Consider the following 54,570-nt stretch of genomic DNA (forward strand, 5'->3'; position numbering starts at 1 on the left):
GGATCTGCCTTTAAGGCATCGAGCAAGACATGAATTTCTTGATTGACTTCACTATCCGCAGCATTGATACGGCCAGCCTTACTCACCATGGCACGAATACAATATTTGACTGCACCACCACTAAATAAATTAGGCACATAGACCAAATAACCTCGATCTGCCAAGTCTTGAGCATCATCACGGTAAACATCGAGAATGCCGAATAACTCATGCAGCAATAATATGGCTGGTGCTTTTTCCGAGCTTGATGCAGGTGCATACACTTCAACTTCAATTTGACGTGTCGGTAATGTGATTGTTTTTATTTCCATTGCAGTCATCCGTTACATTCGAATGATTTCCATACTATTTCTGACAATATAAATTGTCAAATAAAAAAGGATGTCTGACTACATCCTTTTTCTATCCATTCAATCAGTAAATTAAATACTGAGTAAACTATTCAATGTTTCTGCTACATTTTTCGATTTTACTTTAGGTTGCAATGCCTTAAGTGCTTGTTGCACCTGACTACGTTGCGGTTCAGCCAAGGTGTACCAGCGTGATAGGACTTGTAATAATCGAGAACCTAAAATTGGGTTTTTCTCATCCAAATAAGCGGCAAGCTCAATGAAATGATCGACACCAAAGCCCCACGTATTGACTGGATTTGCCGCTAGCCCACCACTTACGGCACGGATACGGTTCGGCGTTCCCAAATCATAATCTGCATGTTTGGTCAGATACTCAATTGTTTCCGCTGTGGCACATGGATTCGATGCTTGGATGCTAAACCACTGATCTAAAGACAAGGCTTCATCTTTAAAACGGTCATAGAAATCTGCGAGTGCAGCCTGTGCTTGCGGTGCATCATTCCAGACTAGAACTCGTAATGCCCCTAAACGTTCAGACATATTGCCTGTTTGTTGATATTGGGTATAAGCCAAATCAAACACAGACTCATCACCTTGACGAGCCAACATATTCAGGGTGATATTCTTTAATGAACGTACGCCCATTGCCAAAGAGAACTCTTTTTGCTGGTCTGGATCTAAGGCCAAATAAGTGTCTTTCCAGAATGAACCTAAATCACGTGCTAAACGGTCTAGCACAGCTTCACGCTTCTCACGAATCAATTCAGGCTCATAGTCTTGATCAATACGACTGCCTAAATAGTTTTCACTTGGTACATCAAATAAACGCGATGCCAATAACGGATCTTTATTCACTAGGTCTGGCAAGGTATTTTTAATTGCCTGAATATAGGTATCCACCTTATGGTCTTCTAAAAGAATACGTTCCAATAAGGTTTGTGTCGCTTGCCATTGGTTAAAGCCATTGGTTTCGTGCTGAATCAAGAAGGCAAGATCATCATTGGAATAATCAAAGACTAAATTCACAGGGGCAGAGAAATTACGTAATAACGAAGCTACAGGTTGCTCAGTCACCCCTGTAAATTCAATTGTTGATTCATCTTGATCAAATAAATACACGCCATCTTTGACATCATTCACAAACAGATCAGTGCTGTGCAAGGTATATTGTTCACCTGTATTAGCATTAAATAATGCCAGAGCCACAGGAATTGGCACTGCCTTGAGGTTTGGATATTTTGGATGTGCTTTCAAGCTTTGTTTGAAGCTTAAACGATAAGTCTGTGCAGCAGCATCATATTCACCTTTAGCTTCTAACTTCGGTGTCCCTGGTTGGTTATACCACGTGAGGAAGTTAGATAAATCCACACCAGAACCTGCACTCAATGCCGCAACCCAGTCTTCAACCGTAACCGCTTGCCCATCATGACGCAGGAAATATTCATCTGTGCCTTTACGGTATTTCTCTTTACCCAATAATGTTGCCATCATACGGTTAATTTCAGCACCCTTCTCATATACTGTCGCGGTATAGAAGTTGTTGATTTCGACAAAATGGTCTGGACGAGGCGGATGCGATAATGGACCAGCATCTTCTGGGAATTGATGCGATTTTAATACAGCTACATCATCAATTCGTTGTACGGCTGCTGATTGTAAATCCTCAGAGAAAGACTGATCACGGAAAACCGTTAAGCCTTCTTTTAAACACAATTGGAACCAGTCACGACAGGTAATTCGGTTGCCTGTCCAGTTATGGAAATATTCATGAGCAATGACTGACTGTACTCGCATAATCGCAGCATCAGTGGTGTATTCCTCATCGGCAAGCACACATGAGGTATTAAAGATATTTAAACCTTTATTTTCCATTGCACCCATGTTGAACTGACTGACGGCGACAATCATGTAATTATCGAGATCGTAAGGACGACCATAGTGCTCTTCGTCCCAACGCATCGAATGCTTTAATGCTTCCATGGCGATGTGACATTTCGGAATATCTTTCTCGATTGCATAAATTTCTAAAGCAACATCACGACCTTCAGACGTGGTGTAACGATCTTTCAATACCGCCAAATCACCAATCACACAAGCAAATAAATAGCTTGGTTTCTTGGTCGGATCTTGCCAGATCGCAAAATGACGACCTTCACCAGCCTCACCTGTTTCCAATAAGTTACCGTTGGCGAGCAACACAGGATATTTCTTGTCGGCTTCTACACGCGTAGTAAATTCTGCGAGAACATCTGGACGATCTGGATAGAAGGTAATTTTACGGAAACCTTCGGGCTCATTCTGAGTCACGAATAAATCGCCCGCCTTATATAAACCTTCAAGCTGCGTATTTGACTCAGGGTGAATCACCACTTGAATTTGCAAAATGACCTGATCTGGTGCATCTGTGATCAGCAATTGCTCATCGTCTAAATCATATTGCGCTGCACTCAGGATTTGCCCATTCAATTGAATAGACTTTAATTCAAGATCACGCCCCAAAAGCACCAAAGCACCAGTCGTTTGACGTTTCATCACTAAGGTTGAGTCAACAATCGTATGATCATCATAGACTTGAATATCTAGGTTAATGGATTCAACCAAGAAAGATGGTTTTTGATAATCTTTGAGGTAAATGGTTTGATCTGCTTGTACGGGAGGTTGTGCCGCAATATTCATCAGTATTCCTTATCTTTCATCATGTCGTTTAGATGGTCTTGTTGGCAAGACTTCTTGATTAAAGTCATTCGGTTGCACAAATCATGCCTTATTTCGCCTAAATTCTTGTGACAAATCACTTTTGTCACAAGCATCAGTGAAACTCTATCAGATCATACGCCAACTTATAAAACCTGTCTTTACAGCTCGGTATCAGTTTTAATAATTTTATTGGGTTTACTATTCAGGTTTTCAAATTTGATCTGCAAATTGCCCGATCATTTAGACAAAATTACAACATCGTTTTCCAATCTTAAATAAAAAATACAGAACCAATTGCGTTCTATCGCGCAACTTACATTTTTTTCCTGAGTTTTACATTTTGTGCACGGTTATTGCTTAACCCTATATGCCAATCTAGGTAAATACAATAAAACAAGTGAGGGTTATGACGATGGAATTAAAAGCACACCTATATCGTTTAGAAAATATCAAAGCAATCCATGATCTGGCTAAAGCTGGCGTCGATCATCATGTAATTTCCGTTTTTTTAACAGCAGAAGGAATTGAACTGACAACCTTAGAAGTGACTAATATCGTGAATACCTATGATGCACTTGGCAAAGAAAAACTGCCGAGTAAAAAAGTCCAAGCACTTATTGCAGCCAAAAAAATCGGTCAGGAGGACGAAAACTTACCATGCCCTGTTTAATCACTTACTTTAACCATAAAAAACCTCGAAGCGAATTCGAGGTTTTTTTATTTTCGATTAAGGTGTTGCATTATCAGTACGTAACCAAACGACAGTGCGACCCAGTGCTGAAACGCCCATATAGCCCCGCATACGTAAACGTTTGCCTTCTCCAGTCACGACACCTTTACCTTTATAGATACGGCCAGAAGTTGGTTCCAGAACACGACCATCAATATATGAATCCGGTTTATTCGGATCTTCTTTAAAGCCTGATAAAATTTCCAGCCCAAGGATCGGTTTATTGGTGTTCGGTGCTGCACATTTGGTGCAATTCGTCAGTGCAATACCATGAGAGTTTGGATAACGATAAACAATCTTTCCATGATAACGGCCGTCATTTCCTTTACGGATTTCTACGATTGAGAGTTGTTCACCAGTACGTTCTTCAATACTTTTCCAGTAGCCTTCGATAGAAGCTGCGAAAGTCGTTGCGCTTGCACAAGCAAGAGTGAGCCCCATGATTCCGTTCATGAGCATACGATTTAGCATATTAACCCCGTCATTAAAAAGTAACCTATTCATCTTTATAGGTTTAATGCACGAAAATTATCACACTTTTACCCAAGTTACACTGTACGCTAGCGTTCATTTGTATAAGAAGTAGCTGATCTAGCTGCTTCTTTTTAGTACGCCTTATACATTCTTTAGCTCAAATAAAAAAGCCCAAACGAGTCGTTTAGGCTTTCTAAAAAAACAACTATTATTTAAGGATTGGCGCTATCAGTACGAATCCAGACTTGGGTACGCCCTAAGGCCGAAATTCCCATATAACCACGCATACGCAGACGTTTTCCATCCGAACTGAGTTGTGCTTTTCCTTTATAGATATTACCTGTTTTAGGCTCGAGCACCCGACCATCAATATATTGATTTGGATTCTTCGGATCTTCTTTCAATCCCCACGCAATTTGTAGTCCTTGAATCGGTTTATTTTTAAAAGGTTCAGGACATTTCACACAATGCGTCAAGACATTCCCCCCGCCTGGAACAGGATAGCGATACACAATGGTTCCCGTATAGGTATTATCTGGTTTTTTCTTAATTTCTACGATTGACAGTTGCTCGCCTGTACGATCATCAATACTTTTCCAAAATCCTTCAGGAGTTGAAGCAAAGCTCGTTGTGGTGAATACAACAAAAGAGATGCCCATGATTCCTTTCATGAGTGAGTTTTTTTGCATAATTCGCTCCGTAATGCAAAATTGATCCGTCTATCACTTCATTTTTATGCGAATGTATAGAAACAGTCAACACAACCAAAGCATATTTAATTGCTTAAAATCAAACAAAATTTTAAGCAATTCACATAATTAAAAATAAATGATTAGGGATTGGCACTGTCCTTGCGAATCCACACCACAGTACGGCCCAAAGCAGAAATTCCGACATAACCACGCATATGCAAACGCTTTCCATCAGCCGTTAAACGTGCTTTACCTTTATAAACTTTACCGGTTTTACTTTCGACAATCCGCCCATTGATAAAGTTATCTGGTTTTTTCGGGTCCTCAATCAGCCCTGTTAACACTTCTAAGCCTAAACGCGGCTTCTCTGTATATGGCGGCGGGCAATTCACACAATGTGTGACCACGACGCCTTGTGCATTAGGGTAAATATAAACAATTTTGCCACGATAGGTATTGTCAGGGGCTTTTCTTATTTCAATGATGGTCAGTTGTTCTCCGGTTCGATCATCAATACTTCGCCAATACCCTTCGATTGAGTCTGCGTATGTGAAAATACTGCCCAAACACATCATTACGCCAATAACAGTTTGTATCCAAATCCGATTATTCATGCTTTCCCCTTTGCTTTTACTTTGTTCAATTCATATTGAGTTATGATTCTAATTGGCGCAGAAATTTACCATAATTTAAAAAAAGCAAAGTTGTAGGATTATCTTTTATATAAAATTCAGTCAATTAAGTCTCATTTTAGTCTTAATTTTTATCTGTATATAATCTTTGCATCACTCCTTGGATTCAGCATGTATAATTCTCTATTTAAAGGTTATAGGCTTAATATCAATGGATTTACAGATTCTACAAAAACAGTTAGATGAAAGTAGCCATTGCCCACTGTGCCACGCCTCTATGTTTTGGGTCGAAGCCGAACAATTCAGCCAAGAATTTCAGTTTCATGAATGCAGCCATTGCCAGCACCGTGTTTTTAGAAGTGATAGCAAGCTGAATTGTCACTGTGCTCAGTGTACGGCGCAACGGAAAAAACAGACCAAACAAACAATTTTACAAGAACAACGCAAATATAAAATCAAAGACGAAGTGATTTATAGTCTGAATCAACTTAGTTTTTTACATAAATTATTCTTATTGAGCCTTTTAGATAGCTATGCACGTGAGGATGTACAGCATGATGAACTGATTCATTGGCAGAATATTAAATATCGCGAATTTACTCCCAATTACTTATTTCAGAATCATTTAGTTCAAGAATTAATTAAATTAGGCGTGTTTAAGCCAAAAGATCCGAGCTTAGAAACTGAGCATTTCTATCTCAACATCCGACTAGATGGCTATTCCGACCCTAGCTTGTTTAGTGTAACTCAGCAATTACGCCACTGGTTCTATGAGAACTTGAGTCAAGGTATTCCATTTAAAAGCACCGATGAAGTCAAAGATGCATTGTATCTCGTGCTCTATCAAGAAATTGTGCAGTTTATGCAGTTCTATTGTCGGACTTGGGGCATTCAAATTGCAGGTAATCGACCATTTCAAGCCTTTTGCTACCGCTTAATGGAAGGTTTAGCTGTGGGACAGATTTTTTACCTAATCCAAACCGCTTTAGAATATTTACATAAACAAAATGCGTTGCAACCCAGAAATGATAAATTTATCAATACCAGTTTGCTCAAAAAGACTTTGGAACAATATCGTGAACGTGCTTTGACCGAGCGTTGGGAAACCACGACCTTACCAAGACCATACATGATTCCATTTAGTAAAATGAGTGAAGTCCTACTGTTTAAATTTTTGGGTTACGACGAGAGTATATTTATTCAGCCTGTCTGGAAGTCTTGGCGAAAAATAGAACCTCGCTTAAGTTTTTACTCGGTTAAACGTTGTATGTATTGCGGCTCAAATGACTTGATCGTGGATTATGATGCGACAGATTATGTGTCATTGATTTGTCGCCGATGTAAGCATCAAGACCATTATTTCACTCGTTAATAAAGACTTTATTCTGGATATCTCATGTCACAAAAACAACAACTCATTGATCAAGTTATCGATGCTTGGCGTGTATTACAGCAACAAACACCTTTAGTGCAATGTATGACCAATAGCGTTGCCAATAATTATGTGGCGAACATCTTGCTTGCAGCAGGTGCCTCACCTGCCATGATTGATAATCCTTTTGAAGCCGAAGATTTCACCAAAATCAGTGCTGCCTTAAGTATCAATGTCGGAACACCAACCACAGAACAAACCCAAGCGATGTTGATTTCAGCTCAAACTGCGCAACAACATCAAGTGCCGTGGGTACTTGATCCTGTCGGTTATGGGGCAGTGTTAAAGTGGCGTAGTGAAACAGTCGATCAACTGTTAAGGTTCCAGCCGAGTATCATTCGTGGCAATGCCTCTGAGATCAGTACCTTAGCAGGCAGCCAAACTCAGTCTAAAGGTGTAGACAGCACTTTAAATAGTCATGAGGTTTATGCACAGGCGAAAAGCCTCTTGCAACATACTGAATGTATTGCAATTTCAGGTGAATCAGACTTTATTATCTCGAAACAGCTCGATGCTGTGATTCAAGTCAATGGGGGCTGTTATTTACAACCTAAAATTACAGCAACAGGTTGTGCCCTAGGTGCCTTAACCGCAGCCTATCATGCGGTCAGTACCCCAAGCATTGCTGCACTCGCCTCACATATTCATTTTGCCATTGCGGGTAAGCTTGCCTATGACCATGCACAAACGGTAGGCAGTTTTAATGTGGCATTTTTGGATTATGTGCATATGCTAGATGACAATTTAATTCAGCAATATGTTGATATTGAAATCATTTAAGTTTTTTTATGCAGTAAAAATGCTGTACTTATGTTTCATAAAAAACATATCAAAAGATGTGTTTTTTATGATCAAGCTCAATTACAGCAATATGCTGATTTGCTTTGCTCATCTAAAAATTGATCACTTTCTCATAATGTGCTGGATTAAGTCGAATCATCAATCCTGCAACAATCACCACCATACATAAATGCCAGATCCATCCTGCAGCATAAGTCCCTGTCATGTCATGCAATACTGCAACCCACCAAGGTGCAATGGCAGCCAATAAGAATCCGCCACCTTGCATCAAGGCTGAAAGCTGTCCTGCATGTGTAGGATCAGGCAAATGGTCGAGTACCACGATCATCAACAAAGCAAAGCATCCGCCTAAGCCCGCTCCTATGGTGATTGCCCAAAGGCAAGGCAAAACATCTGCAAAAAAAGCCAAGCCTGAAAAGCCAATCAGTTGCAAGATTAAAGTTAACCCCACCCAAATTCGACGATCTCGCTGTTTTCGGGATAAATACGGTAATAGCAATGCTGCCCCTGCTTGACTCAGGGTTAGCACAGCCATCAGATTGCCACTGGCTGTTGCAGTCCAACCCTGTGCTTGAAAAGCAGGTGCAAGCCAAGCCACAATCGAGCTATAACCGCCATTGATTAAACCAAAACAGCAGATCAGCAACCATGTTCTTGGCTGATTGAGCAACCGCATCACCGAAGGCATTTTTTTATGCTGCTGTGCGGTCTGAGTTAAAACACACCTTGCAAAGATCAACGCCAGCAATGCAGGCAATACAAAAACAGCCAGCCCGATTTTCCAGTCACCACTGCTATTTGTCACTACGGGTGCAAGCAATGCCCCAAGCGCTCCACCACCCATTAACGTGGCTGAATAAAGCCCCATCATCGGACTCAGATGTTCATGAAACTCTCTTTTAATCAGACTCGGGAAAGCTGCTTGAATCATGGCAACGCCAAAGCCAATCACGGCAGCGGTAAAGATTAAAGCCCAGCCATGTACAGTAAAAAAACGTAAACCACAGCCCAAGCAGATCATCAGCAATGCGCCAACAATCGCACGACGTTCACCAAACAGGTTTTGCAGAGCTGGGCCAACAAAGGCGATTAGTCCCATCAATAACATCGGTACCAGGGTTAATAGCGCAATGCCTTGTAGGCTCAAACCTGTAGTGGCACGAATCTGATTGGCAACAGGCCCAACACTGGTCATAAATGGCCGAAGATTCAATCCAACCAAAGCAACGGTGATAATCAACAAAGATCGATGCTTGATCGCGCTCATGGTCTTAACCCGATATCAATCATGAGATAGATTTCCAATAGCCATATAAATCAGGCTTGGCTTCCATTCTTATAGGAACATAGCGGATCATCATAGACTGCTCAGCAAAGGGTTTTGCCAAATCCGCATAAATAGCCGCTGTCGATAAGCCATATGCCTCCGCATCATCATTGGAATGTGCATACGTTACACGGTTAATTCCCGCCATACGCATCGCTGCCATGCACATCGGGCAAGGTTGTCCGCTGGCAAATACAGCACAGCCCTCTAGGTTGGCTGTCCCCAATTGTTGGCTGGCGGCACGTATTGCCAACAGTTCTGCATGCGCGGTTGGATCATTGCTTTTCAGTATTTCATTTACACCTGACGCAATCACTTGGCCATCTTTCACCAAGACCGCGCCAAAGGGGCGTCCACCTTGCTCGCAGTTTTGATACGCCAGTTCAATCGCCTGACGCAAAAAATCATGATCCTGCTGCATTTTAATGCTCCAATAACGTTGCTTTTGCGCCTGCACGCAATAAAGCTTTTTCAATAGCGGTATAGCCACGTGCATGGGCATGCTCAAGCGGCGTAATTCCATCGCCATCAGCAATATTGACATTAGCTCCTGCTACGATGAGTAAATCGACAATCTGTTGATACGGTTGAGTACCATTACCTAAAATGATCGCTTCCAACAACGCTGTCCAGCCTAAGTTATTGATGTGATCGACATCCACACCTGCCTCAATCAGTGTCCGTACAGTATCGACATGACCTCGTTCAGCTGCAGGAATCAAGGCTGTGCCGCCATAGCGGTTGGTACTTTTCAAATCCGCACCGTGCTTTAAGGTCAGTTTTAATATTTTTAAATAGCCACGTGCGCCCGCATAAAGATAAGGACTGTCCTGAATACGATCTTTGGCATTGACATCGGCTCCAGCATCGATCAGGACTTGTGCAGCATCGACATTATTGGCACGTGTTGCAATCATTAAAGCGGTTGAGCCTGATGCATCACGTACATCAATCTGAATGGGTTGAGCGAGTAACTGCTGGATTTGTGCAACATTATTGCGTGCAGCCGCAGTATGTAAGACGTCGTCTGGCATAGCATCTCCTGAAGTTGCGTGGCTACATGCGGTCAAAGCCAGCGCACATACAGCCGACAGAAATGATTTGTGCATAAAGCCCTCCATGAATCAGCCCAAGTTAGTGAATCAAAAATAAGATCTATGCTTAGGATAATCAGCTTTATTACTATTTAAAAATTAAATTATTTAATCCAATGTATTAAGATTATGAATACAAAATTCAAAGCTCCATTTTCAACACTGGTCTTCCGAGTAACTCGCTATGTTTGATCCACGCTTGCTCCGCGCCTTTGTCAATATCTTTGAAGCTGGTAGCTTTACCTTAGCTGCCGAGCGCTTGCATATGACTCAATCCACGGTCAGCCAACAACTCGCCCGACTAGAGGAATCTGTGGGCAAGAGCTTGATTGATCGTAATAGTCGTCCCTTACAACTCACAAGCTCAGGTGAATATTTGATTAGCTATGCACGGCGAATTTTAGCCCTGCAACAAGAAGCCCAGATGATTTTGGGTGATCCATCAGGCACGATTCCCATTCGAATTGGTTTGCCTGAAGATATTATGAATAGCGATATGGCTTTGGCCTTAAGTGCCTTTAGCAAACAACACCGTACGGTACGGTTGGATGTGACCGCGGGGTTAAGTCGTGATCTCATGGAACGTTACCGCAATGGTCAACTTGATATAGTGATCGTCAAAGAAACAGCGGCCAGTTCAGATCATCATGCCAGCTTCCCCGAGGAAATGGCCTGGTTTGAAAGTATCGATCATGGTGGAGAATGGTCTGATCCCCTGCCATTGGTGACTTTCCCACAAGGTGGCCTCTATCGAGATGAGATGTTTGAAGCGATTGAACGTAACCGCCAACATGGCTATATCGCCTTTACCAGCAACAGTTTGGCCAGTGTATTGGTCGGGGTTGAAACAGGTCTCGGTTTATCACTATTGCCGGTCGCCACCACCACAGGTCATCGGGTACGGGAATATCTACTCTTGGGTAAGGCACAAGCCATGACCGTTTCCATCTATGCTTGGGATAAAGAAGGACTGGTCGCCAATCTATTGCAGCAGATGACCACGGTGCTGCAACATCGTTTTGAACAAAGTAAAGCCGAATGATTGAACGGCAATATCCGCTTTAACCCTCGAATTAAGCGTCTTTAAGTGCCAAGTCATATGCTGCATGTGCCAAAAATATATGGCATGGCACAAGAAGTTAAATTCCATCCTCTACTGTCAAGACTGTACCCATAACGCTGATTACTATCAATTGAAATCAACCTCTTTGATAAGTAGCTCAGCATGGTAAAACAGACAGAAAAACGATACAGCCAATATTGTCGTAATAATCTGATTTTTAATGTGATTGATTCGGGTCCAATCGATGGAAAGCCGGTTATTCTTTTGCATGGTTTTCCTGAAACCGCACACAGTTGGCAAGCCACCAGCGCGATTCTCAATCAGCAGAACTTTCGAACCTTTGCCATTGAACAACGTGGCTACAGCTTAGCAGCTTCTCCCCAAGGTCGTTTTCAGTATGCAATTACAGAGTTAGTTGCAGATGTAAAAAGCTTGATTGATCTGCTTGGACAACCTGTGTATGTGATTGGTCATGATTGGGGCTCCATTGTGGCCTGTGAATTGGCCCAGCAATACCCCAATCTAGTCAAGCATCTCACTTTGGTCTCGGTTCCACATACAGGTGCATTCCTGAAATCCATGCTCAGCAGTACGCAAATTTTCACCTCGTACTATATTGGTTTTTTCCAGCTGCCCTTGATTCCTGAATTGCTCTTTAAAAGAGCCAAATCACTCAGTCATATATTGCTAAAAAACTCAGGCATGAATGCTGAACAAATCAAGGACTTTCAACAACATTTCATTCAAGAAAATCGTATCGGCACCGCCATTAACTGGTATCGCAGTATGCCATTGGCTCCAATTCGCTCGACCTTTAAAAAAGTAAAAGTACCCACCCTGTTTATCTGGGGAAATCAGGATATTGCGATTGGCAAGAAAAGTGCCCAGCTCAACAAACAGTTTTTTACTGGCTCATATCAAGAGATTTATCTAGATGCCACACATTGGATTCCTGTCCAGAATGCCGAGCAACTGAGCCAGTCTTTTATCAATGCCGTGAATGGAGGAGAAGCAAATGCATCCTAAACAACGACTGGAAAATCATTATCTTGAGCAACGCCGTGTGCAATTTGATTTTAGCCATACGCCTGAACACTGGATTTATGACAACCCCTTTGCAACCCATTTAATCAATGCCGTGCATTTGATTTTACCTGTGGGTGAACTCTGGATGTGTCGCTCTTTTAATGAAGCACTGCCTTATGTCACGGACGAAAAGCTGCGCGCCGATGTAAAAGGATTTGTCCACCAAGAAGCCCATCATGCCTCTGCCCACAAAGTCGCACAAGACTATTTAAGACATTATGGCTATGAGATTGATGACTTTATTGCTAGCTTAGATACCATATCAAAGCAACTGAATGCAGCCCCTTTAGGCTTGGCATTACCACAAAATCTGGCTTATCGTTGGTTAACCATCCGCGTGGGTATCGCCGCAGCGGTTGAACATTTTACCACCATGTTAGGCACCTGGTGCCTCGATGACCAACCATGGCAAAATAAAACTGCTGATGAAATGATGTCTGATTTAATGACATGGCATTTGGCAGAAGAAGTTGAGCATCGAAGTGTGGCTTTTGATCTGTATATGCATTTATGCGGCGAGGAAAATAAAACCTTTGCCTACTTACAACGCCAAATGATTATGCTGGCGGTTGCGCCAGGATTTACCTTTGCCATCTATCAATGCTTTAAGAAACTGGCCCAACAAGATGCTCAAGCCAAACGTTATCAGAACTATGGCCTGCTCCGTTCTTTAGCTCAAACCGCAATCGAAAATGCCCGCAGCAAACAGGTGCCGAGCTTTTTCTCGATGATCTTTAGCTTAAGACATTGGCTGAAACCAGGCTATCATCCATTTTATGAAGGCGATACCTTTAAAGCATTGCAGGTCATCGATAACTCCCCCGCGGTTAAAGCCTTAACCCAACTTCGGGTTTGCTAAGCCACTCAATCATCCTTTCCTCTTTTAGGCACATGATGTGCCTTTTTTTGTGTTTCACTAAAGGTAGATATAAAAAAGCCTTATACAAATAAGGCTCCTTTGCTTTTAACGGTGGAAGCTATAACTATAGCTATCGAATTCCGCCATATCGTTTTTCATATATTGCATGGTCCATGGATAATTCGCCACATTCACTTGCTGCGCATCCAAATAATAACTTGCACATCCGCCTTGCTTAAACACCGAGGCATTCAACTTGTTTTGCAACTTTTGATTATATTGAGTATCGGCAAAAGTAGAAATTTCGAAGCTGCTTAAATGATGGTCCAATACAAAACGTATCGCTTTCACTGCATAATCAATCTGGTTTTCAACGGCGCTGATTAAGGAGTTATAGCTAATACTATTGGGGCCGAGCAACATAAAGGCATTGGGCAGGTCTTTCACCACACAGCCTTTATAGGCCTGTACTGTATTGATTTGCCAAACATCATCCAGCAACACACCCGTTTTGGTCATAATCCGTTTGGCAATGGGTGGTTTGGCCACCTCAAAACCTGTACTCCAAACAATAATGTCCAAAGGAATTTCTTGACCATCGACAAGGATACCTTTTGCAGTAACTTCCTTCACGCCCTGATCAATCAGTTCCACATTTTTGGCTGCCAATGCAGGATAATAAGTATTTGAAAATAAAATCCGTTTGCAGCCCAGCGTAAATTTGGGTCTGACTTTCTCTCGTAATGCTGGATCTTGAATCTGGTAATGCATCCAGTGAATCAAGCCCTTCCCTAAAGCCTCCAAGGTTTTTGGTTGATTAACACTGGAACTAAATACATCCATGGACACACTGGTCAATTTACGGATGGAATTTAGAGTAAATGGTACTTTTTGCTGTAGATTTTTGGAGCTGTTGTTAATAACCATATTGGGCTTTGGAATCACCCACGGTGCAGTGCGTTGAAACACATAAAGCTGCTTCACAATCGGTTGAATCGCAGGAATAATCTGTATCGCCGACGCCCCCGTTCCAATCACGGCGACGCGTTTATTGCTTAAATCCACTGCATGATTCCATTGCGCAGAATGGAAAACTTCCCCTTTAAAACGATTTAAACCTTTCACCGTCGGCATTGTCGGTTCACTCAACGGACCCACCGCAAAAAATACAAAGCGTGCCTGATAGATGCCTTGATTGGTCATAATTTGCCAACACTGCTGATCACTCGACCACGAGGCTTGCTGCAATTCGGTATTAAACAGAATATGCTGATCCATCTTAAAGCGGCTGGTGACGTCCTGAATATATTGCTGGATCTCTTTTTGTTTCGCGAAAATATGACTCCAGTTCGGATTCGGTGCGAATGAATAGGAATAAATTGAAGATGGCACATCACACTCACAGCCCGGATAGGTATTTTCCCGCCAGACCCCACCTACTTCATTTGATTTTTCCAGAATAATAAAGTTATTGATATTTTGCTGTTTCAGCTTAATTCCAGCGGCAATTCCAGAAAAACCAGCTCCGATTATCACCACATCAAATCGATGATTATTTACGACCACATCCTGCTTTAAATCTGACATTTTCCACTCCCAAATATAAAAATCCTGTCAGTTCAACCCATTCATAAATCGACAAATTTATGAACAGCGCTATCTGTGGAAAATAGTTTGATTGTGCAATAAAGACTTGACCGTCAATGCCAGATTAAAATAATCAAAGTCAAATGCATAAAGCATCAAAATAAATCAAATCAAATTGATGATTCATTCGACAGTTTGGGTACTAAATACTGCTATTCTGTCCTTTGATGATAAATAGGCTTGGATTTGAATCCGTTAAGATAAATACCGCAATCAGTGAGGATGATTGGCTGATTGATCGGGATAGAGTTAAAGGATGTGACTTCAAAACGAGCAGTGTAACTATGACTGAAATTCCAAGTATTCCATCGGTTCTGTTAGAGCTCATTGCAAAGTATTTACAACAAAACAATATTTCAAATTTGCAGTTAGATGAGCTCAGTAAACAGTATGCACATCAGGCCCGAATGCCATTGCACAAATGGTGGAGTCTGCTTGAACATATCTATCAGCAACATCCAACGCCTGTGTTAGGACATTATATTGGTGAACTCTCAGAACCGCATCATATCCATATATTAGGTTACTTAGCATTATCCAGTCCGAACCTGATCAGCTTTCTGAATTGTTTTAAGAATTTCCAACCACTGTTGCAAAACTCGGCTTCATTTTCGATTGTGCAAAAAGAAGATCGTTTTTGTATGTGCTGGACGCCTGTGGTACATAAAAACTCTCAACTTTCGAATGAAGTGCTGCTTTCAGGCGTATTGAATACTATCCGTAAGATCTTGCAGCGACCTGAGATTTGCCCTTTAGAAATCGAATTTTCTGCTTCTGCACCTATTGATATCGCACCCTATGCAGCAGTGTATGGCTGCCCCGTCAGTTTCGATTCAGATGTATTAAGATTATGGCTACCACTTGAAATCCTGCATCTGCCCATTCCAAGTCGTGATCCGTATCTTAAAAAACTGTTAGATCAGCAGGCAGAAGCACTACTCAAGAGCATTCCCAATCCTGATACTTTCTTAAAAGATTTACAGCTACTCATCGTTAGTATGCTGAAGATTGGTGAACCCTCTGCTGAGAATATTGCCAAACAGATGAATCTATCGCTAAGAAGCTTTTATCGCAAGCTGACTAGCTATAATTTGCAATATAGCGATCTGGTTAAAAGCATTCGTGTAGAACTGGCAAAAAGCTATTTGGTCAAATCAGAACTGTCTCTCACTGAAATTGCACTGCTACTCGGTTATGCCGAACAGAGTGCTTTTAGCCGTGCCTTTAAACAATGGGAACACCTGACTCCATCTGAATATCGAAAAAGCCATCTCAGCTAAAAACTTCTCAAAAGCAAAAAGAGTGAATCATGGGCATGACTCACTCCTTCTAAAAAAGTACCAATTGGAAATTTAGAAACTAAATCCAATATTTAAATTGATGCGGTATAACCACTGGTCGCTATACGGCGAAACCGTTGAGGTATAACCTGTGGCATTGGAAGCCCCACCAATAATATTGGAGTTTTTACCCCAGGTATAATCAGCCCACACCATAAACGGAGAAGCAATAAACATCATCCCTGTGGTATTCATTTGTGAAGCTGACCAATTATCGCGTTTCTTGTCCATATAACTATAGTCATTATAGAAACGGATGGCTTTGAGTTTGCCCATGTCCTGCACAGGCAAGGTATAAGCGAGGTTTAAACTGGCAACTGTGGCTTCTGACGCAATGAAATAAGCAGGGGTAAAGCCATTATTACCCATCAAGGTTACATCATTACTGACACCCTCAGGGTTTTTGGCATCATATTGATAATGAATTACAGAACTTTGTAAATTAAAGCGTTTGTAATTATTATCTGTGTGTAGGCCGACCGCATAATATTGACCATTTTTATCAGTGCTTTTATTGTGCAATTGTGCAATAGCGCCCGACACACCAAATTCTTGCTTACCAAAATCAGTTTCTAATTTACGGACGATGCGCGTGTTAAATTGATGGCGCTTTTCATTTTGATAGGCTTTTTGGGTTGGAAACGCATTATCGGCCAAATCATCATAGGTGGCACTTTCAGGTGAGTAACGCAGACTGGTCTCCAGCATTTGCGGATAATAGCCCAGTTTGATATCCCAATCCTTGTTATTAAAATTCCAGTTCAAACCCGGTGCAATGTTGTTGCCGTAGCCCAAGAAAAATGGAATATGATAGGTCCAGCCATTCTGTGGATAAGGATAAATTGCAAAAGGTTTATAGACAAAACCTGCTTCGATACTATTATTTTGATCAAGGTTATAGCCGACATAAGCTTTCTCAATCGAGCGTTTCTCTTGATCCTGAAACAGATAACTGGCATTAAAATAAGCGTCGTCAAATTTGCCTTTTAAATCCACCCGAAAAATATCAAAATACAGTTTTCCAAAACCGCCATTGGGTCCTTCCCAATTTTCATAACGTTGGTTGAGTCGCACCACGCCACCCAATTTTACCGAATCCGTTCCATCTTCACTTTTCCATTCTAGGGCTGAGCTTTGTGCAAAAACATGGGATGTGGTACCCAAATAAAATGCAGCAAATAGCATGGCTATAGAGGTCTTTTTCATCTCTTGATTCCTTGGTTTTTGTTCCAACGATCCTGTTGGCTAGCTTTTTTGTTTTACCTATGAAACATAGTTTTTATCGTTTTATGAGCAAAAAAATTTGCCCATAAAACGGTCTTCACATCAGCACGGACTGCCAAAGCTCAGTGAGATTAGTACAATTTTTTCTGTGGTGGACCCGCGAAGTTCAATGGCCCAATTGAATGCATATCCAGCTCAATCACGCTTGGCCCTTGGAATGCAACAGCTTCCTGAATCACGGTCTTGAATTCATCAGCACTGCCCACTTTCCAGCTCTTCACACCCATTGCTTCGCCTAAAACTTTATAGTCTGGGGTATGCAATTCATTGAAATACTGGCGACCACCGAAGTAATTCTTTTGGATACCACGCATCACGCCATAACCACCATCATTCATGATCATCAACACCATATTGGTATTTTCTTGCGCCATGGTTGCGATTTCGCCGATGCCTAACATCAAACCACCATCACCGACCAAGCCAATGACTTTTTTATCAGGGTTGGCAATGGAAGCACCAATCGCAGTCGCCAGCCCCAAACCAATTGCACCTGCTAAAGAGTGAATATTCTGGTTTGGTGCTTGTACTGGGAATAAACGGCTGCCCCAAGTGCTGCCTGACATGGTAATGTCGCGTACGAAAATACCGTCTTGTGGTAAAGCAGCACGTAAGTGATCACAGATTAAAGCGTACTGATCTAACTGCGTACGTAGCGCATCGATTGCCGCCTGTTTTGCCTTCACCATCGCGGCATCATAATCCGCATCGACTTTTGAAATACCTTGCAAGCTAGTCAATACACGTTGCAATACATCTTTAGCGTCACCACAGATGAAGTTACGCACTTTGTAATTACGCTGTTGTGCCACAGGATTGGCATCAATCTGGATAATATTGTCAGGGAATTGCACTGAATAGGTTTTGGTTTCATTACTACGTAAACGAGAACCCACCACTACCAATAGATCAGCGTCTTTAAGCAATTGCTCAACACCAGCCGAGTTATGGAATGCACCTAGGCTACGCGGATGATCATCCGCCAATACACCGCGCGCATGTGTTGATGACACCACAGGAATACCAAGATCAGCGATGGCTTTGACTTCCGCAACGCTATTCAACGTACCGCCACCGATCCAAAACACTGGACGTTTGGCTTTTTTCAGTTCTTCAACGATTAAATCGACTTCGACCTGTTCAGCCTGTGGTAATTCAAGGGCTTTTACTGGGCCCAAGTTCAGCGGCAAATCGATTTCTGCTGCTTGTACATCAATCGGTAACTCAACACTCACTGGCCCCATCGGTACCGTCGTAGCTACACGAATCGCTTCACGAATCACACCCACCGCATTGTCAGGACTAGTAATACGGAAAGCAGCTTTGCTTGATGCACGTAAGAAAGTCAGCTGATCTTTGGTTTCATGAATAAAACTGGCGTCACGATCCAAATATTCACGTTCGACTTGCCCAGTTAAGTGTAAAACAGGACTGCCTGCATTCATCGCTTCAATCAGTGAACCGACTGCATTACCTGCACCCGCGCCCGTACTGGTGAGCGCCACACCGAGTCCTTTAAAACGCGAGTGACCATCGGCCATCGTCACCGCACCTGCTTCACCGCGTGCCGCCACAAAACGGATTTTTTCACGGCGACCCACTGCATCAGCAATCGGTAAGTTATGGATCGAGATCACGCCATAAATACTGTCTACTTGGTGTGCTTCTAAAACACGGGCGATGGCTTCGCCGACATTTACACGTTCTGTCATTTGTATATTCCTCAAAAACGGTTCATTCCATGAATGTATTAATTCGCCCAAGGATTTGGCTGCTCGCTTAATCCCATATAGATACTTTTTTGTTGCATATAAGACAAAATGCCTAAACGACCTTTTTCACGCCCAATGCCACTTTCTTTAAAGCCGCCAAATGGCGCAGAAATCGAGAATTTCTTATAGGTATTGATCCAGACCGTACCCACTTCTAAAGCACGCGCAATTTGCCATGCCTTACGATAGTTTTCCGTCCAGATGCCTGCAGCAAGTCCAAAACAACTGTCATTGGCTTGTGCAAGCAAATCTTGTTCATCGTCATATTTCATCACCACCAGTACAGGGCCAAAAATCTCTTCCTGACAGGTTTGTGCTGAATTGCTTAAGCCAGTGATAATGGTGGGTAAGTAATAGCTACCTTTAGCAAACTCACCTTCGGTCAAGGCATGACCACCCGCAAGGACTTGCCCACCTTCTTGTTTCGCGAGCTGTACATAGTCATCGACAGAAGCCAAATGCTTCGGGTTAATCAAAGACCCGAGATGTATGCCTGCTGTTTCAGGGTGTCCAACACGCAAGCCTTTGGTAATTTCAACCAGACGACTGAGGAATTGATCATAGATACTGCTGTGTACAAACAGACGCGAACCTGCAATACAGGCTTGTCCAGCCGAACTGAAAATACCGTAAGCCACACCTTTGGCTGCCAGTTCAATATCTGCATCTGGCAATACAATCGTTGGTGATTTTCCACCAAGCTCCAAAGAGGTCGTGATCAATTTATCGGCTGCTAAATGTGCCAAATGACGACCCGTAGTGGTTCCACCCGTAAATGAAATCTTACGCACCAAAGGATGCTTTACGATTGCATCACCAATCACCGAACCTCGTCCGACCAATACACTGAGTAAACCTTTCGGTAAAGCTGAGTTTACGTACCGTATCACTTGCACATAAAGTTTGCCCGACAGCCACCGCGTCACCACTGATCAAAATAAATAGATCAGCAGGTAAGCCTGCCTGCTCTGCCAGTACCGCCAAAGCATAGGCAGTTAACGGAGTCTGTTCCGCTGGTTTCCCAATCATCAACTCAGCCTAGAAACACAAATCTAAACTGACTTTGACCCGATCTAAAACGATTAAAGTCCGATAGGTTTTTACATCTTGATTATCGGCAAAATGCTTTCTGACTAAGGCCTCAAAATGAGATAGGTTATTGGAAAGCATAATCATGATAAAAGACACACCGCCATTGACGAAATAACATTGCTGGATTTCTTCAACTGCCGCAAAGTATTGCTTGGCCCGATCCATCACCACGGAACGATCTTCGCTTAACCACGTACGCAAAGTTCACCGAGTGTGCCTTGCGGCACAATTTCGCCTTCTAAATCGACAATTTTGACTTCCAAATGTGGATGAACATGACCAACCGTACTAACGCGTTTATCAATTGAATCATCAATATAACTCTGCACACTGACTGGAGAGGTTTCGGTCATGCCATAACAGATGGTGATTTCGGACATATGCATGCGGTCAATCACACGCTGCATGATTTCTCTCGGACATGGGCTGCCTGCCATAATGCCCGTTCTTAAACTGCTCAGATCAAATTCGGCAAATTGCTCATGTTCCAAAATGGCAATAAACATGGTCGGCACACCATAGGCTGCAGTACATTTTTCCTGCTCAATGGTTTTTAAGCTTTCCAATGGATTAAACACTGACGCAGGATAAACCATAGTTGCACCATGAGTAATACAAGCTAGATTGCCCATCACCATGCCAAAACAATGGAATAAAGGCACTGAGATACAAACTCGATCTTGGGGCGTCAAGCCAATCCCTTCACCAACAAAATAACCATTATTCAGGATGTTATGATGCGTCAACATGGTTCCTTTCGGATTGCCTGTGGTTCCTGAGGTAAATTGGATATTAATGGTTTCATCAAACTGCAATTGCTTGGCTAAGCGCTGTAACTCATCGAGCTGAGATTGATTTGGGGTTTCGAGCAAATCACTAAAACGATGGATACCGGTATACTGCTGCTCGTCAATTTTAATCACATATTTTAAATGCGGTAACCGAGCTGCGTTCAATATCTTATCAGGACTGGATGCCAATTCTGGGGCTATCTTACTCAGCAATTCTTGATAATCTGTGGTCTTGAATTGTGAGGCAATAATCAAGCCTTTGCAGGAGACTTTATTGAGTACATATTCCAGTTCATGATTTTTATAAGCAGTATTCAGATTCACCAAAATAATGCCTGCTTTAAATGCGGCAAATTGGGTCACGGTCCATTCCACACAATTCGGCGACCAGATCGCCAAGCGATCTCCTTTTTTCAAACCCAGCTTGAGCAGACTACAGGCAAATGCATTCACTTCATGCTGTAGTTCTTTGTAGCTTAAGCGTCGGTTCTGATGTGAACTGACAATCGCCTCTTGCTCAGCATATTGCTGGCAGGCTTGATCAAATTTATCTCCAATCGTCATCCCCAACAGGGGCTGCGAGCTGGTTCCAGAGGCATAGCTTAACCGTACGTGTTGCATTGAATCATTCTCCTTGATTCTTTTTTAATTCTGTTCTTACCTGATCTAATTGTTGTAACTGCAACTACTCTTCAAACTGCCTATTGTTGTGATGTTAAACCGTTTTGTCTGCCCTACTTTTTCTGTACTGCATCCACACAAAAGTCAGCAATCTGTTTGGAAAAATAGTCTTTGTGCGCATGATCAAACTTGGTATTTTGTGCTGGATCCAACGGTTCAACCACCACATAGGTCATTGCCCCGACCACACACATGGCTGTTGTGTTTAGGCATGTTTGGTTTATGCCAAATGCTGGTTCAGGCTTTTATTCCTCAGCATGCCTCAAGATACTTCGGTAATCGAAATACAATCTTCATCGGGATGAGCTGTAGCTGTATCGCATTAGTAGTGATGGCCTTTGCTCAGCAAGGCTGGATGATTTTTGCCATCATGCCAATTTTCGCCCTAGGCAGTATTGGTACCCCCTCTTTACAAGCCCTAGCTTCACAAAAAGTCTCACTTGAACAACAAGGACAGTTTCAAGGCATTATTGCATCGACAATCAGTTTGGCCTCAATGTTTGCCCCCCTATTGTTCTCTACACTGTATTTTCAATTGCAAGCTAAATGGCCAGGTGCAATCTGGTTAAGCGTGGCCGTGATTTATCTGCTTGTGCTGCCGATTGTGATTCGTAGCCTTAAGCCAAGCATGCAACCATCAAAATGACAAAAAGGTAATTTTCCTGTCGCGTAGAAGTACTGATGCTGCTTGGATAATCAAACATGAAAGCAAATGGCGCTGATTGTGCCATTTCCCATACATCATGCTTTAAAGAGGATAAGAAATGAGTCTTGTACAAAACAGTAAAACCATGTTGCGCAACCTGATCATCGGTACAACCCTAACCATCGCCACATCCACGGCCTTTGCTCATGTCAGCTTGATCAGTGCTAGCCCTGCTGCAAATACCGTTGTTTCAACCCAACCTAAAAACCTAAGCCTTAATTTTGGTGATGAGGTGATGTTAATGAAGATCCAAGTGTTAGATGAACAACGCCGAGAATTGCCGCTGAATTATAAAGTCAGCCATGACTTGAAAAAAACCTTTGATATTGCCATCCCTACACTGAAAAAAGGCAAATATACCGTGCTTTGGAGCACCATGGGCAAAGACGGCCATAACATGAATGGTGAATATAGTTTCAGCTTTAAATAAGACATCGCTAATAACGAGATATGAACAATTTACCAACTCGATCAATGAGTAAGTTGTTCATCCCAAGGAATAAAAATAATGTCTGAATATTGGATATTTGCCGCTTGGTTTAACAAAATAAGCCTTTATCTCGGCATGATTATGGTCATTGGCGGTTCATTCTGCTACTTCCTATTAGGCCGTTATAGTGCAATAAAAAGTACCATTGTCCAATATATGACATTGGGTGCAGTGTTAGGATTGATCTCTAGCGCGTTAGCTTTCTTGCTTTTGATCGGTAGCTTTGCAAACAGCGGCCTCTTCGGCATGTTTGATTTGACCTATATCAATATTGTGCTGAATACCTCCACGGGGCATATTCATCTGATTCGTATTGTCAGCTTTGCACTAATCCTTGTACTGCTTTTAGTTAGACTTCATCAAAAAAGTACCCGTATCAGAAGCTTTGAGAGAATCTTCTTCGCTATACCCTTAGTGCTTATTGTATATAGTTTTTCTCAACTGGGTCATGTGACCAATTTATCCATTTTTGCCCAGCTGCTATTGACCATCCATGTACTTTTAATGGCTGTCTGGATGGGATCACTGTATCCTTTATGGAAAATCAGCCACAGCATCAGTGGACTGCCATTAAAACAGGCTATGCATTTATTTGGGCGGATTGCGGCATTTATTGTGGTGATTTTAATTGCATGTGGCGCCAGCATTGCCCTGCTGTTGTTTAAGGATGCTGATACCCTCCTCACAACGCCTTATGGACAAGGTTTTATCATTAAACTGTTATTTGTTTTTAGCATTTTATTATTAGCTGCATTTAATAAATGGTATTTCACCCCACGTTTGCAACAACCCCAATTTGCCAAACAATTGGGTTATGCCATTTTGTTTGAAATGTCTCTAGGCTTTGTGATTCTCATGGTAACAGCGTATATTACGACTGTGGTCGGGATTGAGTGATTTACGATAATGTTGATGCTGATTTTAATATCTCTCAATTCACCTGATGTTTCTACATAGTGTCTAATGACTATTTAGCATGCCGCGTTAAGTACCAAAATAATAATGGCATTAGACTTCCGCAGGCACCCAGTAGACAAACGCCATACCATCCCGCTTTTGCATAGGTGATGGTTGTAGTGATTGCTCCTAATCCACTGCCTGCGGCATAGAACAACATATACAGTCCAATTAAGCGGCTTTGATTGTCCTGTCCAGTTTGCAAGATCATACTTTGATTGGTGACATGTAAAGCTTGCCCGCCCAGATCCAGTAATAAAATACCGATGATTAATGCCACAATTGAATATTCCATTTGAGCGAATGCCAACCAAGACAATAAGATGATGAGCAAGGCAAATGCACTGGTTCTTTGTGCAAAGCCTTGATCTGCCCATTGTCCAGCTTTTGTAGCCATTAATGCCCCCAGTGCCCCAACCAAACCAAATGCACCAATAGCGGTATGGGAATACTGATAAGGAGGGGAACTCAACAATAAAGCCAGTGCACTCCAAAAAATATTAAACACTGCAAACATCAGCAATGCCAATATGCCTCGTATTTGTAATAGTTTATTGTGATAAAGCAAACTTAACATCGACAAAATCAAACGAGGATAAGCCAACATATTCTGTGTATTGGATCGTACTGGCAAGGATTTCCAAAGCGGGAATGCAATCATCAACATCAGTGTGGCTGCACAAAAATATACGCTCCTCCATCCAGCTAAATCGCTCACACCTCCAGCAAAAACACGTGCTAATAACAATCCGATAAACACGCCACTTTGTGCTGTACCTACGACATATCCACGCTCATTGGATTCGGCAACACTTGCAGCATAGGCAATCAGTCCCTGCGTCATGGCAGTCCCTAACATGCCAACAGCAAACATACTTGCAAATATGCCTACAGCCGTTTTAGTGATACTTACAGCAGTCAATGCAAGCACCAATCCGAATAGCTGTAATAGCATTAATCGTCTACGATCGACTCGATCTCCCAATGGAACTAACAACAATAAAGCGATCGCACAACCCAGTTGAGTCACGAGAATGACACTGCCAACAGCGGCATAACTGATTGCCAAATCCGTTGCAATTGCATCAAGCAATGGTTGCGCATAATAAACATTGGCAACACTCAGACCACTTGCAATGGCAAATAGCCACACCAAACGGGTCGGCAATTTTTTGGACTGGATTAAACAATGCTTTTCATTTTGTGATAAAGCCGATGTACAGGGACTATTCATCGCAGCACCAAACCAGTTTCAAATTAAAACTACTTGAACCATAAGCGATCTAGTTTTAAAATGCAACTAGTCTGATTCAACTGTTCCGAGAATGCGATGTCACTCGATAAAACTTCCGTAGATGAACCTTGCCCTGTTGCACGTTGTGTTGATGTGATTGGAGATCGTTGGTCATTGCTGATTATTCGAGATGTGATGGATGGGATACATCGCTTTGGTGACCTACAACGTAGTCTGAGTGTTGCGCGTAATATTTTGTCCAACAGACTGCATAAATTAATTGATGCTGAAATTCTAGAAATGCGAGCCGCGTCTGATGGCACAGCCTATCAAGAATATATTTTGACGGATAAAGGAAAACAACTGTTCCCGATCGTGGTTGCATTACGTCAATGGGGTGAACAATATCTATTTGGGAAAAATGAAGCGCATTCTGTCCTGATTGAAAAATCCACCCAAAAACCTGTGCCTTTAATGACACTCAGCTCAAGTAAAGGACATATCTTAGACGCGGATACAACAGAAGTATTAAAAGTGAATCTATAGCCTATAAAATATACGTTAAAAATTTATGCTTTCTTTACGCAGAATTTACGATCATTTTATTATTTATCAATCAATTAAAACCTAATATACATCACATCAAATTTAACTCATATGCTGAGGATGTTATGAAAGGTTTTCATTGTGTGCTGGTTTTAACAACTGTTTTAGCTTCAAACGATGCGTTAGCATCAGATCAGCCCGCAACATCGAATTTCGTGCTGAGTGGGAATGTCGCTTTAGCCAGTGAATATCGCTGGCGTGGTCAAACTCAAACCCAAAATGATGCAGCCTTGCAAGGTAATTTTCTTTTAAGCCATTCCTCTGGATTCTATGCCGCGGCTTTTGCTTCAAATGTCGATTTTGGTAATGAAGCACACTTAGAACTCGATCCTTTTATTGGCTATACCACTCCAATCAGCTTAGGGAAATTCCAACCTACTCTTGATCTCGGTATGCTGCGTTATCATTATGTCGGTAAAAGTGATTTAAATTATAATGAGTATTATCTCAAACTAATCATCAATAATGCTTTGAAAGATAATGATAGCTTTAGCCCAAGTGTGAGCTATACCCCGCAATATGGAGGCAAAGCCACTCGCCAAAGCGTCGGTGAAAATGTCGAAAATTGGTATTTTAATCTTTTATATACCACTCCCATTGCCGAAACCAGCTTTGGTGCAGTTGCAAGCTTAGGCTATTCCAAAGCCAACCAAGCCATTTATGGTGGAGAAGCAAAAGATCATTTCTTCGATTGGAAAATTGGCGCAAATTATAACTATAAACCGATGAACTTAAGTGCGGAACTGGCTGCGATTGGAACCGACCTAGATCACACAGGTTATCTCGATAGCAATAAAAAAGGTGTTAAAACCGCCGCCGTGTTTAGCCTGACCAAGTCCTTTTAGAATAAAATTAAGCGAAGTACAGCAAGCATCAACCAATATGCAGACTTGCTGTATGACATCGCATTTTTATCGACTGATTTATTAACTAGATTTACGCTGAAAACCTTGTTGCTCCAATAATTGAGCCCGAGTTTCATAATCTACCACTTCAAGTATCTGATGTAATAACCACATATAGCCAAAAGGATCTTTAAACATCGCATTTTTGATGCCCATTTTAGGCATATCTTGTACCGCCTGAATCACCGCGGCACCCGCATCAACTGCTTGCTGCAATGTTTTCTCGATATCAGTGACGGTAATATTAAACCAAATCGGGATATAGCTTTCTTGGGTAGGTGCCAGCAATTGGAAATCTGGGTTTTCATCCAGCAAATGAAAATGAACCCCATGAATACTCATAATCATACTATTTTGTCCAACGACAAAATCACCAACTTCAATTCTTTCAACCTCAAAAACCTGCTCATAAAATGCCAATGCAGTTATGCTATCTTTCACGATAAAATCTATTTCTGTTCTTTGCATTTGATGTGTTCCCTATGTTTTATTCATTCTAAGGTGCGGATTTTCTGAGCACTGTCTATACTTTGTAATACACATCAATTTGTAGTCATAAAAAAACCAAGCGAAACTCAACCTCGCTTGGCTTTCAGATTCATTGAAAATGATTATTCAATAATTAAATCTTTGGCAGGAATACCATCGCCATAGACAGGTTTTAAAGTCTTTTCATAAGCTTGATGGATCACGCCTTGTTTGGCTAATTTCTCTAGATCTTGATTTAACCAATCCAATAACTCTTTATTGCCCTTCTGTACCGCTGGTGCAATCAAATCCTGCTCCCCTAGATTGGTGATACCCACGGTATAATTTGGATTTTCTTTTGCCCAAGCTAAGACTAAAAGATTGTCATGCGCCAACGCTGCACCACGACCATCTTTTAAGGCATCAAACGTTTCAGTATTTTGCTCATATTTTTGCAACTTAATTTCTGGATGTTGCTTGCTAAAGAATGAATCCGCTGTCGTACCCTTATTCACCAATAAGGTTTGGTCCTTTAATTGGGCAATATCAGTAATTGGTTTATTTTTTGGAGACACCACACCTAAGGCGACTTTTAAATAGGGTTTCGCAAAATCCACCACTTGTTCACGTTCAGGCGTCACTGTGAAATTAGCAAAAATAATATCGACTTTATTGGCTTTCAGATATTCCACTCGATTGGCCGCTTCTGTCAGTACAAACTGGACTTTATTTTCATCACCCAATAAATCTTTGGCCACATGTTTGGCAATTTCCACATCAAAGCCCTGATTTTTACCTTGCGCATCCAGATAACCAAACGGCGGCTTATCACTAAACACACCAATACGTACCACCCCATTTTTCTTGATCTGCTCGATACTGGAGACTTGCGTTGAGGACTCCGCCGATTTCTCTGCTGACTGTGGATTTTTATTACACGCCGTCAGTCCTAAACTGAATATAGAAGCCAGCAGTAATTTTTGAATATTTGACAATGTTATTGTTTGCATACGTTCACCTTTTTTAGTGTTTTAAAAATCTGTTATTGCTTGGTGCTATCAACATCTAAAAAGATATTGGGGTTGCTAAGGCGACATCAAAGCCTTGATTTTTTCCTGCACTATCGACATATCCAAAAGGTGGATTGTCGACAAATGCACCAACTCGCAAGACACCATTTTTCCGAACCTGTTCCAGTGAAGTATCTTGTGCCGTAGCTTTGGGCTCTGAGGAAGCGGGTTGATTACAGCCCGTCAACACAGCTGTCATCAATACGCAAGTGATGCCCAGACCAAACATTTTTGTTTTTGAAGAATGGGTATATTGCCCAATTGCTAAATTCAATCTCATAAAGTCCTCATTTTAATAATTCAAAATATTTAAAAAGGTTCTCGCACGTTCCGTCTGCGGATGCTGAAAAAATGCTTCTGGCGAGCTTTGCTCAATGATCTTGCCCTGATCCATGAAAATAATGCGATCCGCTACTTTACGCGCAAAACCCATTTCATGAGTCACAATCAACATGGTCATGCCTTCCTGTGCCAGTTTCAGCACCACATCTAGGACTTCCCGCACCATTTCAGGATCTAAAGCTGCTGTAATTTCATCCAGTAAAATCACTTTCGGTTTCATCACCAAAGCTCGGACGATGGCAATCCGCTGCTTCTGACCACCCGATAAATTGGAGGGGTAATCATATTTACGATCCAGTAAACCTACCCGCTGCAACAATTGATCTGCCAGTTGTTCTACTTCTGCACGTTGGCGTTTTTGTGCTTTTAGCGGACCCAGCAGAATATTGTCGATCACATTCATATGCTTGAATAATTCATAGTTCTGGAACACCATCCCGACCTGTTGGCGTACGTTATCCCACGGCAAGTCCTGCCCCAATACACCCACATCTTTCAGGTGAATTTCACCTTCTTGAATGGGTTCCAATCCGTTGATACAGCGCAACAAGGTACTTTTTCCACAGCCCGATGGTCCCAAAATCACCACCACTTCGCCTTGTTGTACGTCTAAATCAATGCCATGCAAAATATGACTTTGTTTATAAAACTTATGTAAATGCTGTATTGATAACAAAGTCATGCGTTCTCCCACACTTTTTCTAAATGCGCTGCTAAAAGCGATAATGGATAACAAATCAGGAAATAAAGAATAAAGATGAAACCGTAAATCCACAGCGATGCACTGGGTACCGTCAATAATGAGTTCTCAATAATCTGCTGCCCCACTTTCAGAACTTCCACCATCCCGATCAGTACAGCTAATGAACTGGTTTTAATCATGCGGGTAAACAGATTTAATGCACCAGGTGTTACCCGTTTTAAACTTTGTGGGAAAATCACATAAGTTAAAGCTTGGATATGATTCAAGCCCATGGCATAGGCAGAATCCCGTTGATGCTGATCAATCGAGGTGATCGAGGCGCGAACCAGATCACCCATTTCCGCAGTTCCCCATAAGGTAAATACAAAAATACAAACCCAAAACGATGACAACTGCCAGTTAAACCATGTCGCAAAACCAAAATAGAAAACAAACAATAAGACGAGGATTGGCACAATTCGTATAGTCTCGAGATAGAAACGGCACAGGATTTTGACCAACACATTTTTTGAGGTCATGATCACCCCAAAAATTGTCCCGAAAATGGCAGATAAAAATACGGACAGAAATGCAATTTCGATGGTTTGCAATAAGCCATACAGTAAACGTTCGATATGGCTCGGTTGAAATAAATACTCAAGTCCCATGGCTCACCTTCCGACTACGGTATTCCAAGTAACTCGTTAAAGCTGATACAGGTAACAAGATAATCAGATAGGCCATGATTAATAGGAATAAAGCCTCTGTGGTTTTGTAATCCATCCCAATCAAGTCTTTAGTCACAAACAGGAGTTCCACCACTGCAATTGCACTCAAGATGGAACTTTCTTTAATCAGAAATAAGCAGTTCGCACCAATCGCTGGAATAGACAGCGACAATGCCTGTGGAAACACCACATATTGAAAGACTTGAACGGCGTTTAAACCCACACTTCGAGCAGAATCAATTTGTCCTTGTGCAACTGACTGTAAGCCTGCACGAAAGGCTTCTGCCATGTAGCTGCCCCCGAGAAAAGTCAGACCAATCACACCACATGTAAAACCATCCAGTTTGATGCCAATCTTGGGTAAACCGTAGTAAAGGAAAAATAGCTGAATGAGCAAGGGTGTATTGCGGGAAACCTCGATATAGACTTTGACAATTTTATTCAGTACTCGAACTTGATAAGTGCTAATCACACTACAGATCAGCCCTAATAAAATGGATAACATGATACCGATAGAGGAGATTTTTAAGGTCATGAATGTGGCCGCATAGAACTGCGGCAGCACACTCTGTATATACTGCCAATCCAAAGAAAACATCCGAATGTAAAATTGATTCTTTTGATAAATACATTGTTGTTATTTATCTTTGGATGAGTCTATGCTGATTGAAATTTCACATGAAATATTATTATTTGCTAAGCTTTGCTGAAATTTGGATGATAAATGTCTACTTTATTTTATCGAAACAGAAACTCAAGTAATTAAGCTCTTATTTTATCAAGAGCTTAATACTTAAAATCATATAAAATATAAGTAATTATTTAACCTGAAACGAACTAAAAATTGGATCAGAGATTTGTCTAGATCCACTCAAATCGTTACACCAATAATCCATAAAAGTTAGTTTAACAAAGTAACTATCGAAGATAATTAATTTAATTGCTATACGAAATAAATTGGAATCCTGTTGGTCTGTTTGATCTAAATAGATCTCTGAATACTCATCAAAATGTACAATCTTACTTTCTACTGTCACCCATTTTGATACCGCTTGCGGATAGCTTTCAATCAACTCTTGAATACTAGATTCAGCATACTCTTGACGAGTTTCTTTACCTTGGTCAGGCCTATCCCATGCACCAATAAACAACTCTTTTTCAATAGGTGAGTCATAATACTCTGGCTGATAAAAAAATCTAATTTCTTCAACTGTTCCAGTTGATAAGTCGGCTTTTTCTTCAGGATAAGCTTGTACAAACCATTCCGGTGATAAAGCAACCTTCCACATATCTGTGTCAATGAGTCTAGATTGATTTAATTTTTTAGGTTCATTTTGAATATCATCACTTTCAACATGTTGCACTGAATTTTCAAGTGTAAAATGCGGTATATTAAAGACTTTAGTTCTGTATTCTACTTTTGGAATACGAATTAGATCATTTTCAGATCTCCCTGAAAAAAACCATAACGTATTACCAGATCTGTATCCTTTATCTGGCGTATAAAATACATAGTTATTTAAAAAACTCTTAACTTCTTCACGCTTAATTCTAACTTCTTCAGTTTTTTCTACAACATCACTAATACTTTCTGTTAATTGTATGAAAATTAATTCATCTGATAATTTTTCAACTTTAAAGGCAGGTACATCTAATAATAGATTCTCCCCCCACAAATCAATATATGGCTTGCCAAAGACAACTCCCCAGTACATATCAGGTAACCAATTACATAATTGATCCGTCGTTGGCTCTACTCCACCAATATGTGGATTAGCAAGATTCCAACTATCATTAACCTCTATATCAATAATAGCTAAGTCAGCATTAAACTCTAGGCAAACTTTTTTTACATATTCAATTAGCTTGTTTTGATCAGTTTGCTGTAACTCACTGTGAATTACTTCATTAGCATGCATATTACTATGCATAGGAACACTAAAAGCCCCCCAAGCTTTGGTTCTCTTAGTTCTAGACCAATACAGGCTACCAGCCTGCCCACCACGATCATCAGGAATTAATGTCTCAATGATGTCTGGAGAGAATTTAATTTTAAACGGTTCCCAAAAACCACATTTTTCAGGAATTAATTCGGGATAATTTTCACATCTAAACTTTATACGCCGAAAGAAATTCTGAGGATCGGCTAAGTTCTGATGAGCATAAATATTTGTACGTATTGGAGCGCTAATTTTCATATCAGTAGAGTTCCTAAATTTAGCTAAAATCTTTTAATATTTTCAGAGCTTTCGTATTCTGATCAAATGTATAAATAGTTCCTTTAGACTCTCTAATCGTTTGCTCAATAGTACTAGAATATTTTGTATCTGGATTAATCACTAATTTCACAGGCTTTTTAGTCGCAGCATAGCCTCTAAATTGTTTTGTATCAGTAATATACTTTAAATTTTTGAACTCAACTAATGTACCGCCATCCCCAAAAGCATCTGGAATAATATTGATCTGTCCATCTCTTTCTGTTTTAACAGTAATCATTTGTCGATCAGTATTACGTTGTATTCCTAACTTACTAGCAGCGCTCGTTTCAAACTCCTTACCATTCAATCTATTGCGTGTAATAACATCAACTTTATTTTGGTAAACTGTTTGAACAAAGGAACGATCTGTTTTTAATTTATCTAGTTCAGTCTTTGCAAGTTTCAGTGAATCTCCCTTACCAGGTTTTAAGTCGGTTCCAACGATTAAGTCTATTGCCGCTAAAGCACGATCAAATGATGAGGTACCTCTACCAAATACTGCTAATAAATCATCTGCAATGCCTATAAGCTCATCTGCACTCTGTTTCTTTAGAGATGCCACAATATCATCTTTTGTAACTTGTTTTCCTGCTTTTCTTAATGCATTAAACTCATCCAAAGTCTTAACTAAAACTTTACCAGTCGTGGTCGCTAATTTAACTAAAGAGTTATTCTGAATTGCAGTATCAGCACTATTAGCAGCAGTATTTACATCATAACCAGCATATGCTGCCACAGTGCCTGAAACCAATTTACCTATATTTCGGATTTTTAGTTTTTCTGCATCTGTATATTCTATGCCATTAGCTGGATCAGGCATTAATCCTGCAACGATTTCTCCTACACCAGCCCCAATAGCCCCTGCTTCACAGCTCGCTTTCGTTGCAGCTGCGGCTGCACAGCCAGCAGCAGCATGAGCAACTTTATGAAGAACATATTCAAATGTATTAGGATCAACTTTATCTAAACTATTACCAATTTGACTCGCTAATTCACCTTGTAATGCACCTGCCAATCCAGCTAATAAAGCTTTTTCGAGATTATCCTGTAGATTTCCACCATTAATCGCGGTCTGTACTAAAGTTGAACCGACTGAATTCGCAAAGTTGTTCATTAAACGATCAGGAAAATAAGTACTATCAGGCTTGAGATTTAAAGCTGTACTTACTTGGCTCAGCAAACCTGCTGTTACAATGCTTGTCGCTAAACCTCTTACTGATTCTTTACTACCAAGCTCATTTAAAGTCTTAGTAATATCCCCACCATTATTAATCAGGCTTACACTCGCTTGTGTCGCTAAAGTCGTAATTGCTGCCTGACTCATTGCAACTGCAGATCCACCCAAGGTTGATGCTGTACCGCCTAAAGCACCTACTGCTGTAGCACCAGCACCAGCGGTTACTGCTACCACAATAATAGCAATAATAGCAGCCCCAGCACCTGTTAAACCTTGCTGTTTATAATTCCAACTCTCTTGTGCGAGTTTTACTGCTTCCCAATTCACATCTTTTCGGGCAATGAGATCTTTCAGATATTCATTACCAGGCTGGTTAGAAAGTTTGATCACTTCTGCACGAACATCATTATTCTGACCAGAAACCATTGGCACTTGTACAGTTAATCCACCATTTGCGATAAATGTAGGTGCAACTGGACCATTAAAACTTGGTAATTTTGCTGTTTCAGTGATTGATCCCTTGTCTTGCATTGATTGCCAAACAACTGAGTTACTCTCATTTTTAGTTAACTCAGAGATTGTTTTTTTTGCTACCAACAAAGAAAGAGTTCCACCAGCTTCAATCTTTGCCCAGCGTAAATATTCAAACTCTGTACCTTCTAACCGAGTATCAAAGCCTGATTTTGTACCAATATAATCTGCCTTTAGTACGGCAGGAATTTCACTTATTTGAGTTCGGGATGTATTTGTCTTAGAACTATTATATTTGATACCTGCAAAAGAGGATTTTTTTGTCACATCAGTATTACTTTTGGATAATTCCTCTGTTGTATAAAAGTTTAAATTTCCTCCAGATCGTATAGAAACGAAACCACCTTCAGCAATAAACTTACCTGAATAAATATCAATATTATTCAGAGGATTTTTCTCTTTACTCTCGATAGAAATATTTTTTGCTTGTATCTCTACGGAAGCTACATTAGTAGATTCATTTTCTCGTTTTGTTGTAATATATTTTTTCTTAAGGCCTCCCCATGACTTTCTCTTTTCAGTCTGCGTGGAGCGATCATAACTTTGCTCTATAGCTGCATCAAATAAAATATTTTTATTTGATTCTATTTTCACATCACCTTGTGCTGAAATCACTCCTACTGCTTGCAATACTAAATTATCCTTTACAGTATTACCTAGTGTTCGAATATTAATGCCCTTTGTTCCATTAACAATAGTAGGATTTAAAATTGTCCGCATACTATAATTTGTATCGTTCACTCCACCTTTGTCATAAAAATCAACTGTCCCATCCATGATGATACTGGCATTCATGGTTTGAGGCTGGCCTCCTTTTTTAACAGTATTTGACGTATATGATTCAGCTAAACTCTCTCTAGCTTCAACATCAATCATTCCATTCGAAGCTAAAATATTTGATCCGCTAACAGAAATACCTTTAGATGAAATCAAACCAATATTGCCATTTACACTTGATATTTTTGAACCAACATGTTCATAACCATTGATATTCGTTTTATAAAAATTTATATCTGATTGTAAGGTCTCTAAATATTCTTGATCATATTTAGGAAAAAAAACATATGAAGCAGCAAACCTTGTACTTGGTTTTGCTTCATATAAAATATTATGAAAAATTGGTTGGGTTAATCCAAATATAAGTAGGCTAGGATTAGGTTTGACTGGGTATTTATTAATAAAACCATCATATGCCTTATTATATGCAGTATAAAGATTTGTATCATAACCACCCTTCACATAATCCTCATAAAGTTTAACCATATTACTATAGTCATCTAAGAACTGTTGACCTTTTAAAAGTTCCAATTCTGTTAGTACCCTTTTTTGTGTATTTGTGAGATCTATATTTTTCTCTGTTTTAGTTTTATTTACGAGATTATTTTTTATTCCATCAACAATCAAATCTCCATTAGTCGCCAAAATAGATATATCTTTATACGCAGTTAATTGAGAGCCTTGTAGCTCTACTTTCTTCCCTTCAAGACTTATCCCACCAGTAGCTGTATTGAGCTTAACAACCTGTTCTGAACCATTACCTTGTGTGCCACCTATCCCAACTAAGGTTAGATCTCCACCTTTAGCACGAAGATCAATATCACCATAAGCATTTAAGGTAATATTGGTTGGCGTAATGGTAAGATTTCCAGTTCCTGTCTGTATCCCAATATCACCATTAAACTGCGCTAGATCTGCATTGTTCTTTAATATCGCACTATCAACCGCCGTCAGCGTATATTTATCTCTCCAATCCAAACTTGTGCCCGCTTCAATGTTGACGGCACCACCCTTTAAATTGGTCCGTTGATGCGCTTGTAAACCTTTACTCTTTAAAGACAGTAAACCACCAGCAGTCATATTGACTGTGCTTGCTGCTGCCCAACTGGTTTGACCATTGGCATCAATATCACTATTTAAATAAATATTCTTATCTGAACTCACCGCAGTATGCGCGCCTGAATTGCTATTCACAGCCCAGAGTCTGACGTTGTCTCCACCATGCAACTCAATATTCCGACCACTTTTTAATTCACCGCCATAGATACGACTCAGGCCTTTTGCATCAACCACAAGATCATTAGTGGCATTGGCATTCAACCATTGTAGTTCTACATTGCCAGTCGCTGACTTAAACGAAATATCTTTTGCCTTTAAGTCCGACCATAAATAGGTAGTTTTAGGGATAAAAGTCCCATCAGCATTCTTAACCTGCTTCACATCTCCAGCACGGTATAAGTTAAGATTCTTATCGGCAATCAAATTAATATTTCCGGCCGTAGACTGAATATCTCCTGCATAGAGATAAAGTGCCCCTTGGTTGGTTGAGCCAATATTAATATCTTGGCCTGCTGTGATTTTTGATTTCTGATTGGTCTGATCCAGTGCAGTGGTTCCCTCTACCGCACTATTAATTTTAGTGATATTTAAACGTACATCTTTATCTGCAAGTAATGACACTTTGCCTTTATTTGCCAATGCAGTCAGGCTGGTTGTGGTGAGGTTGCCCCCTAAAGAAGATACATTAATATTGCCTGATGATGCCCATAGACTGGTATTGTCTTGTAAATTAACGTCCTTTTGCGCTGTAATATTTAAGTTTCCAGCCGTAGATAGCTTAATATTCTTGGTTTTAACATTGGTCCCCTCAATATCAATCCCACGTAAACCTTTTACCTCAACATTGGCACCCGTCAATCCCGTTGCCAAAGAAATATCTCCACCTGCTGCAATGCCCAATTTGCCTTTAATCGGCTGTAACATTTGCTTGTTCTGGTTAAGGTTTAGATTCTGTTGTGCAGTGAACACCACATCTTGCACACGGGTACTGCTTTGTCCTGATGCAATTGGCAAGCTTAAATCTGTGAGGTTTAATAAACCTGACGATTGAATCGCTAATTTTGTTTTTGCATCAAGTACGGCATTAGTGACATTGATTGCAGCATTGGCAATATCGGTTCCAACACTATTGATATAAATCCCAGTATCTCTACTGTATAAATTTGAATCTTTCAGATCTAATTGATTTGTTGAACTGATTGCAAGATCATTACGACTAGTAATCAATCCATCAGTTACTTTAATCTTTCGACCAGCACTCAGATAGACACCACCATTACTGCCAATATTGTTCTGAATCCCACTTGCTTGTTTACCCGTTAGACTAATATCGCCGCCTGCATTGATGTAAACATCTTGACCATCACCATGTTGTTTGATGACAGCACCTGTTCCTACGACCGTACCTTTGGCATTTAAAGACACAATGTTCTTTGAAGTCGTATTAGTGACACCTGTATAACTATCTTGTTGTAAATATAAGTGACGTCCAGCATCCACAAATAAGGCATTTGAACTTTGGATTTTACCCTGATTGACAATGTCACCATGTCCATCCGCTCGATTGCTCTGAACAGACATCAAGCCGTTAGTGGCATCTGTGGTTTGAATTAATCCTGTTGCAGTATTGGTGATTTTACCATTGCTGTTAAGAACTAAATTATTTTTGGCTTTAATCATGCCTGCATTATTGACCCCTATACCAGCTTCATTGGCATACAAATAAATACTATTGGCATAAAGCCCGCCTAACTGCGCAACATCAATCGCAACGGTTGGTACAGTTCCTGTGCCTGTAGTCGCAGCAAATTCTCCTGTATCAGCCGCAATGGTATTTGCCCCAGTAACAGCAGTAATGGTCGTAGCATTCACTGGTGCATTAATCGCAATTGAACGGCCTAACAGTTCTAATGCAACGGGATTATTGGCATTGCCACCGAGTCCACGATTATTGGCATCAGGATTAATCGTGATTGCACCTTGTTTTACCGTATGCTGTTTGATCGAACCATCACTGTTATACCCAAGCACACCGGTTGATAGCGTGACTTGATTGGCATTGATAAATCCACCACCATTTACAGTAATGCCTGTTGGGTTAGCAATCACTACATTTGCTCGTGATCCTAAGACTTCAAGATTACCCTGCAATAAACTTGGGTTGCTTGAAACCACTTCATTGACAATCGTGGTCGCAGCCCCTTTGGCTAAATTCGGGTTCGCTGCAATTGATGTTTTGGTAATTTGGCTGGTTGCTGCGCCGCGTGAGTTATTTAGGATCACACCATTTTGATTCACATCAAACTGGGTATAGCTATTACGTGATACCCCTGATGCAGAGGGTGCTGTAATCCAGACATTGGCTGCATTACCTTCCTTGAGCACGGTCACTTTATGCGCAGCAGCTGCATTATTATTGACGACGACATTGGCATAAATCGGACTAATCGCCATCAAGGCTGAAAGCGCCAGTACCAATTGTTTTAAGGTTCGTTGTCCAACTGCCGCAATGCCTGAGTCTGTCACATTATTATTGTGGATTGAAGCTTTAATGCGTGGAGAGGTATCGCCCTGATGGGATTTTGCCAATTCAGATACTGCGACATACGTCCCAAGTTTGGCATTAAATTTAGTGCGGTAAAATTGCTTATTCATCTTTATACCTATATTTCTATGAATAGATTTGCTTAATAGTTAAATGAGAGATTAAAACCAGTGATGAGGTCTTTCTGGATATGTTGTGGTGCAACCAGTCCCCGACCCACGAAAAGCTCACCATTGATATGTTTGAATTGAGTTCTTAAACCCACCACACTGCCTAATAAATAACGATCGGAGTAATATTGAGTGCCTTCTCCTGTCACCAGCCCTTGATCCAGCCCTGCGTAGAGTGAGAAATTAGAAATGGGATTGAGCCAATGCACGGTCTGTTGTAAATAATGCCCATTACTGCCCACGATGCTTTGCTCAGGCCGATAGCCGCGAATGCTGTAGCGTCCACCAATATTGAAAGTTTCCTGACTGACCACTTTCTGCGGACTCCACTGTCCTTGCCAGTTCAGCTGATACATAAAGTTATTGTTAGCGGTCTGCCATGGCACTGCATATTGAAAAGCAGCATTCCAAATTCCAGCGCGAGAATCACCCTCACCCGTAATATCTTCAGCAGTTTGGCTGCCCCCCAAGATGCCTGTACCCTTGCGGTAGCTGAATTGAGCATTGATGGTTTGCTGCCCGAGCCGTAACTGGTATTTGCTGCCAAGCTCCCAACCTGCTGTGCGTTTACGCTGCACTTCAATTTCGACATCTTCAATAAAACTAGATGCCGATTTTCGGTACAGTTGCGCATAGCCTGAAAGGCGGTAGGATTTACTGCGGCTAAGTTCGCGCTGTGCTTGTAGGTTAAAATCTTTGTTAATGGTTTTATAATCGAACCACTGATCAAAGCCTTCCAACTCTTGGGTATTGGTATATTGACTGGCATTGATATTAAACAGCCAGTTTTGATACGGGACTTCATAGGAAATAAAGACGTTATTAAAATCAGTATGGTCTGCGTTCCAGTCATTGAGTGACTGGGTATAGTAAACAAATAGGCTATCCGCAAAATTAAGCGGGTTTTCTAGAGCATAGCTGGCATAGCCTTGGTATTTTCCAGAGCTTTTACTGCCTGCATCATTCAATCCAGCAGTGATAAAGTTTTGTTCCCGAATCTCCCATACAATCTCGACATCGCTATAACCTGCATTTTCAGCACTTTTTTGGCTGGGTAAGATATCGAAACTGGTCTGCATCCCTTGTAAACGGGCAAAGGTTTCTAGAATTTGTTCCAGTTGACGAATATTGAGGATATCGCCTGCGTGCATAGGCAAACGGTAATTCAAAGTTTGGTTTTTACTATTTTTAAGTCGGATTTCCCCAATCAATCCAGGGATTAAAGTTAAACGTAAATGTCCTGTCGCAAGATCCTGTTCAGGTACAATCACTTGAGTAGACACATAACCCAATTGAACCAGTCGCTCATTGATGTAATTCACGAGGCCCGAAAGCCCTTTTTCACCAATACAGCGGCCTAAAACCTTATTGTCTGAATACTTGAGCTCTTTAAAGATGCGATTAAAGTCTGCGGTTTTTATACTGGGATGTGTGCTTGGAACATCAACCTCTAAAGATGTAATGCCAAAACAAATCGGTTCTTTTTGTAACCAAGGATAGCTTGAATCAACCTTTGTTTGCTGTAACTGAATAAATGGCGCAACAGATTGAGTGAGTTGGTCAATCTGTTGTTTCTGAGAAAGATAATCTCGGGTCTGTTGTTGACTCACCTGATCTTCGGCATAGCTAAAGCCTGAATATATGATCAGCGGAATCATGAAATATTTTCTATACATTTCCTACATTTTTCATACACAATACAGACAAGACTGTATTGTACGAAATTCAACTTAGTTTTCAATAGAAATAACAAATGATTTAAGTTTTTTTTATTAATAGATAACCAAGTCACTATATTTATTAGTGAAATAATTAACCTTGCCTATGATTTTCAATACGAGAAGATAAGTATTCTAATAAAACTGATCAAAATTTAATGTTGAAATATCCACATCTAAATAGGGATATAAAATTACAGCTGCATTCTCCTATCTAAACTAGTCGATCTCCTTGCGATCCATTACAATCACTTCTTTTTTGTTCAGCGCAGCGTATTTTGAGTAATTCCTCTCCCCAATTAAAACGTGGACTAAAAAACCGCCATATCCAATTGATTGCGATGGGTGGTGCTGTGGGTACAGGTCTGTTTTTAGGCTCAGCTCAGGCAATCCAGTCCGCAGGTCCTTCGATTATCTTAGGCTATGCCATTGTCGGTTTGATCGCATTTCTAATCATGCGACAAATGGGTGAAATGATTGTAGAAGAACCTGTAGCGGGTTCTTTTAGTTATTTCTCACAAAAATATTGGGGAAATTTTGCTGGATTCTTATCAGGTTGGAATTACTGGGTGGTTTATATTTTAGTGGCAATGACTGAGCTGACAGCGATTGCCAAATATATCCATTATTGGTGGCCACATATCCCTGCGTGGATCTCGACTTTGTTCTTCTTCATTGTCGTCACCTGCTTAAATCTGGGCAATGTGAAATTTTATGGCGAATCCGAATTCTGGTTGGCCATTATCAAGGTTGTTGCCGTCATTTCAATGATCTTGTTTGGTTTGTACCTATTACTGACTGCGGGAGCTGATTCGACTGCAAGCTTTACTAATTTATGGCAACACGGCGGATTTTTTCCGCATGGCTTCTCAGGCTTGTTTTACATGTTGGCCTTTTTAATGTTTGCCTTTGGCGGCATTGAATTGATCGGTATGACTGCAGCTGAAGCAGAAAATCCAGAAAAAAGTATTCCTCAAGCCATTAATCAGGTGATTTTCCGAATCTTGATTTTTTATGTAGCGTCGCTGGCGATCATTATGTCATTGATTCCTTGGAATCAACTTGATCTGGGTGGTTTGGATAAAAGCCCTTTCGTGATGATTTTCAGTCAACTGGGCATTGATTGGGCCGCACATTTACTCAATTTTATTATTCTGACCGCAGCACTCTCGGTTTATAACAGCGGCATGTATGCCAATAGTCGTATGCTGTTCGGGCTTGCAGTACAAGGTAATGCCCCTAAGATTTTTGCCAAAGTCAGCAAGCAAGGCGTACCAATGCCAGCGGTGATCTTTTCTTCTATCTTGATTTTTGGCTGTGTCTTACTGAACTATTTTGTGCCAGAACAAGCGCTAAGCCACCTGATGTATATGGCTGTCGCTGCCTTGGTTCTAAACTGGGCGATTATTAGCTTTACCCATTTAAAATTTAAACAGGCTATTCGATTAGAAGGCAAGACTGTAAAATTTCCAGCCTTGTTCTCGCCACTTAGCAACTATCTGGTTCTCGCCTTTATTGTCATGATTCTGTACATCATGTGGACCCAAGGCTTTAAAGAGTCTGTGATTCTAATTCCGGTCTGGATCATGTTTATGTTCGGATTATTTAAAGTCTTGAAATGGAATAAATCACTTTAAAACATGGCCACTCATTCGCATCTACAGGGTTCAACACGAATACGTTGTAGATGCGTTATCTGCCGATCTAAAGCATAAGTTTCGACATCTTAGGCCTGATTTGTTATCAGCTGACTCAATTTGCTACTATAGTGCTGTCCCCTTTATCACTCAATCCAATGTCCGAACCTCAATTCTCTCTTAGCGATTATCTCACAGCGGTACAGGAAGTCATTCGCCTGTCTTTTGATGAGCCTGTCTGGGTCAAAGCCGAGATTCGGAATTTAAATATTAAAGGTGGGCATTACTATCTTGAACTGGCAGAAAAAGAACAAGATACCGATAAAGTCATCGCAAGCTGTAAAGCCACGATTTGGAAATTCACTGCGGCTAAAATGGTGCTCAAGTTTGAGCGCGAAAGTGGTATTGAACTATCAAAAGATTTAAATGTGCTAATTAAAATCAAGGCTCGTTTTGATCCTCAATATGGCTTTTCGGTCAATATTGAAGATATCGACTCAAGCTTTACCTTGGGCGATATTGCAAAGCGTTATCAACAGATTCTTGCGCGATTAAGCAGTGAAGGATTGGTTCATCTTAATAAGGAACTACCCGCCCCATTTGATATTGAAAATGTTCTGGTGATTGCTCCGGAAAATGCAGCAGGTTTAGGTGACTTCAAGAAAGATGCCGATGCATTACATCAAGCCGGTGTCTGTCAATTTGTTTATCACACCGCGACTTTTCAAGGTAATACCGCCGCACACAGTATTATGGAGTCTTTAGGCTCAGGGCTACGCCAGTGGGCAAAAGATTATACCCTACCGCCAGATCTGATCGTGATCATTCGTGGTGGTGGTGCAGTCAACGATTTAGCTTATTTAAATGACTATGATCTGGCTGCCCTGCTGTGTAAACGTAAAGTCCCGATCTGGGTGGGTATTGGACATGAAAAAGACCGAACCATTTTAGATGAGATTGCACATCGTTCCTTTGATACACCCAGTAAAGTCATTGCAGGAATTCGGAATCTGATTGCAGAACGCTCACAAGATGTCGTCAATCATCTACAAACCATCAAACTACTGTCTCAACATCAGATTACCGCCTATCAAAGCCAAAATGATCGATTGATGAGTGTCATCAAATCACAGGCTGAGAATCAAATCAGCGCCAGTAATTTACACCTTCAAGTTGCTAAATCAACCCTACAATATTTTGCGAAACAGCAACTTAAAACAGCCTCGACCCAAATCGAAGCCTTGATGCGGGAAACATTACTGCAAAATCCCAAACATGTTTTAGCCAAAGGCTATGCCATTGTGCGTAGTGAAAACAAAGCAATTCGCTCTGTGCAACAAGTCGGCTCAAGCATCGCGGTTGAAATGCATGATGGTTACATCCATGCCAATGTAAGTCATATCAAAGAGGTCATTGATCATGAGTAAAAAAGAATTAAGCTTTAAAGACGGTTATAGCCTGCTCAAAAAAAATGCGGCGCTGCTCGAAGCTCAGGAAGAGCCTGATATTGATAACTTAATGAAGATTGTTGAGGAGTCAATGAATGCATACAAAGCCTGTAAATCACGTGTAGATGCAGTGCAACAAGCATTGAATGAAACCTTTAAAGAGAGTTAATTTTTAGTATAAAGAAGTCAGTTTGATCATCAATTGTATAAAACCATGACAAGGCCGAAAAACGATGCAGCGCTGGCTCGGCCTCTTTATTTTAAATCGTGAACAATTTTATAAACAAAGAAGTGTTGTAGCAATCTTACTGACAACACCTTCATAAGCGCTTGATTTACGACACAGACTTTAAAGGTCTGCCATCGGTTCAAACAGCAAAATTACTGAGTCTTACGCTCTTTATTCACAAGATATTCAACCACTTGAACTACTTTATTATCCCCGCCTTGGACGATATATTTACCATTGACCACAACAGCTGGAACGCCCGTAAGTTGATATTTTTGCGCCAATTGGTTTGATTCTGCAATTTTTGCTGTAATCGGGAAAGAATCATAGCTGCTATTAAATTTAGCCTCAGAAATGCCATATTGAGTAAAAAACTTAGCAAAAGCCTCTTTTTGTAAAACCTTTTCCTTACCTGAAAAATTGGTATGGAATAACGGTAGATGGGTACGTTTACGTACACCTAAAGCCTCACTCACATAATATGCACGCGCACCTTGTTCCCACATCGGGTTCATTGCTGCTGGCGTACGCAGAAAGTAAACATCCTTCGGAATGGTCTTTAACCAAGATTGCATATGTGGTTCTAATTTAAAGCAATAAGAACATCCATACCAAAAAAACTCTCGCACTTCGATTGTATTAGCAGGCGCTGATGTTTTTACTGGATTTTGAACCACGGTATAATCTTTACCGGCAATAAAATCTGCGGCCATGCTCTGTGTTGAACATACTGCAACAATTGCAGCCGCGCTGGTTAAAATAAAATGTTTCATTAAATTTATAGCTCTTACAGTCACTTCTAAACGAGGTAATATCTGCATTAAAATAAATATTTTAATCAGACATCAACCTCGATTTAATGATTACTCATTTAAAAAATCCCAAACATTTCGAAAAATGAATGGGATAACGATATAAATATTTCACTGGAGGAATGTATATCGTGAAGCTGTCATTTTTACCACACACTTACGATTAAAATAAATATCACATCACAAAAATAAACAAATTCGTCTACTTAATTAACCTTACTCGATATGGATGAACAAGTCGCTAGCATATCCGTTTCAGCATCAATAACTTTCGTTTTTATATCCAATAAACTTAACATTGTTGGAAATAAATTATCCTGACTCAATACTTCATTTTTTTGATTCGACAAACATTTTATCTGCTCAGGATTAGACTGTTTCCAAAGTGCAGAAAACCACATGATCATCGGAATATGTGTTTGCTGTTGAGGTGCAATCATATAAGGGGCTCCGTGTAAATACATACCACTTTCACCTGTAGATTCCCCATGATCAGACAAATACCATAAGCCTGTTTCATATTGTGTATTCTGTTTTAAAGTTTCAACTAGTTGGCTCAAGATATAATCGGTATATAACAAAGTATTGTCATAGGTATTTTGCAAAGCTTCACGACTACACCCCTGAATGGCATTGGTATCACATGTAGGCCTAAAAACTTTAAATTGGGGCGGGACGCGCTTGTAATACGCTGGACCATGACTGCCTAATTGATGCAATACAAGCAAACGAGGTTGTGTATCCCCTTGAGGAATCGATTTTAGATAGGATTGCAAACTATCAATTAAAATCTCATCAAAACATTCTCCCCCCTTGCACCATTTTTTCTGAATCGGTTCTGCAATCTTATACATCTCAACCCGGTCACAAACGCCCTTACAACCAGAATTATTTTCAATCCAAGTGACCTGATAACCAGCACGTTGCGCGATATCAAGCAAGCCCTCTCTACGAATGGCTAAGCGCTCATCATAGGATTTACGTGGCATCCCCGAAAACATACAGGGAACAGAAACAGCCGTTGCTGTACCACACGAACTCACTTTAGAAAAATTCAAGATGTCCTGTTGAGCCATTTCAGGATTGGTGAGTTTGCTGTACCCATTTAAAGAGAAATTTTCAGCTCTGGCTGTTTCACCCACTACAAGCACCATCAGTTTGGGTAATGCATTTTCACGTTGTAAAAGCTTGGCATCTTCACCATAACTGATGAAGGGTTGATTCTTTTTTGGTGCCTTCTTTTTGTAATATGAAACAAAAGAGCTAATCATATTTTGTGGCGAAATCATTCCTTTTAAACTGCGATTTTCACGGAAAATAGCTGCAAAATCGACATAGAAAATAAACAGCATAACGATGACAATAGATAAAGAAACAACAGCAGTTATAATTTTTTGAGTAAATTGAAACATAAAGGGTTTAGCTTCATGTCTAATTTTAACCCTAGCAAAAACAAAAATAGGCAGAATGATCAGTCCCAAGACCCAAGCCAAAAGATACCAAGACCAAAGATCTCGTGCTTCTGTAAAGTTGGTTTGCATCATATTCTGGATTTGATCAGAAGTAATCCATACACCAAGTGAAGTTACGGTATAGGATGCAAATCCGCCAATTAAGATCAGAAAAATCGCAATGGGTTTTGCAGTCCAACGCCAGTTAAAAATCTGAAATATAAAATTATATGTAAAGATCACGACCAATATAGAAGCAATCAAAAATAGAAAACTTTGGATACCTGAATAAGGGGTTAGATCTTGAATTTTCACAAAGAATGAAAAGTTCAAAAATAGACCCAGCCAGATTGCCAATATAAAATTAAACCATAATAATGAAATATCTCTTCCAAATATATTTTTAAGCCAAAGCATTTTAAAATCCCGAAAACCAGACACCCCAGCTTTTTTAGAAATAAATAAAAATTAAAAACAAAACCCGAAAAAGTAAACAACTTTACTTTAAAAAGTATATCTCAAATTTAATCTATTTTTTTAATATGACAAAAATGTAATTTACGTGTCATCCTAAATTAAATTCACCATTAAGTTTAAGAGTAAAGAAAATATTTTATATTACTATCAATTTAACCATAATTATTTAATGTACTACGAGCTGTATAAACAAAGTCAAAACAGAAAAAACTGGCATAAAAAAACCACATCTGAGGATATGGCAAAAGGTGTAACAATGCTTGTTCGGCTTTACTAGGGTTTTAGAATAGAACGGTTTGCTTAAATGAAGCTGAAATGAAAGCATCATGCTTGAACATTCTCATATTGAATATCATACTGTTCCCTCAGGTCTGTGTTAACGCTCATGATGATCGGAAAGTACAAGCAACAAAAAGCCCTTGTTATCACAAAGGCTTTTTGAGCTTGGTTAAAGCAATCACAGCTAAATTAAGATGCTTAGCACACATTCTTAAATTTCGATCTGGCTACCCAGTTCTACTACACGGTTGGTCGGGATTTGATAAAAATCACTGACTGGACTGGTATTACGTTGCATTGAAATAAATAAATGCTCCCGCCAAGGTGCCATGCCATCCCCGACACTATGCATGATACGTTCACGTGAGATAAAGAAGCTAATCTGCATCAAATCGTATTCAAACTCTAGCTGCTCATAGGCTTGAGCCAATGCACGTGGTACATTCGGCTCGTCTTTAAATCCATAGAAAATTTTAATCCGATAGAAATGATTATCTAAAGTTTCAACATGAATACGCTCTTCTTGCGGGACATAAGGGACATCTTCAATTACCACAGTCGCCAGAATATTCCGTTCATGTAACACTTTATTGTGCTTAATATTATGCAACATGGCATGTGGAACCACATTCGGCGTACCTGTCAGGAATACCGCATCTCCTGGCACACGATGTACATTATCGCCAATACTTCTTATGAATAAGTCGAGTGACAATGTGTCATGTTCAAGCTTTGCAAAAGTGAGCTCTCGACCTCGCTTCCAAGTCATTAGAATGATCATTGCTACAGCACCAATTAATAATGGCACCCAACCACCTGAGAATATTTTTAAAGATGCTGCGGCAACCAAAACTGACTCTAGAATGAAAAATGGAATAATAAGTAAAAATACCTTTGGTAGACTCCATTTCCAAGCATAATAAATAAAGACTGCAACCAAAATCGTATCGCAGAGCATGGTTAATGTAACCGCTAGACCATAGGCACTGGCAAGGTTTGAACTGGTCTGGAAGATTAAAATTAGAATTAAAATTGCAATCAGTAATAGCCAGTTTAGAAAAGGCACATAAATCTGCCCTTCTTCTGAATCAGAAGTATGTTTAATCCCTAATCTTGGTAAATAACCCAATTGAATTGCTTGGCGTGCCAAGGAAAACACCCCAGAAATAACCGCTTGTGAGGCAATCACTGCCGCCATAGTCGCCAAGATAATCATCGGGTATAACGCCCAACTTGGCACCAATAAATAGAATGGGTTTTCAATCGCTGCGGGATGTCGCAGTAATAGTGCACCTTGGCCTGCATAGTTTAAAACCAAGCAAGGCAACACGACACTGAACCAGCCAAAACGAATCGGACGGGGGCCAAAGTGCCCCATATCGGCATATAACGCTTCTCCTCCAGTGACGGTTAACACCACGGCCCCCATAATAAAGAAAGACTGAACTGGATGAGTGAAAATGAACTGTATTGCCCAGTGTGGACTCACCATCCCCAGTACAACTGGTGTCTGTATCACACTGGCAATACCTAAAATGCCAAGTGACAAAAACCAGACTAAGGTGATTGGTCCAAAAAACTTACCGACAAAGGCTGTGCCATGTTTCTGCATCAAAAACAGCGTGGTCACAATCACAATCGCAATGGGCACAATGAAAGGATCAAGCACATTGGTGGCAATGGATAAACCTTCAACTGCAGAAAGAACGGAGATGGCTGGGGTAATAATCCCATCTCCAAAGAATAAAGATGCTCCGATAAAACCAATCGCAATCAGATAGATTTTTTTTGTTTCTGATAATTTCGCTTTACGTAGGTTCAAGGCCAATAAAGCCATGATCCCACCTTCACCATTATTGTCTGCACGCATGACAATCGCGATGTATTTAATACTGATGATCAGCATTAAGCACCAGAAGATAATCGACAAAATACCTAATACATTTTCAGGTTGAATCCCCAAACCATGAGCCGCATGGAAGGATTCCTTTAATGCATAGAGAGGACTTGTTCCGATATCTCCAAAGACCACCCCGAGCGCTGCCAACGCTGTGGCAGGTAATGCTGCTTTTTTTGTAGTATTTTGCATAATGAGCTTTCTTTAACTGTTATAGGGCACGACTTTGGTCATTTATTTTCTTTAAGCATATGCTCTATTTCTCGTGAAGAATACCCTCTCTCTTTAAGAATCTGAACAATAATCTGCTGTATTTCTTTCGATGCACCGATATATTTTTCGACCAGCACATCTACGCGATACTCCATCAGTATCTCTTTTTTATTAAGAAGCAAGTTATGAACATGATTGTCTTGATCAGATGTATTAAAGAAACCCATTAACCTATCCATAAGAATGATTGCAAAGTGTATTTTAATAAACTTAAAAAAATGGCCGCGTAAAATTTGCGTAAATTTTTAGGTGACGTCATCTAAGCACAACATGTCCAAGCTCTCCTAAAACCACATTCGAAGATCTAACTTTAAGAAATAAATTTAAGTTTGGGTTACTTTGGCCAGATAGTACTGAAGCCAGCATTCTAGGTGCTTGCTTTTTAATAGTTGAACTTGTTCGATATCACACAGAGTAAAGGGGGATGGCCTTGGTTCATATTCCCAATTTAAATGGCATTAGCACAGATAAGAAAAAAGCCCTTGCAATAACAAGGGCTTTTTGAATTTGGCGGAAGCGGTGTTAGTCAAATTAAACAACCAAACCACTGATAAACATACAAAAAATAATTTAATTTTAGTTTTTTACTGTTATTTTTACTACAATAAAATTTCAACCAATCATTTGTTTATATTTCATTCACCTGACACTATTCTTGCTTAGTAAGCTAATGATTGTAAATTACAAATCATCTTAAACTACCCATTCTAAGACAGTTCATGTAATTTTACCTCAATTAAGAGTTCATTCGAGAATATATTCAATTAGAAGATTTTATATTCCCCGCCCCACGTAGTGGTGAAATGCTTTCCGACATGCCATTGACTACACTAATCAAGCGTATGCATGAACAAGAACTAAAAAATGGCTTAGGCTATATTGATCCAAAACAGAATCGTATAATTACCACACATGGCTTTCGGTCTACTTTTCGTGACTGGTCTGCGGAAAAAACTAATTATGCGCGTGAAGTCTGTGAACATGTATTAGCGCACAAACTACCAGATAAAGTTGAAGCTTCTTACTTGCGTGGAGATTATCTAGATAAACGTAAAGAATTAATGGCAGATTGGGCAGAGCACTGCTCTACGCTTACAGAGTGATGTAACACATAAACCTTGTATTTCGCCTAACCAAATAATAATCTTACCCTTTATATTTATCATAGAGCCAACATGTCAATACAAACTATAAGCAGTACCATAACAAGGTTAAATAAGGAGTTAGCAGATATTACTCATCGAATGAGCTTAGAGCAGAAAAAGGGAGCTGATATAATTTCTAAAATTTTACAAATTCAAAATTCTATCGGGAAGACAACTAGCCCCTCTACATTAAAAACAAAGTTATCAGAAATTAGTAGGAAAGAACAAGAAAACGCTCGTATACAATCAAAACTTTCAGACTTACAAAAGAAAAAGATTGATATTGATAATAAGCTGCTGAAAGAAAAGCAGAACCTTATAAAAGAAGAAATACTGGAAAGAAAAAAATTAGAGGTCCTGACTAAAAAACAGCAGAAAGACGAAATTGAACATCAAAAGAAGCTGAAACGTGAAATTGATGCTATTAAAGCTTCTACCCAATATATTACTGATGTTTCAATATCATCTTACAACAATACAATACCTGAGACGGAACCAGAATATGATTTGTTTATTTCACACGCTTCAGAAGATAAAGAAGATTTTGTCAGACCGCTTGCAGAGACATTACAGCAACTTGGAGTAAACGTTTGGTACGATGAATTCACGTTAAAAGTTGGGGACAGTTTACGTCAAAAAATTGATAGTGGTCTCCGAAACTCTAAATACGGTACCGTTGTTCTTTCAACTGACTTTATTAAGAAAGACTGGACCAACTATGAACTTGATGGCTTAGTAGCTCGAGAAATGAATGGCCATAAAATGATTTTACCGATTTGGCACAAAATTACTAAAAATGACGTTTTAGATTATAGTCCGAATTTAGCCGATAAAGTCGCCTTAAATACTTCTGTAAATAGTATTGAGGAAATTGCCCATCAATTAGCTGATGTTATCTTAAATCGATAAGCGCCTTCTAAAAATTAAAATTTTGACTGAGATTTACAAATAACCTAATTCTCAGTCAACTTTTGAACACCCTACAATTTAGACACTTTACAATCAATAATTTAATTATAACTAAAACAATTTTTTTTGTGATGAGTAATACTGAATTCACAAATATTGATGTATATTGAAACAATAAAACCAAATAATTTATATAAAATCAAAAACTTAAAAAATTCTTCTTTAGCCATTTCCGCCCTTTAATATTTCTTTTGATATAAGAAATCGATTCTTCATATTTGTATCCAAGCCAAATTAATGTTATATATTTAACAAATAAGTTGAGTATACAACATGAAAATATCTTTACTCATATCCTCTTTGCCTACACAGAACACATCTACACGTATGAGAGTATGGCGTTCTCTTAAAGCAAGTGGAGCCGCAATCCTTAGAGATGGTGTGTATTTACTTCCCATTTCTCATAGCGAGAAATTTGATCCTATTGCAAGTGACGTTATTTCAGAGCAAGGCTCTGCGTATGTATTCCATGCGGAGCAGCCTTTAAACCTTGAATTAGCTCCTTTCTTCAGTCGAAAAGAAGAATACGATGTCCTCTATAAACAACTCTCTGAGTTAAGAGATCGTCAATCTAAAGATGAAAAGAAAGAGCTGCTCAAGCAAATCCGTAAATTAAGAAAAAGTATCGATGCACTCGTAGAAATTGACTATTACCCCGATGAGACTCAAGCACAGGTACTAAATGAACTTTCTGCTTTAGAGCTTTCAATAGCTCGACTTGGTGAAGTGAATGAGCCTCAAGCAATACAAGCACATATTCAACTTCTAGATAAAAATAGTTATCAAAACAAAATATGGGCAACTCGTAAGAGACCTTGGATTGATCGTCTAGCCTCTGCATGGCTAATCAAGACTTTTATTGATTCAACTCCTACATTTATTTGGTTAGAAACACCAAGTGAATGTCCAGAAGAAGCTTTAGGATTCGATTTTGATGGTGCAGCTTTCAGTCATATCAATCACTGGGTTACCTTCGAAGTTCTTTTACATAGTTTTAATTTAGAAACACCTGCTTTGAAAAAAATTGCAGAGATTGTCCACTATCTTGATATTGGCGGGATTGAGCCACCCGAAGCTTCAGGCATAGAAACCGTCTTTGCAGGAATACATGAAAACATTACAGATGATGACCAATTATTAGTCGCATCAAATGCAATCTTTAATGGCCTATTGTCTAGCTTTAATAAAAATAGCTCTGTACTGAATGATTAAACGCATCAAATACTTTTTAAATTTCAAAAATTTAGGTGAAATAGCAATGAATACAAATGAAGATTCCACTGCTTTAGCTGAAAGCATTCCCCCACATGAACTTCATGGTGTTTCATTTCGTGAAGCTTTTTGGGTATGGCTTAAAGTAGCTGCGCTTAGCTTTGGTGGACCTGCGGGGCAAATCGCAGTAATGCATAAAATTTTAGTTGAAGAGAAACAATGGATTAGTGAAACGCGTTTTTTACATGCCTTAAATTACTGTACACTTGTTCCTGGTCCTGAAGCACATAAGTTGGCTGTATACATAGGTTGGTTATTACACCGAACACGTGGCGGACTCGTTGCGGGTACTCTCTTTATTTTACCGGGTCTACTTGCATTAGGAATACTAAGCTGGATTTATGCAAGTTATGGTCAGATTAGTATTGTTCAAGCATTATTCTTTGGATTAAAAGCAGCCGTACTTGCAGTAGTTCTTGAAGCTGTCATGCGTGTAGGTCGTCGAGCCTTAAAAAACAAGGTGATGGTCATTGTCGCTATCTTGTCATTTATCGGCATCTTTATCTTTGCTTTGCCTTTTCCATTTATTATTTTAGTTGCTGCGCTTATCGGTTACATCGGAAATAAAAGTGGAAGTAAAGCATTTAACGCCTCCTCATCTCATTCTGACGCTAATAGCTCTAATGCTTCATTAGCAGCTATTGATGCTGCTTTTGCTAAGCAGATCCCAGAGCATGTACAACCTTCCCATACAAGAGCTCTAAAAATTACTCTCATTGGTTTGGTCTTATGGCTCGGCCCACTTATAGCTTTTATTACTTTAATGGGCAAAGATAATGTTTATACGCATATCGCTCTATTCTTCAGCAAAATGTCCGTACTTACGTTTGGTGGTGCTTATGCAATTTTATCTTATGTTGCACAGCAAGCCGTCGAAAACTTCCATTGGCTTAAACCTAGTGAAATGCTGATCGGACTTGGTATGGCTGAAACCACCCCTGGCCCCCTGATTAGTGTAGTTCAGTTTGTAGGCTTTATGGCAGCGTATCGAGACCCAGGATCATTGAATCCTGCCTTGGCTGGTACTCTTGGAGGTATATTAGCGAAATGGGTAACATTTGTACCCTCTTTTCTATTCATTTTTATTGGTGCTCCATATATTGAAGCATTAAGAAATAATAAGGCTTTAAATGCCATACTTTCGACAATTACAGCAGCTGTTGTTGGAGTGATCCTTAATCTATCAGTGTGGTTTGCATTACATACATTATTTGCTGAAGTTAATGTAATTCATAAATATGGAATGGTTTTACAAGTTCCAGTTTTATCCAGCATTAACCCATGGTCACTAATGTTATCAATCATAGCTATGCTTGCTTTATTCCGTTTCAAACTTGGAATGATGACTACTTTAGCTGGTTGCTGCGCTATAGGAATTATTCTTCACTTTTTCGGGATAAGCGGCTAATCACTTATAACTATATAAAAATGTTTTAGTTGGACTTATTTGTCCAACTAAAACCATTCAATAATTCAAATAAAATGTATTTCAACACTTGCATGCACAATTTCTTCATGGATAGAGAGTGCCTGTTTCACTACATCTGGTGTTAAATCTACACCTGTACTCTCTAAAGCCAAGATGCAAGAAAACTTGCCTCTACCAACTTTCCAAACATGTAAATCAGTAATATTAACTTGAGGAAATTCCTCTATAACCTCTTTGATTTCATCAACCACAGGGTGAGACATTTCTGCATCGAGTAGTGTCTTTCCTGTCTCATTTAATAATCCCCATGACCATTTAGCGACAAGAATAGCTCCAACTACACCTAATAGTGCATCTAAGAAACTCCAACCAAAATATTTCCCCGCAAACAATGCAACAATTGCCAATACAGAAGTAACCGCATCAGCTACTACATGCAGAAACGCCGCCTTTTGATTTAAGTCATGATGATCGTGGTGGTGGTCGTGTTCATGGTGATGATCATGCTCGTGGTGATGGTGGTGGCCTCCGTCATGTAATAACCATGCACAAACCAAGTTTACCAATAAACCAACAATTGCAATTGGTATTGCCTCATTGTAATGAATATTCACGGGATTCATTAATCGATCGATAGATTGAATACCCATTAAAAGTGCTACAACCATAAGTAAAATAGCACTACTGTACCCTGCTAGAATCTCAATTTTCCAAGTACCAAAACTAAATCGCTGATCATGAGCATAATGTCGGGCCATTCGATATGCGAAATAAGCTAAGCCGAGAGCAACCATATGTGAACTCATATGCCAGCCATCTGCGAGTAAGGCCATCGAATTAAAAATCCATCCCCCCAATATCTCTAGTACCATCATGATTGCTGTAAGAATTGTCGCAATCGGCTTTGTTGCACAAATAGACGAAAGATAGAGTTGTTCTAATCTTCAGATATTTATGCAACAGCCACCGTTTTAGCTGTACC

The 54,570-nt window shown here is 40.1% G+C and carries 42 protein-coding genes and 7 pseudogenes (1 of these 49 running past the window's edge); 19 read left to right on the plus strand and 30 right to left on the minus strand.

Features of this window, described 5'->3' with window-relative positions:
• Positions 1 to 311, minus strand: partial view of a dienelactone hydrolase family protein gene (locus tag MN869_RS08115; RefSeq protein WP_005316403.1) — the beginning only. Its footprint begins 376 nt before the window's first position; 311 of the gene's 687 nt are visible here — the first part of the coding sequence; the start codon lies at positions 309 to 311; its stop codon lies beyond the left edge, outside the window.
• Positions 312 to 422: 111 nt separating this feature from the next.
• Entirely contained in the window at positions 423 to 3,029 is a 2,607-nt protein-coding gene (pepN, locus tag MN869_RS08120; protein ID WP_033134746.1) for an aminopeptidase N, read from the minus strand.
• A 433-nt stretch (positions 3,030 to 3,462) separates the two neighbouring features.
• Between pepN and MN869_RS08125 the strand changes: the two genes are divergently transcribed.
• On the plus strand, positions 3,463 to 3,720 hold the full coding sequence (locus MN869_RS08125) for a hypothetical protein (protein WP_004652954.1): 258 nt from the start codon (positions 3,463 to 3,465) through the stop codon (positions 3,718 to 3,720).
• Positions 3,721 to 3,777: 57 nt separating this feature from the next.
• Here the strand turns inward: MN869_RS08125 and MN869_RS08130 are convergent, their stop codons facing one another.
• The 3 genes from MN869_RS08130 to MN869_RS08140 all read right to left on the minus strand — a co-directional run bounded on the left by MN869_RS08130 (position 3,778) and on the right by MN869_RS08140 (position 5,560).
• Complete coding sequence (locus tag MN869_RS08130) at positions 3,778 to 4,251, minus strand: DUF2147 domain-containing protein (protein ID WP_004808015.1); 474 nt, start codon at positions 4,249 to 4,251, stop codon at positions 3,778 to 3,780.
• Between the two features lie 215 nt (positions 4,252 to 4,466).
• On the minus strand, positions 4,467 to 4,943 hold the full coding sequence (locus MN869_RS08135) for a DUF2147 domain-containing protein (protein WP_033134745.1): 477 nt from the start codon (positions 4,941 to 4,943) through the stop codon (positions 4,467 to 4,469).
• A gap of 143 nt (positions 4,944 to 5,086) precedes the next feature.
• Positions 5,087 to 5,560 carry a DUF2147 domain-containing protein gene (locus MN869_RS08140; protein WP_033134744.1) on the minus strand — a complete coding sequence of 158 codons (474 nt, stop codon included), beginning with the start codon at positions 5,558 to 5,560 and terminating at the stop codon, positions 5,087 to 5,089.
• 229 nt (positions 5,561 to 5,789) lie between these two features.
• On the opposite strand from MN869_RS08140, the gene MN869_RS08145 reads away from it, so the two are divergent.
• Together MN869_RS08145 and thiM are read left to right on the plus strand one after the other, a co-directional pair.
• Positions 5,790 to 6,950 (plus strand): hypothetical protein, encoded by a 1,161-nt coding sequence (locus MN869_RS08145; protein ID WP_033134743.1) that lies wholly within the window; start codon positions 5,790 to 5,792, stop codon positions 6,948 to 6,950.
• Positions 6,951 to 6,974: 24 nt separating this feature from the next.
• Positions 6,975 to 7,790 (plus strand): hydroxyethylthiazole kinase, encoded by an 816-nt coding sequence (gene thiM, locus MN869_RS08150; RefSeq protein WP_033134742.1) that lies wholly within the window; start codon positions 6,975 to 6,977, stop codon positions 7,788 to 7,790.
• A 112-nt stretch (positions 7,791 to 7,902) separates the two neighbouring features.
• On the opposite strand, the gene MN869_RS08155 is transcribed toward thiM, so the two are convergent.
• The 3 genes from MN869_RS08155 to MN869_RS08165 are packed head-to-tail and all read right to left on the minus strand — an operon-like array spanning position 7,903 to position 10,247.
• On the minus strand, positions 7,903 to 9,078 hold the full coding sequence (locus MN869_RS08155) for a cyanate transporter (RefSeq protein WP_033134741.1): 1,176 nt from the start codon (positions 9,076 to 9,078) through the stop codon (positions 7,903 to 7,905).
• A gap of 19 nt (positions 9,079 to 9,097) precedes the next feature.
• Complete coding sequence (locus MN869_RS08160; protein ID WP_033134740.1) at positions 9,098 to 9,559, minus strand: nucleoside deaminase; 462 nt, start codon at positions 9,557 to 9,559, stop codon at positions 9,098 to 9,100.
• Position 9,560: 1 nt separating this feature from the next.
• Positions 9,561 to 10,247, minus strand: coding sequence for an ankyrin repeat domain-containing protein (locus MN869_RS08165; RefSeq protein WP_033134739.1), 687 nt, complete (start codon positions 10,245 to 10,247; stop codon positions 9,561 to 9,563).
• Positions 10,248 to 10,416: 169 nt separating this feature from the next.
• On the opposite strand from MN869_RS08165, the gene MN869_RS08170 reads away from it, so the two are divergent.
• The 3 genes from MN869_RS08170 (at position 10,417) to MN869_RS08180 (ending at position 13,240) form a co-directional block, all read left to right on the plus strand.
• Entirely contained in the window at positions 10,417 to 11,274 is an 858-nt protein-coding gene (locus tag MN869_RS08170; RefSeq protein ID WP_033134738.1) for a LysR family transcriptional regulator, read from the plus strand.
• Positions 11,275 to 11,457: 183 nt separating this feature from the next.
• A complete protein-coding gene (locus MN869_RS08175; RefSeq protein ID WP_033134737.1) occupies positions 11,458 to 12,321 on the plus strand; it encodes an alpha/beta hydrolase in 864 nt (287 codons plus the stop codon).
• Positions 12,311 to 13,240 (plus strand): metal-dependent hydrolase, encoded by a 930-nt coding sequence (locus MN869_RS08180; protein ID WP_033134736.1) that lies wholly within the window; start codon positions 12,311 to 12,313, stop codon positions 13,238 to 13,240. The genes MN869_RS08175 and MN869_RS08180 overlap by 11 nt, the downstream gene beginning before the upstream one ends.
• Before the next feature lie 105 nt (positions 13,241 to 13,345).
• Here MN869_RS08180 and MN869_RS08185 read toward each other — a convergent pair whose 3' ends face one another.
• Positions 13,346 to 14,827, minus strand: a complete 1,482-nt coding sequence (locus tag MN869_RS08185) for an NAD(P)/FAD-dependent oxidoreductase (protein ID WP_033134735.1) — start codon at positions 14,825 to 14,827, stop codon at positions 13,346 to 13,348.
• A gap of 344 nt (positions 14,828 to 15,171) precedes the next feature.
• On the opposite strand from MN869_RS08185, the gene MN869_RS08190 reads away from it, so the two are divergent.
• Positions 15,172 to 16,167 carry an AraC family transcriptional regulator gene (locus MN869_RS08190; protein WP_033134734.1) on the plus strand — a complete coding sequence of 332 codons (996 nt, stop codon included), beginning with the start codon at positions 15,172 to 15,174 and terminating at the stop codon, positions 16,165 to 16,167.
• 72 nt (positions 16,168 to 16,239) lie between these two features.
• Here the strand turns inward: MN869_RS08190 and MN869_RS08195 are convergent, their stop codons facing one another.
• The 6 genes and pseudogenes from MN869_RS08195 to MN869_RS08220 all read right to left on the minus strand — a co-directional run.
• Positions 16,240 to 17,433, minus strand: a complete 1,194-nt coding sequence (locus tag MN869_RS08195) for a hypothetical protein (protein ID WP_033134733.1) — start codon at positions 17,431 to 17,433, stop codon at positions 16,240 to 16,242.
• Between the two features lie 149 nt (positions 17,434 to 17,582).
• Positions 17,583 to 19,223: a thiamine pyrophosphate-binding protein gene (locus MN869_RS08200; RefSeq protein WP_005202802.1), complete on the minus strand. Its 1,641-nt coding sequence runs from the start codon at positions 19,221 to 19,223 to the stop codon at positions 17,583 to 17,585.
• A 38-nt stretch (positions 19,224 to 19,261) separates the two neighbouring features.
• Positions 19,262 to 20,312: pseudogene (locus MN869_RS08205) on the minus strand (aldehyde dehydrogenase family protein); the annotation flags it as partial.
• A gap of 9 nt (positions 20,313 to 20,321) precedes the next feature.
• Positions 20,322 to 20,564 (minus strand): annotated as a pseudogene (locus tag MN869_RS08210) (Lrp/AsnC ligand binding domain-containing protein); the annotation flags it as partial.
• A pseudogene (locus MN869_RS08215) lies at positions 20,564 to 21,787 on the minus strand (AMP-binding protein); the annotation flags it as partial. The pseudogenes MN869_RS08210 and MN869_RS08215, both read right to left, overlap by 1 nt.
• A gap of 113 nt (positions 21,788 to 21,900) precedes the next feature.
• Positions 21,901 to 22,056 (minus strand): annotated as a pseudogene (locus MN869_RS08220) (TetR/AcrR family transcriptional regulator); the annotation flags it as partial.
• Here MN869_RS08220 and MN869_RS08225 point away from each other — a divergent pair.
• The 3 genes and pseudogenes from MN869_RS08225 to MN869_RS08235 all read left to right on the plus strand — a co-directional run.
• Positions 22,041 to 22,493: pseudogene (locus MN869_RS08225) on the plus strand (MFS transporter); the annotation flags it as partial. The pseudogenes MN869_RS08220 and MN869_RS08225 overlap by 16 nt on opposite strands.
• A 118-nt stretch (positions 22,494 to 22,611) precedes the next feature.
• Positions 22,612 to 22,983, plus strand: coding sequence for a copper resistance CopC family protein (locus MN869_RS08230; RefSeq protein ID WP_005202707.1), 372 nt, complete (start codon positions 22,612 to 22,614; stop codon positions 22,981 to 22,983).
• A gap of 78 nt (positions 22,984 to 23,061) precedes the next feature.
• The gene (locus tag MN869_RS08235; protein WP_005202706.1) at positions 23,062 to 23,940 is read left to right on the plus strand and encodes a CopD family protein; all 879 of its coding nucleotides are present in this window, start codon (positions 23,062 to 23,064) and stop codon (positions 23,938 to 23,940) included.
• 70 nt (positions 23,941 to 24,010) lie between these two features.
• Here MN869_RS08235 and MN869_RS08240 read toward each other — a convergent pair whose 3' ends face one another.
• Positions 24,011 to 25,234, minus strand: coding sequence for an MFS transporter (locus tag MN869_RS08240; protein WP_005202702.1), 1,224 nt, complete (start codon positions 25,232 to 25,234; stop codon positions 24,011 to 24,013).
• Positions 25,235 to 25,330: 96 nt separating this feature from the next.
• Here MN869_RS08240 and MN869_RS08245 point away from each other — a divergent pair, with 96 nt between their 5' ends.
• A complete protein-coding gene (locus MN869_RS08245; RefSeq protein WP_005202700.1) occupies positions 25,331 to 25,780 on the plus strand; it encodes a helix-turn-helix domain-containing protein in 450 nt (149 codons plus the stop codon).
• Positions 25,781 to 25,905: 125 nt separating this feature from the next.
• On the plus strand, positions 25,906 to 26,685 hold the full coding sequence (locus MN869_RS08250) for a TorF family putative porin (RefSeq protein WP_005202698.1): 780 nt from the start codon (positions 25,906 to 25,908) through the stop codon (positions 26,683 to 26,685).
• A gap of 81 nt (positions 26,686 to 26,766) precedes the next feature.
• Here MN869_RS08250 and MN869_RS08255 read toward each other — a convergent pair whose 3' ends face one another.
• The 9 genes and pseudogenes from MN869_RS08255 to MN869_RS08295 form a co-directional block, all read right to left on the minus strand.
• Positions 26,767 to 27,213, minus strand: a complete 447-nt coding sequence (locus MN869_RS08255; RefSeq protein WP_005202696.1) for a VOC family protein — start codon at positions 27,211 to 27,213, stop codon at positions 26,767 to 26,769.
• Positions 27,214 to 27,356: 143 nt separating this feature from the next.
• Complete coding sequence (locus tag MN869_RS08260; RefSeq protein ID WP_005202694.1) at positions 27,357 to 28,223, minus strand: cysteine ABC transporter substrate-binding protein; 867 nt, start codon at positions 28,221 to 28,223, stop codon at positions 27,357 to 27,359.
• Between the two features lie 58 nt (positions 28,224 to 28,281).
• Positions 28,282 to 28,512 (minus strand): annotated as a pseudogene (locus MN869_RS08265) (glutamine-binding protein); the annotation flags it as partial.
• Positions 28,513 to 28,575: 63 nt separating this feature from the next.
• Positions 28,576 to 29,307, minus strand: coding sequence for an amino acid ABC transporter ATP-binding protein (locus tag MN869_RS08270; RefSeq protein ID WP_005202686.1), 732 nt, complete (start codon positions 29,305 to 29,307; stop codon positions 28,576 to 28,578).
• Positions 29,304 to 29,975: an amino acid ABC transporter permease gene (locus tag MN869_RS08275; protein ID WP_005202685.1), complete on the minus strand. Its 672-nt coding sequence runs from the start codon at positions 29,973 to 29,975 to the stop codon at positions 29,304 to 29,306. Before MN869_RS08275 ends, MN869_RS08270 begins: the two co-directional genes overlap by 4 nt.
• Entirely contained in the window at positions 29,965 to 30,624 is a 660-nt protein-coding gene (locus MN869_RS08280; protein WP_243307026.1) for an amino acid ABC transporter permease, read from the minus strand. Before MN869_RS08280 ends, MN869_RS08275 begins: the two co-directional genes overlap by 11 nt.
• A 229-nt stretch (positions 30,625 to 30,853) precedes the next feature.
• Positions 30,854 to 32,233, minus strand: coding sequence for a hypothetical protein (locus MN869_RS08285; protein ID WP_005202683.1), 1,380 nt, complete (start codon positions 32,231 to 32,233; stop codon positions 30,854 to 30,856).
• 19 nt (positions 32,234 to 32,252) lie between these two features.
• Complete coding sequence (locus tag MN869_RS08290) at positions 32,253 to 38,492, minus strand: DUF637 domain-containing protein (RefSeq protein ID WP_241345203.1); 6,240 nt, start codon at positions 38,490 to 38,492, stop codon at positions 32,253 to 32,255.
• A gap of 32 nt (positions 38,493 to 38,524) precedes the next feature.
• Complete coding sequence (locus MN869_RS08295; protein WP_026057537.1) at positions 38,525 to 40,228, minus strand: ShlB/FhaC/HecB family hemolysin secretion/activation protein; 1,704 nt, start codon at positions 40,226 to 40,228, stop codon at positions 38,525 to 38,527.
• Between the two features lie 320 nt (positions 40,229 to 40,548).
• Here MN869_RS08295 and MN869_RS08300 point away from each other — a divergent pair, with 320 nt between their 5' ends.
• From MN869_RS08300 to xseB, 3 genes are all read left to right on the plus strand, one after another.
• A complete protein-coding gene (locus MN869_RS08300) occupies positions 40,549 to 41,907 on the plus strand; it encodes an amino acid permease (protein WP_081400820.1) in 1,359 nt (452 codons plus the stop codon).
• A 158-nt stretch (positions 41,908 to 42,065) separates the two neighbouring features.
• Positions 42,066 to 43,334 carry an exodeoxyribonuclease VII large subunit gene (gene xseA, locus MN869_RS08305; RefSeq protein ID WP_005202674.1) on the plus strand — a complete coding sequence of 423 codons (1,269 nt, stop codon included), beginning with the start codon at positions 42,066 to 42,068 and terminating at the stop codon, positions 43,332 to 43,334.
• Positions 43,327 to 43,524, plus strand: coding sequence for an exodeoxyribonuclease VII small subunit (xseB, locus tag MN869_RS08310; protein ID WP_004652856.1), 198 nt, complete (start codon positions 43,327 to 43,329; stop codon positions 43,522 to 43,524). The genes xseA and xseB overlap by 8 nt, the downstream gene beginning before the upstream one ends.
• Before the next feature lie 212 nt (positions 43,525 to 43,736).
• On the opposite strand, the gene MN869_RS08315 is transcribed toward xseB, so the two are convergent.
• The 4 genes from MN869_RS08315 to MN869_RS08330 all read right to left on the minus strand — a co-directional run bounded on the left by MN869_RS08315 (position 43,737) and on the right by MN869_RS08330 (position 48,940).
• On the minus strand, positions 43,737 to 44,357 hold the full coding sequence (locus MN869_RS08315; protein ID WP_017402236.1) for a thiol:disulfide interchange protein DsbA/DsbL: 621 nt from the start codon (positions 44,355 to 44,357) through the stop codon (positions 43,737 to 43,739).
• A 245-nt stretch (positions 44,358 to 44,602) separates the two neighbouring features.
• Positions 44,603 to 46,264 (minus strand): phosphoethanolamine--lipid A transferase, encoded by a 1,662-nt coding sequence (locus MN869_RS08320; RefSeq protein WP_005202662.1) that lies wholly within the window; start codon positions 46,262 to 46,264, stop codon positions 44,603 to 44,605.
• A 550-nt stretch (positions 46,265 to 46,814) separates the two neighbouring features.
• On the minus strand, positions 46,815 to 48,692 hold the full coding sequence (locus MN869_RS08325) for a potassium transporter Kup (RefSeq protein WP_005202661.1): 1,878 nt from the start codon (positions 48,690 to 48,692) through the stop codon (positions 46,815 to 46,817).
• 38 nt (positions 48,693 to 48,730) lie between these two features.
• The gene (locus MN869_RS08330; RefSeq protein WP_005202660.1) at positions 48,731 to 48,940 is read right to left on the minus strand and encodes a hypothetical protein; all 210 of its coding nucleotides are present in this window, start codon (positions 48,938 to 48,940) and stop codon (positions 48,731 to 48,733) included.
• Positions 48,941 to 49,588: 648 nt separating this feature from the next.
• Between MN869_RS08330 and MN869_RS08335 the strand changes: the two genes are divergently transcribed.
• From MN869_RS08335 to chrA, 4 genes are all read left to right on the plus strand, one after another.
• Positions 49,589 to 49,876: a hypothetical protein gene (locus MN869_RS08335; protein ID WP_001131666.1), complete on the plus strand. Its 288-nt coding sequence runs from the start codon at positions 49,589 to 49,591 to the stop codon at positions 49,874 to 49,876.
• A gap of 72 nt (positions 49,877 to 49,948) precedes the next feature.
• Complete coding sequence (locus tag MN869_RS08340; RefSeq protein WP_000027438.1) at positions 49,949 to 50,827, plus strand: TIR domain-containing protein; 879 nt, start codon at positions 49,949 to 49,951, stop codon at positions 50,825 to 50,827.
• Between the two features lie 333 nt (positions 50,828 to 51,160).
• Positions 51,161 to 52,099 (plus strand): chromate resistance protein ChrB domain-containing protein, encoded by a 939-nt coding sequence (locus tag MN869_RS08345; protein ID WP_002065076.1) that lies wholly within the window; start codon positions 51,161 to 51,163, stop codon positions 52,097 to 52,099.
• A 46-nt stretch (positions 52,100 to 52,145) separates the two neighbouring features.
• Entirely contained in the window at positions 52,146 to 53,567 is a 1,422-nt protein-coding gene (chrA, locus tag MN869_RS08350; protein ID WP_002040866.1) for a chromate efflux transporter, read from the plus strand.
• Positions 53,568 to 53,632: 65 nt separating this feature from the next.
• Here chrA and dmeF read toward each other — a convergent pair.
• A pseudogene (gene dmeF, locus MN869_RS08355) lies at positions 53,633 to 54,487 on the minus strand (CDF family Co(II)/Ni(II) efflux transporter DmeF); the annotation flags it as partial.
• Positions 54,488 to 54,570 lie beyond the last annotated feature (83 nt).

This window comes from Acinetobacter sp. NIPH1876 (assembly GCF_022808535.1).
Lineage (GTDB): Bacteria > Pseudomonadota > Gammaproteobacteria > Pseudomonadales > Moraxellaceae > Acinetobacter > Acinetobacter higginsii.

Coding starts and splice junctions, on each gene's coding strand:
- pepN (WP_033134746.1), bottom strand. CDS start 3,029: ATGAATATTGCGGCACAACCTCCCGTACAAGCAGATCAAACCATTTAC.
- MN869_RS08125 (WP_004652954.1), top strand. CDS start 3,463: ATGGAATTAAAAGCACACCTATATCGTTTAGAAAATATCAAAGCAATC.
- MN869_RS08130 (WP_004808015.1), bottom strand. CDS start 4,251: ATGCTAAATCGTATGCTCATGAACGGAATCATGGGGCTCACTCTTGCT.
- MN869_RS08135 (WP_033134745.1), bottom strand. CDS start 4,943: ATGCAAAAAAACTCACTCATGAAAGGAATCATGGGCATCTCTTTTGTT.
- MN869_RS08140 (WP_033134744.1), bottom strand. CDS start 5,560: ATGAATAATCGGATTTGGATACAAACTGTTATTGGCGTAATGATGTGT.
- MN869_RS08145 (WP_033134743.1), top strand. CDS start 5,790: ATGGATTTACAGATTCTACAAAAACAGTTAGATGAAAGTAGCCATTGC.
- thiM (WP_033134742.1), top strand. CDS start 6,975: ATGTCACAAAAACAACAACTCATTGATCAAGTTATCGATGCTTGGCGT.
- MN869_RS08155 (WP_033134741.1), bottom strand. CDS start 9,078: ATGAGCGCGATCAAGCATCGATCTTTGTTGATTATCACCGTTGCTTTG.
- MN869_RS08160 (WP_033134740.1), bottom strand. CDS start 9,559: ATGCAGCAGGATCATGATTTTTTGCGTCAGGCGATTGAACTGGCGTAT.
- MN869_RS08165 (WP_033134739.1), bottom strand. CDS start 10,247: ATGCACAAATCATTTCTGTCGGCTGTATGTGCGCTGGCTTTGACCGCA.
- MN869_RS08170 (WP_033134738.1), top strand. CDS start 10,417: ATGTTTGATCCACGCTTGCTCCGCGCCTTTGTCAATATCTTTGAAGCT.
- MN869_RS08175 (WP_033134737.1), top strand. CDS start 11,458: ATGGTAAAACAGACAGAAAAACGATACAGCCAATATTGTCGTAATAAT.
- MN869_RS08180 (WP_033134736.1), top strand. CDS start 12,311: ATGCATCCTAAACAACGACTGGAAAATCATTATCTTGAGCAACGCCGT.
- MN869_RS08185 (WP_033134735.1), bottom strand. CDS start 14,827: ATGTCAGATTTAAAGCAGGATGTGGTCGTAAATAATCATCGATTTGAT.
- MN869_RS08190 (WP_033134734.1), top strand. CDS start 15,172: ATGACTGAAATTCCAAGTATTCCATCGGTTCTGTTAGAGCTCATTGCA.
- MN869_RS08195 (WP_033134733.1), bottom strand. CDS start 17,433: ATGAAAAAGACCTCTATAGCCATGCTATTTGCTGCATTTTATTTGGGT.
- MN869_RS08200 (WP_005202802.1), bottom strand. CDS start 19,223: ATGACAGAACGTGTAAATGTCGGCGAAGCCATCGCCCGTGTTTTAGAA.
- MN869_RS08230 (WP_005202707.1), top strand. CDS start 22,612: ATGAGTCTTGTACAAAACAGTAAAACCATGTTGCGCAACCTGATCATC.
- MN869_RS08235 (WP_005202706.1), top strand. CDS start 23,062: ATGTCTGAATATTGGATATTTGCCGCTTGGTTTAACAAAATAAGCCTT.
- MN869_RS08240 (WP_005202702.1), bottom strand. CDS start 25,234: ATGAATAGTCCCTGTACATCGGCTTTATCACAAAATGAAAAGCATTGT.
- MN869_RS08245 (WP_005202700.1), top strand. CDS start 25,331: ATGTCACTCGATAAAACTTCCGTAGATGAACCTTGCCCTGTTGCACGT.
- MN869_RS08250 (WP_005202698.1), top strand. CDS start 25,906: ATGAAAGGTTTTCATTGTGTGCTGGTTTTAACAACTGTTTTAGCTTCA.
- MN869_RS08255 (WP_005202696.1), bottom strand. CDS start 27,213: ATGCAAAGAACAGAAATAGATTTTATCGTGAAAGATAGCATAACTGCA.
- MN869_RS08260 (WP_005202694.1), bottom strand. CDS start 28,223: ATGCAAACAATAACATTGTCAAATATTCAAAAATTACTGCTGGCTTCT.
- MN869_RS08270 (WP_005202686.1), bottom strand. CDS start 29,307: ATGACTTTGTTATCAATACAGCATTTACATAAGTTTTATAAACAAAGT.
- MN869_RS08275 (WP_005202685.1), bottom strand. CDS start 29,975: ATGGGACTTGAGTATTTATTTCAACCGAGCCATATCGAACGTTTACTG.
- MN869_RS08285 (WP_005202683.1), bottom strand. CDS start 32,233: ATGAAAATTAGCGCTCCAATACGTACAAATATTTATGCTCATCAGAAC.
- MN869_RS08290 (WP_241345203.1), bottom strand. CDS start 38,492: ATGAATAAGCAATTTTACCGCACTAAATTTAATGCCAAACTTGGGACG.
- MN869_RS08295 (WP_026057537.1), bottom strand. CDS start 40,228: ATGTATAGAAAATATTTCATGATTCCGCTGATCATATATTCAGGCTTT.
- xseA (WP_005202674.1), top strand. CDS start 42,066: ATGTCCGAACCTCAATTCTCTCTTAGCGATTATCTCACAGCGGTACAG.
- xseB (WP_004652856.1), top strand. CDS start 43,327: ATGAGTAAAAAAGAATTAAGCTTTAAAGACGGTTATAGCCTGCTCAAA.
- MN869_RS08315 (WP_017402236.1), bottom strand. CDS start 44,357: ATGAAACATTTTATTTTAACCAGCGCGGCTGCAATTGTTGCAGTATGT.
- MN869_RS08320 (WP_005202662.1), bottom strand. CDS start 46,264: ATGCTTTGGCTTAAAAATATATTTGGAAGAGATATTTCATTATTATGG.
- MN869_RS08325 (WP_005202661.1), bottom strand. CDS start 48,692: ATGCAAAATACTACAAAAAAAGCAGCATTACCTGCCACAGCGTTGGCA.
- MN869_RS08330 (WP_005202660.1), bottom strand. CDS start 48,940: ATGGGTTTCTTTAATACATCTGATCAAGACAATCATGTTCATAACTTG.
- MN869_RS08335 (WP_001131666.1), top strand. CDS start 49,589: ATGCCATTGACTACACTAATCAAGCGTATGCATGAACAAGAACTAAAA.
- MN869_RS08340 (WP_000027438.1), top strand. CDS start 49,949: ATGTCAATACAAACTATAAGCAGTACCATAACAAGGTTAAATAAGGAG.
- MN869_RS08345 (WP_002065076.1), top strand. CDS start 51,161: ATGAAAATATCTTTACTCATATCCTCTTTGCCTACACAGAACACATCT.
- chrA (WP_002040866.1), top strand. CDS start 52,146: ATGAATACAAATGAAGATTCCACTGCTTTAGCTGAAAGCATTCCCCCA.